Origin of the sequence: uncultured Winogradskyella sp., assembly GCF_963975125.1 — a bacterium.
Classification (GTDB): domain Bacteria; phylum Bacteroidota; class Bacteroidia; order Flavobacteriales; family Flavobacteriaceae; genus Winogradskyella.
On the sequence record NZ_CAXBGB010000004.1, the window covers coordinates 1 to 57,671 of the forward strand.

General features: G+C 31.8%; 52 protein-coding genes and 1 pseudogene (1 of these 53 running past the window's edge). 27 read left to right on the top strand and 26 right to left on the bottom strand.

All coding sequences use genetic code 11. From position 1 onward, the window contains the following. Positions 1 to 279: 279 nt before the first annotated feature. The 5 genes from AAC053_RS01145 to AAC053_RS01165 form a co-directional block, all read right to left on the bottom strand. Positions 280 to 810 (bottom strand): hypothetical protein, encoded by a 531-nt coding sequence (locus AAC053_RS01145; RefSeq protein WP_339751748.1) that lies wholly within the window; start codon positions 808 to 810, stop codon positions 280 to 282. A 323-nt stretch (positions 811 to 1,133) separates the two neighbouring features. Then, positions 1,134 to 1,898: a hypothetical protein gene (locus tag AAC053_RS01150; RefSeq protein WP_339751749.1), complete on the bottom strand. Its 765-nt coding sequence runs from the start codon at positions 1,896 to 1,898 to the stop codon at positions 1,134 to 1,136. A gap of 231 nt (positions 1,899 to 2,129) precedes the next feature. Beyond that, on the bottom strand, positions 2,130 to 2,663 hold the full coding sequence (locus tag AAC053_RS01155; protein WP_339751752.1) for an RsmD family RNA methyltransferase: 534 nt from the start codon (positions 2,661 to 2,663) through the stop codon (positions 2,130 to 2,132). Beyond that, on the bottom strand, positions 2,663 to 3,469 hold the full coding sequence (locus AAC053_RS01160; protein WP_339751755.1) for a DUF3822 family protein: 807 nt from the start codon (positions 3,467 to 3,469) through the stop codon (positions 2,663 to 2,665). The genes AAC053_RS01155 and AAC053_RS01160 overlap by 1 nt, the downstream gene beginning before the upstream one ends. A gap of 2 nt (positions 3,470 to 3,471) precedes the next feature. Further along, positions 3,472 to 4,200, bottom strand: coding sequence for a hypothetical protein (locus AAC053_RS01165; RefSeq protein WP_339751757.1), 729 nt, complete (start codon positions 4,198 to 4,200; stop codon positions 3,472 to 3,474). 155 nt (positions 4,201 to 4,355) lie between these two features. Between AAC053_RS01165 and AAC053_RS01170 the strand changes: the two genes are divergently transcribed. The 7 genes from AAC053_RS01170 to AAC053_RS01200 are packed head-to-tail and all read left to right on the top strand — an operon-like array spanning position 4,356 to position 10,126. Further along, on the top strand, positions 4,356 to 5,798 hold the full coding sequence (locus AAC053_RS01170; protein WP_339751759.1) for an AAA family ATPase: 1,443 nt from the start codon (positions 4,356 to 4,358) through the stop codon (positions 5,796 to 5,798). 4 nt (positions 5,799 to 5,802) lie between these two features. Continuing rightward, positions 5,803 to 6,378, top strand: coding sequence for a DUF4126 domain-containing protein (locus AAC053_RS01175; protein ID WP_339751760.1), 576 nt, complete (start codon positions 5,803 to 5,805; stop codon positions 6,376 to 6,378). Between the two features lie 48 nt (positions 6,379 to 6,426). Continuing rightward, complete coding sequence (gene kdsB, locus AAC053_RS01180) at positions 6,427 to 7,140, top strand: 3-deoxy-manno-octulosonate cytidylyltransferase (protein WP_339751898.1); 714 nt, start codon at positions 6,427 to 6,429, stop codon at positions 7,138 to 7,140. Continuing rightward, positions 7,131 to 7,835, top strand: a complete 705-nt coding sequence (locus AAC053_RS01185) for an HAD family hydrolase (RefSeq protein ID WP_339751762.1) — start codon at positions 7,131 to 7,133, stop codon at positions 7,833 to 7,835. Before kdsB ends, AAC053_RS01185 begins: the two co-directional genes overlap by 10 nt. Then, positions 7,832 to 8,449, top strand: a complete 618-nt coding sequence (locus tag AAC053_RS01190) for a CatA-like O-acetyltransferase (RefSeq protein WP_339751764.1) — start codon at positions 7,832 to 7,834, stop codon at positions 8,447 to 8,449. Before AAC053_RS01185 ends, AAC053_RS01190 begins: the two co-directional genes overlap by 4 nt. Before the next feature lie 44 nt (positions 8,450 to 8,493). After that, positions 8,494 to 9,576, top strand: a complete 1,083-nt coding sequence (locus AAC053_RS01195) for an iron-containing alcohol dehydrogenase family protein (protein ID WP_339751766.1) — start codon at positions 8,494 to 8,496, stop codon at positions 9,574 to 9,576. Position 9,577: 1 nt separating this feature from the next. Then, positions 9,578 to 10,126 (top strand): 1-acyl-sn-glycerol-3-phosphate acyltransferase, encoded by a 549-nt coding sequence (locus tag AAC053_RS01200; RefSeq protein WP_339751768.1) that lies wholly within the window; start codon positions 9,578 to 9,580, stop codon positions 10,124 to 10,126. A 431-nt stretch (positions 10,127 to 10,557) separates the two neighbouring features. Here the strand turns inward: AAC053_RS01200 and AAC053_RS01205 are convergent, their stop codons facing one another. The 3 genes from AAC053_RS01205 to AAC053_RS01215 are packed head-to-tail and all read right to left on the bottom strand — an operon-like array spanning position 10,558 to position 12,629. Next, positions 10,558 to 11,034 carry a nuclear transport factor 2 family protein gene (locus AAC053_RS01205; protein ID WP_339751771.1) on the bottom strand — a complete coding sequence of 159 codons (477 nt, stop codon included), beginning with the start codon at positions 11,032 to 11,034 and terminating at the stop codon, positions 10,558 to 10,560. Positions 11,035 to 11,036: 2 nt separating this feature from the next. Beyond that, a complete protein-coding gene (locus AAC053_RS01210) occupies positions 11,037 to 11,489 on the bottom strand; it encodes a hypothetical protein (protein WP_339751773.1) in 453 nt (150 codons plus the stop codon). Positions 11,490 to 11,531: 42 nt separating this feature from the next. Next, complete coding sequence (locus AAC053_RS01215; RefSeq protein ID WP_339751775.1) at positions 11,532 to 12,629, bottom strand: heparan-alpha-glucosaminide N-acetyltransferase domain-containing protein; 1,098 nt, start codon at positions 12,627 to 12,629, stop codon at positions 11,532 to 11,534. 242 nt (positions 12,630 to 12,871) lie between these two features. On the opposite strand from AAC053_RS01215, the gene AAC053_RS01220 reads away from it, so the two are divergent. Then, the gene (locus tag AAC053_RS01220) at positions 12,872 to 14,266 is read left to right on the top strand and encodes an alanine/glycine:cation symporter family protein (protein WP_339751778.1); all 1,395 of its coding nucleotides are present in this window, start codon (positions 12,872 to 12,874) and stop codon (positions 14,264 to 14,266) included. Between the two features lie 477 nt (positions 14,267 to 14,743). On the opposite strand, the gene AAC053_RS01225 is transcribed toward AAC053_RS01220, so the two are convergent. Continuing rightward, positions 14,744 to 16,912 carry a hypothetical protein gene (locus tag AAC053_RS01225; protein WP_339751782.1) on the bottom strand — a complete coding sequence of 723 codons (2,169 nt, stop codon included), beginning with the start codon at positions 16,910 to 16,912 and terminating at the stop codon, positions 14,744 to 14,746. 4 nt (positions 16,913 to 16,916) lie between these two features. Further along, on the bottom strand, positions 16,917 to 18,845 hold the full coding sequence (locus AAC053_RS01230; protein WP_339751785.1) for a transglutaminase-like domain-containing protein: 1,929 nt from the start codon (positions 18,843 to 18,845) through the stop codon (positions 16,917 to 16,919). 186 nt (positions 18,846 to 19,031) lie between these two features. Between AAC053_RS01230 and acs the strand changes: the two genes are divergently transcribed. Next, positions 19,032 to 20,939, top strand: a complete 1,908-nt coding sequence (gene acs / locus AAC053_RS01235; RefSeq protein WP_339751788.1) for an acetate--CoA ligase — start codon at positions 19,032 to 19,034, stop codon at positions 20,937 to 20,939. A 5-nt stretch (positions 20,940 to 20,944) separates the two neighbouring features. On the opposite strand, the gene AAC053_RS01240 is transcribed toward acs, so the two are convergent. Then, a complete protein-coding gene (locus AAC053_RS01240) occupies positions 20,945 to 21,106 on the bottom strand; it encodes a hypothetical protein (RefSeq protein ID WP_339751790.1) in 162 nt (53 codons plus the stop codon). Positions 21,107 to 21,233: 127 nt separating this feature from the next. Between AAC053_RS01240 and AAC053_RS01245 the strand changes: the two genes are divergently transcribed. The 3 genes from AAC053_RS01245 to AAC053_RS01255 all read left to right on the top strand — a co-directional run bounded on the left by AAC053_RS01245 (position 21,234) and on the right by AAC053_RS01255 (position 24,466). Beyond that, a complete protein-coding gene (locus AAC053_RS01245) occupies positions 21,234 to 21,896 on the top strand; it encodes an HAD family phosphatase (RefSeq protein WP_339751793.1) in 663 nt (220 codons plus the stop codon). A 54-nt stretch (positions 21,897 to 21,950) separates the two neighbouring features. Beyond that, positions 21,951 to 22,958 carry an NAD(P)-dependent alcohol dehydrogenase gene (locus AAC053_RS01250; RefSeq protein WP_339751796.1) on the top strand — a complete coding sequence of 336 codons (1,008 nt, stop codon included), beginning with the start codon at positions 21,951 to 21,953 and terminating at the stop codon, positions 22,956 to 22,958. A 140-nt stretch (positions 22,959 to 23,098) separates the two neighbouring features. Then, a complete protein-coding gene (locus AAC053_RS01255; RefSeq protein ID WP_339751799.1) occupies positions 23,099 to 24,466 on the top strand; it encodes a serine hydrolase in 1,368 nt (455 codons plus the stop codon). Between the two features lie 2 nt (positions 24,467 to 24,468). Here the strand turns inward: AAC053_RS01255 and AAC053_RS01260 are convergent. The 5 genes and pseudogenes from AAC053_RS01260 to prfB form a co-directional block, all read right to left on the bottom strand. After that, positions 24,469 to 24,780, bottom strand: a pseudogene (locus tag AAC053_RS01260) (outer membrane beta-barrel protein); the annotation flags it as partial. A gap of 204 nt (positions 24,781 to 24,984) precedes the next feature. Further along, positions 24,985 to 25,449, bottom strand: a complete 465-nt coding sequence (locus AAC053_RS01265) for a hypothetical protein (protein ID WP_339751801.1) — start codon at positions 25,447 to 25,449, stop codon at positions 24,985 to 24,987. A gap of 11 nt (positions 25,450 to 25,460) precedes the next feature. Beyond that, the gene (gene arsC / locus AAC053_RS01270; RefSeq protein ID WP_339751802.1) at positions 25,461 to 25,802 is read right to left on the bottom strand and encodes an arsenate reductase (glutaredoxin); all 342 of its coding nucleotides are present in this window, start codon (positions 25,800 to 25,802) and stop codon (positions 25,461 to 25,463) included. Position 25,803: 1 nt separating this feature from the next. Further along, positions 25,804 to 26,421, bottom strand: coding sequence for an HAD family phosphatase (locus AAC053_RS01275; protein WP_339751805.1), 618 nt, complete (start codon positions 26,419 to 26,421; stop codon positions 25,804 to 25,806). After that, a protein-coding gene (gene prfB / locus AAC053_RS01280; protein ID WP_339751807.1) for a peptide chain release factor 2 occupies positions 26,422 to 27,532 on the bottom strand; the annotation gives its coding sequence in 2 pieces (ribosomal slippage) (positions 26,422 to 27,468 and positions 27,470 to 27,532; 1,110 coding nt in all). Between the two features lie 103 nt (positions 27,533 to 27,635). Between prfB and AAC053_RS01285 the strand changes: the two genes are divergently transcribed. The 4 genes from AAC053_RS01285 to AAC053_RS01300 all read left to right on the top strand — a co-directional run bounded on the left by AAC053_RS01285 (position 27,636) and on the right by AAC053_RS01300 (position 33,180). Next, on the top strand, positions 27,636 to 30,038 hold the full coding sequence (locus AAC053_RS01285) for a zinc-dependent metalloprotease (protein WP_339751809.1): 2,403 nt from the start codon (positions 27,636 to 27,638) through the stop codon (positions 30,036 to 30,038). 3 nt (positions 30,039 to 30,041) lie between these two features. Continuing rightward, positions 30,042 to 31,061, top strand: a complete 1,020-nt coding sequence (locus AAC053_RS01290) for a GntG family PLP-dependent aldolase (protein ID WP_339751812.1) — start codon at positions 30,042 to 30,044, stop codon at positions 31,059 to 31,061. 76 nt (positions 31,062 to 31,137) lie between these two features. Next, a complete protein-coding gene (locus AAC053_RS01295) occupies positions 31,138 to 32,154 on the top strand; it encodes a glycosyltransferase (protein ID WP_339751815.1) in 1,017 nt (338 codons plus the stop codon). An 18-nt stretch (positions 32,155 to 32,172) separates the two neighbouring features. Further along, complete coding sequence (locus AAC053_RS01300) at positions 32,173 to 33,180, top strand: glycosyltransferase (RefSeq protein ID WP_339751819.1); 1,008 nt, start codon at positions 32,173 to 32,175, stop codon at positions 33,178 to 33,180. Between the two features lie 190 nt (positions 33,181 to 33,370). On the opposite strand, the gene AAC053_RS01305 is transcribed toward AAC053_RS01300, so the two are convergent. Both AAC053_RS01305 and AAC053_RS01310 read right to left on the bottom strand, forming a co-directional pair. Continuing rightward, positions 33,371 to 34,609: a hypothetical protein gene (locus AAC053_RS01305; protein ID WP_339751822.1), complete on the bottom strand. Its 1,239-nt coding sequence runs from the start codon at positions 34,607 to 34,609 to the stop codon at positions 33,371 to 33,373. Positions 34,610 to 34,882: 273 nt separating this feature from the next. Beyond that, entirely contained in the window at positions 34,883 to 35,197 is a 315-nt protein-coding gene (locus tag AAC053_RS01310; RefSeq protein ID WP_339751825.1) for a YbaB/EbfC family nucleoid-associated protein, read from the bottom strand. 75 nt (positions 35,198 to 35,272) lie between these two features. Between AAC053_RS01310 and AAC053_RS01315 the strand changes: the two genes are divergently transcribed. The 3 genes from AAC053_RS01315 to AAC053_RS01325 all read left to right on the top strand — a co-directional run bounded on the left by AAC053_RS01315 (position 35,273) and on the right by AAC053_RS01325 (position 39,918). Next, the gene (locus AAC053_RS01315) at positions 35,273 to 37,333 is read left to right on the top strand and encodes a S9 family peptidase (protein ID WP_339751828.1); all 2,061 of its coding nucleotides are present in this window, start codon (positions 35,273 to 35,275) and stop codon (positions 37,331 to 37,333) included. Between the two features lie 74 nt (positions 37,334 to 37,407). Continuing rightward, complete coding sequence (locus tag AAC053_RS01320) at positions 37,408 to 38,445, top strand: cysteine synthase family protein (protein WP_339751831.1); 1,038 nt, start codon at positions 37,408 to 37,410, stop codon at positions 38,443 to 38,445. A gap of 213 nt (positions 38,446 to 38,658) precedes the next feature. After that, positions 38,659 to 39,918, top strand: a complete 1,260-nt coding sequence (locus AAC053_RS01325) for an aminotransferase class I/II-fold pyridoxal phosphate-dependent enzyme (RefSeq protein ID WP_339751833.1) — start codon at positions 38,659 to 38,661, stop codon at positions 39,916 to 39,918. Between the two features lie 47 nt (positions 39,919 to 39,965). Here the strand turns inward: AAC053_RS01325 and AAC053_RS01330 are convergent, their stop codons facing one another. Together AAC053_RS01330 and AAC053_RS01335 are read right to left on the bottom strand one after the other, a co-directional pair. Continuing rightward, the gene (locus AAC053_RS01330; RefSeq protein WP_339751836.1) at positions 39,966 to 41,087 is read right to left on the bottom strand and encodes a GTP cyclohydrolase; all 1,122 of its coding nucleotides are present in this window, start codon (positions 41,085 to 41,087) and stop codon (positions 39,966 to 39,968) included. Between the two features lie 20 nt (positions 41,088 to 41,107). Beyond that, on the bottom strand, positions 41,108 to 42,076 hold the full coding sequence (locus AAC053_RS01335) for a transporter (protein ID WP_339751839.1): 969 nt from the start codon (positions 42,074 to 42,076) through the stop codon (positions 41,108 to 41,110). Between the two features lie 103 nt (positions 42,077 to 42,179). Between AAC053_RS01335 and AAC053_RS01340 the strand changes: the two genes are divergently transcribed. Genes AAC053_RS01340 through AAC053_RS01355 form a run of 4 tightly spaced genes read left to right on the top strand, consistent with a single transcriptional unit; the run spans position 42,180 to position 47,757 of the window. After that, complete coding sequence (locus AAC053_RS01340; RefSeq protein ID WP_339751901.1) at positions 42,180 to 42,473, top strand: DUF4834 family protein; 294 nt, start codon at positions 42,180 to 42,182, stop codon at positions 42,471 to 42,473. A gap of 31 nt (positions 42,474 to 42,504) precedes the next feature. Beyond that, on the top strand, positions 42,505 to 44,943 hold the full coding sequence (locus AAC053_RS01345) for a YfhO family protein (RefSeq protein ID WP_339751842.1): 2,439 nt from the start codon (positions 42,505 to 42,507) through the stop codon (positions 44,941 to 44,943). A gap of 10 nt (positions 44,944 to 44,953) precedes the next feature. After that, a complete protein-coding gene (locus tag AAC053_RS01350; RefSeq protein ID WP_339751844.1) occupies positions 44,954 to 46,243 on the top strand; it encodes a glycosyl transferase family 1 in 1,290 nt (429 codons plus the stop codon). Between the two features lie 53 nt (positions 46,244 to 46,296). Beyond that, a complete protein-coding gene (locus AAC053_RS01355; protein WP_339751846.1) occupies positions 46,297 to 47,757 on the top strand; it encodes an oligosaccharide flippase family protein in 1,461 nt (486 codons plus the stop codon). Between the two features lie 171 nt (positions 47,758 to 47,928). Here AAC053_RS01355 and AAC053_RS01360 read toward each other — a convergent pair whose 3' ends face one another. Then, positions 47,929 to 49,197: a hypothetical protein gene (locus AAC053_RS01360; RefSeq protein WP_339751848.1), complete on the bottom strand. Its 1,269-nt coding sequence runs from the start codon at positions 49,195 to 49,197 to the stop codon at positions 47,929 to 47,931. A 585-nt stretch (positions 49,198 to 49,782) separates the two neighbouring features. Here AAC053_RS01360 and AAC053_RS01365 point away from each other — a divergent pair. After that, positions 49,783 to 50,856, top strand: coding sequence for a DUF3667 domain-containing protein (locus AAC053_RS01365; protein ID WP_339751851.1), 1,074 nt, complete (start codon positions 49,783 to 49,785; stop codon positions 50,854 to 50,856). Here the strand turns inward: AAC053_RS01365 and AAC053_RS01370 are convergent. Together AAC053_RS01370 and uvrA are read right to left on the bottom strand one after the other, a co-directional pair. Further along, on the bottom strand, positions 50,853 to 51,440 hold the full coding sequence (locus tag AAC053_RS01370) for a hypothetical protein (RefSeq protein ID WP_339751854.1): 588 nt from the start codon (positions 51,438 to 51,440) through the stop codon (positions 50,853 to 50,855). The two genes, AAC053_RS01365 and AAC053_RS01370, sit on opposite strands and share 4 nt — an antisense overlap. Next, positions 51,437 to 54,226, bottom strand: coding sequence for an excinuclease ABC subunit UvrA (gene uvrA / locus AAC053_RS01375; protein ID WP_339751858.1), 2,790 nt, complete (start codon positions 54,224 to 54,226; stop codon positions 51,437 to 51,439). The genes AAC053_RS01370 and uvrA overlap by 4 nt, the downstream gene beginning before the upstream one ends. A gap of 230 nt (positions 54,227 to 54,456) precedes the next feature. Between uvrA and AAC053_RS01380 the strand changes: the two genes are divergently transcribed. Then, complete coding sequence (locus tag AAC053_RS01380; RefSeq protein WP_339751860.1) at positions 54,457 to 55,041, top strand: sigma-70 family RNA polymerase sigma factor; 585 nt, start codon at positions 54,457 to 54,459, stop codon at positions 55,039 to 55,041. 57 nt (positions 55,042 to 55,098) lie between these two features. Next, entirely contained in the window at positions 55,099 to 55,242 is a 144-nt protein-coding gene (locus AAC053_RS01385; protein WP_339751862.1) for a hypothetical protein, read from the top strand. Between the two features lie 26 nt (positions 55,243 to 55,268). On the opposite strand, the gene AAC053_RS01390 is transcribed toward AAC053_RS01385, so the two are convergent. Both AAC053_RS01390 and nth read right to left on the bottom strand, forming a co-directional pair. Further along, complete coding sequence (locus AAC053_RS01390; protein ID WP_339751864.1) at positions 55,269 to 55,820, bottom strand: hypothetical protein; 552 nt, start codon at positions 55,818 to 55,820, stop codon at positions 55,269 to 55,271. 46 nt (positions 55,821 to 55,866) lie between these two features. Beyond that, a complete protein-coding gene (gene nth, locus AAC053_RS01395) occupies positions 55,867 to 56,523 on the bottom strand; it encodes an endonuclease III (protein WP_339751866.1) in 657 nt (218 codons plus the stop codon). Positions 56,524 to 56,725: 202 nt separating this feature from the next. Between nth and bcp the strand changes: the two genes are divergently transcribed. Further along, a complete protein-coding gene (bcp, locus tag AAC053_RS01400) occupies positions 56,726 to 57,181 on the top strand; it encodes a thioredoxin-dependent thiol peroxidase (protein ID WP_339751868.1) in 456 nt (151 codons plus the stop codon). Between the two features lie 7 nt (positions 57,182 to 57,188). Here the strand turns inward: bcp and AAC053_RS01405 are convergent, their stop codons facing one another. Next, positions 57,189 to 57,671 carry the final stretch of a T9SS type A sorting domain-containing protein gene (locus AAC053_RS01405; RefSeq protein ID WP_339751870.1) on the bottom strand. It continues 1,050 nt past the right edge of the window, so the window shows 483 of its 1,533 coding nt (coding positions 1,051–1,533); its start codon lies beyond the right edge, outside the window; the stop codon is at positions 57,189 to 57,191.

Sequence of the window (57,671 nt, forward strand, 5' to 3'; positions counted from 1 at the left end):
AAGTATGTACAGGTAATGCTGTAGTGAAACCAGGTAAACTCTATGTGGTGCAATGTCATGTAAACTAACGTTTGAGCGTACACGCGCGATTGTTAGAGGGTAGGCAGCTAAAGTTTGCTGGTAACAGTAAGCGTAGATAAATGATAAGGTAATTTTTTTCTTGTGAAGAAGTGATTCTGATACAAGTTTAGAACCAACAGAATTCGGCTTATAGATTTGCTTAAACATAAAAAACCATCTAGTAATAGATGGTTTTTTATGTTTAAATAATATGTGCTATTATTCTTGTTTTGGAGGTGTAATTTGATATCCTAGTGCTTCAATAACGGCTAGATTATCGAAGTATATAGTGCTCCTAACTATTTTTCCATCGGTTACTAGAGCAGTAAGTTGGTAAGGTAGTTCTATGTTTTTTCCGTTTTGTGTAAAACTATAAGTTCCCCAATGCGATACCCAATCACCTGCTAATTCGCCTTGTAAAACTCTAAATGTTTGCGTTACAAAACCTACTTTTTCATTTGTACGCATTTTATGTGCTTCCTTCCAAGTGGCAATAGTTTGTTGTTTAGAAATTGAATCATTAACTGCTGGGCCATATCCCATATACTTTTCGCTTAGTAATTTTTCGGCTTCCATCATTTTATTATTTACTAAAGCTTTTACATAGTCGCTAACAACTTTCATATCTGCTTCTGCTTCAGGGTTTTCAACCACCACGTCTTTATACTTCGGAGCTTCGGTTTGAGAAAATGATAATTGACTAATTATTAAAAAGCATAATAATAGTAATGGAGTTTTTGAAATTTTCATAATACCTGTTTTTTAAATTATATAATTGATTAATAGTTACAAATCAATATAGGGCAAATCACTCTTAAAGGTATAGAGCTATTAAAAATCAGTAGGATAATACCAAAATAGGGCAGTTATTTAGAATTACTAAGTTAATAAAAATATTTGAATTAAATATATTTTCGTTCTTCTGGTTTTACTTTATTCAAAAGACTGAATAGATTATTTTCGTAATTTTTATAATGAATTAGTAATTTAAATTATTATAAATGCTGTTTATTTCTAGCTGAAATTGAATAGAGTTTGGCCTATAGGTTTTTTTTATTTTTAGAATATAAGAGTTACTCTTTTGATGGACTGTAGCTTAGATCTGGTCTAACATCAGCTTCAACTTGATCGTACTTAGTTGTTAATTTAATAACATTGTAAAATACAGCTCCCTTATCATCTCCTAAAAGGGCATCGTTTTCTTTTCCTAATTGAGCAATATCTAAATCGTCATCACCAGAAATCGATACCATATAGTAACTTTCCTCGCTGCCAAAACCACTATGATAAACATCATAGCCATTTTTTACACCTTTTGTTTTAAACATTTCTTTTACTTTTGCCATTCCTTCTCTCATTTCTTTGGCATTTTTTGGTGAATAATAAAGAAAATGATACTCTCGATGGTTTTTGCCCTGGTCATTATAGCCATTTGGTCTATACGAAAGGTCTGCATTGTAATGTATAATGGCATTACTATGAGAATCATAGCAGTCATCCATCTCATTAAACATTTTACCCATGGCTTCTTTACCCATTTTCTCTGCCAATCCTTCCATAGGGTTTTCATCTAGTTCTGCCATATTTTTGATAGGAGTTACATAAACGTAGCGACCGTCTTCAACTTTGATAGCTATCCAATTAGATCCACGTACGTTATATTTTTCACAACTTTCCTTCAATTTTTTTGCGAGTTGTTCGTATTTGGGCATCATATCAAAATTCACATTGTCTGTGTGTACTACAAACATTGTTGGTTGCTCACCTTGTGAGTTTACTAAATTGAATGCAAATAGCACTGTCATTAGAATAAATAATCTTGTTTTAAAAATTTTCATAAAAATTGATTTAAGTTAATATAGTAATTGTGTTAATAGCTAATAATTAACCATATCGAAGTGGCTTAATGTAAATTATAGGGGCAGTCTATGGATCTAAATATGAGTGCGAGCTCAGAGTTAAAAATCTATATGGTAGGTATAAAATTAATTGGGACTAATACAACAAATTAAGATAATAATTAGAGGACTAACTAGATGGTATTTACTCAAATCAAAAAGCAGGTATATTTACCCGAAAAAGCTAAACATATTACCACCATAACTTTTGGAGTGTGAATAATGGTCTAAATGGCTTAAATCTGTATGTTTAGAGTGTTCTACAATAAGCACACCTTCCTCTTCTAATAATTCATTTTGAAATACCAATTGCGGAATTTTAGAAAAAGTTTCAACTTCAAAATCATAAGGCGGATCTGCAAAGATTATGGTATGCTTATGTTTCGATTTTTCTAGAAACTTGAATACATCACTTTTTATTGTAGAGATAGACATTTTAAAAGCTTCAGCAGTTTCATTTATAAATTTAATGCAACCATAATTATCATCAACCGAAGTAATTTGTTCTGTACCTCTAGAAGCAAATTCGTAACTAATATTGCCTGTACCAGAGAATAAGTCTAAAACCGAAATATCATCAAAATAGTATTGATTATTTAAAATATTGAATAAGGCCTCTTTTGCCATATCTGTAGTTGGGCGAACAGGTAATTTTTTAGGAGCTGTTATCCTTCTGCCTTTGTATAAACCAGATATAATGCGCATTAAAAGGAATTTAGTATTAAATAATAGTGATGTAGATTTTTACTCTCCATGGTATTAGAAATTTCAAAATTATAATTAGTAGATATAAAATCTATGTGTCTCACATAAGTATATAGAAAACTGTAAGTTTCATCACCTTTATCAATATACCCACTTAATTTAATTAGAGTGGTTTCTACATTTAATTTTAATTGTTCAAATACAAATAGAACATAGTAAATAAAGTCTTCTTTGCTATTGTATTCAAAAACATTAAACAACAATAACTGAGTTTTATCCACAACTAATAACTCTATTGTTGATCTATTAATGTTTATATAAACTTCGGATGATTTTGTAGCTTCAGCATTTTGTATAATCGTATCAATTAATATACTAGATGAATGCTTATAAACAAACTCACCAAAGGTTTCAAAAATATAATTATTAATATTAACGTAAGGAACATAAACATTTATGCTATCGTTTATGGTTATTTCATCTTTAGTTATATAATCCGTCCTTAGTATCTTAGAATTAAATTTTAAGTAATCCGCTTTGTGATTTTCGTTATATAAGGCTTTTGGCACTATTGTCGCAAGCTCATTTTGATGAATTACTAGCACAGCATCAAAATCTTCAGAAAACACAGTATTACTGCTTAGTTCTGCTTTTAAACGGTTAAGCACTTCATAGGGAGTTAACTTATGATCAAAATTTATTGTTTTAAGAAATTCAATGGTATTTGAAGTTCTATTTAGAATGCAAAAAGAAAGCCCATTCAAATGTATTTGAATGGACAGTTCTTTAATATTATTTTGAGTCAAAATTACTGCTTGTTAGAAAGGTCTTTACCCCAATTTCCATTGGTACTAACTTCTTCCATAGAACCTATTTTTACTGTAGGACCTTTTACACCAGCAATAGAGAATGCTTGCTTTTCTTTTTCTATTAAATATTTTTCTTCACCATCTAACACAATTGCTTTATCAACACTTGCTTCAAATACTGAAATATCATCTAATTTACCAGCTTGTAAAGTGAATTTAGCACCTGCTTTTCCTACACCAACATTCATCATAGTTTTGTAGCGATTACTTCCTTTAAATATTGAATCTTTTACAAAGTAAAAACTCAAGGTATCAATAAGTGTTATTGTTTTCATAGTTTCTACACCACCAAAAGCTCGTGTTTTCTCCTCATCTAAAACTAAAGTATCACGTCTTTGTGTAATTGGCACTTTCCCATTTTCTACAAATTCAATCAATTTATCAAAACTATCAGTATATGCACCATTAACTTCTTTGTAGGCTAGTTCAGAATCTCTTACATCAATTAAACGATTTATAACTACTTTGTAGCGATCAACTTTTAGTTGATTAAATTGAATCTCCTTATAAACAGACATAAAAGTGATATAACCTAAGAAAATAATTAACGCCCAAAGTAATAGGTTTATAATAGGTTTTAATTTTTTTGGAATAAATTTATCGATTGCCCAAACAATTAAGATGGTCAATGCTATAATTACTACAATTGCTAAAATTACGTTTAACATATTCTTATTTTATTAATTAGGTCTTTCGCAAATCTACAATTTTTTTTTGTTCGTTAAAACTATCTAAATAAAAATCATATAAAATAAACAAGTAAATGATATGGAGGCTTATAAAATATAGAATAATACTATCTTGCTACATATTTAATATCTTTATGATTTCTAATGCTTCTGCATTCTATTCGTTATTAAAATCTAAGTTTCCGTTTGCGCCAACTTCTAAACAAAATATGGTGTTAATGCAGTTGTCTCAATTTATTTTTGATGCCAATAAAGATTCAATATACCTACTAAAAGGGTATGCTGGCACAGGTAAAACAAGTATTATCGGAACTATAGTTTCTAATTTATGGGAAGCAAAAAAAAGTGCTGTTTTACTCGCACCAACGGGTAGAGCAGCAAAAGTGATCTCTAATTACTCTAAAAAAGAAGCTTTTACTATTCATAAAAAAATTTACTTTCCTAAGAAGGAAAAGGGAGGAGGAGTGAAATTTGTTATGCAACCTAATAAGCATAAGAACACTCTTTTTATAGTTGATGAAGCGTCAATGATACCAGATGCACCTTCAGACTCTAAATTGTTTGAAAATGGTTCGCTCCTAGATGATTTAATGCAATATGTTTATTCTGGTCATAAGTGTAAGTTGCTTCTTATAGGTGATAAGGCTCAATTGCCACCTGTGAAATCAGATTTAAGTCCGGCTTTAAACGCGGATAAATTAAGTCTGAATTATAATAAAAATGTAATTGGGATTGAGCTTGATGAAGTCGTTAGACAAGAACAAGATTCTGGTATTTTAGAAAATGCCACAGAACTTAGAGCAGTTTTAGAAACGACCATTTATGAAAGTTTTAAATTTAATGTAAGCCCTTTTAAAGATATAGTTAGATTAATAGATGGCTATGAGATTATGGATGCTATTAATGATGCATACAGCAATGAAGGATACGAAGAAACTGCAATTATAGTTCGTAGTAATAAACGTGCTAATGCATACAATCAACAAATACGACAACGTATTTTATTTAATGAAAGTGAATTATCTGCTGGAGATTATTTAATGGTTGTAAAGAATAATTATTTTTGGATAAAACCTACAACAGAAGCTGGCTTTATAGCCAATGGTGATATTGTAGAAGTGCTAGAAATTTTTAGTATTAAAGAATTATATGATTTTAGATTCGCTGAAGTCAAAGTGAAAATGGTAGATTATCCAAAAATGCAACCCTTTGAAACCGTTTTGCTTTTAGATACTATTGATGTAGAAAGCGCATCATTGAGTTATGACGAGTCCAATCGATTATATCAAGAGGTCTCAAAAGATTATGAAAATGAAACGTCAAATTACAAGCGTTTTTTAGGAGTAAAGAACAACAAATACTTCAATGCGTTACAAGTGAAATTTTCTTATGCCATTACATGCCATAAATCTCAAGGAGGCCAATGGAATACTATTTTTGTAGAACAACCTTATCTACCAGAAGGTATAAATAGAGATTACATCCGTTGGTTATATACGGCCATAACTCGCGCAAAGGATAAACTTTATTTAATCGGATTTAAAGATGAAATGTTCATAGAAAATAATTTAAATTAGAAGCATGACAATTGAAACGGTTTTAAGCATGTTTTTAGGAATTGGGCTTGCAGCTTCAGTAGGTTTTAGGGTTTTTTTGCCTTTGTTTGCTCTAAGTTTAGCAGCATATTTTAATGTATGGGAGCTTAATGAATCTTGGTTATGGATTGGGAGTACAACCGCATTGATTACATTAGGTATTGCAACACTAGTAGAGATTGTTGCTTATTATATTCCAGTTGTAGATAATCTCTTAGATACTATTGCAATTCCGTTAGCGACAATCGCAGGAACAGCCGTAATTGTATCTACTGTTGCAGATTTAAGTCCTGTAATCACATGGGCATTAGCCATAATTGCAGGAGGTGGAACAGCAGCTGCTGTAAAAAGTTCTACAAGTGCCACTAGGTTAGGTTCAACAGTTTCTACCGCTGGTATTGCAAACCCTGTAGTTTCAACAATAGAAACTGGGACTTCTATTGTTATGTCTATTGTTTCCATTTTTTTGCCAATGTTGGCTATCATTTTGGTTATATTCATCTTTTATATTGTTTTTAGGCTGTATAAAAAGTTAAAATCAAATAAGTCAAAATCATCATAAAACCGTATTTTTGAATTCTCTAATAATACATAGATGAAGATAATTTCCATGATTCCTGCACGTTATAGTGCATCACGCTTTCCAGGCAAATTGATGCAAAATTTAGCAGGAAAATCGGTGATTTTAAGAACTTATGAAGCCACTGTTGCTACAGCACTTTTTAGTGAAGTTTATGTAATTACAGATAGCGATATTATATATAATGAAATTGTGAATAATGGTGGTAAAGCCATTATGAGCAAAAAGGCGCATGAATCTGGTAGTGACAGAATTGCAGAAGCCGTAGCTGATGTAGATTGCGATATTGTTGTAAATGTACAAGGAGATGAGCCATTTACAGAGCGTGAGAGTTTACGTAAAGTTTTAGAAGTATTTAGAGGTGATGGCGATAAAGAAATTGATTTGGCTTCGCTTATGGTAGAAATCACTGATTGGGATGAAATTAATAATCCAAATACAGTAAAAGTTATCGTAGACCAAAATAACTTCGCTTTATATTTTTCTCGGAGTCCAATTCCGTTTCCAAGAGACAGAAATGTAGGAGCACGCTATTTTAAACATAAGGGCATTTATGCATTTAGAAAAGAAGCTTTGTTAGATTTTGCAGTACTACCAATGCAGTTTATTGAAGCCTCTGAAAAGATAGAATGTATTAGATACTTAGAGTATGGTAAGCGCATAAAAATGGTAGAAACTGAAGTGCAAGGTGTAGAAATTGATACACCAGAAGATTTAGAAAGGGCGAAACGTTTATGGAAGTAGATTACAAAAACATAAAAGTAATAGGTTTCGATGCTGACGATACGCTTTGGGTTAATGAAACCTATTTTAGAGCAGCTGAAGAAGAAGTTGGTAGATTGTTATCACATTACGAAACGCCTAATAAGATAGACCAAGAGCTATTTATAATGGAGATTAAAAACCTTCCTGTTTATGGTTATGGTGTAAAAGGTTTTGTTTTATCTATGGTAGAAATGGCATTAGAATTGTCTAACAAAACAGTTTCTAATGAGATAATTGAGGCTATTCTGAATATTGGAAAGACTATGATTAACAAACCCATTGAATTATTAGATGGAGTAGAAGATGTGCTTAAAACGTTGTCTAAAGATTATAAATTAATTGTGGCAACAAAAGGTGATTTGTTAGATCAAGAACGGAAATTAGAAAACTCTGGTTTGATTGACTATTTTCATCATGTTGAAGTGTTAAGCGAGAAGCAAGAAGTTAATTATTCTAAGCTTTTAAAGCATTTAGATATAAACCCGTCAGAATTTTTAATGATTGGTAACTCATTAAAGTCGGATATTTTGCCGTTAGTAAGTATTGGCGCAAAGGCCATTCATGTGCCATTTCATACAACTTGGGAACATGAGAAAGTGACCATAAAAGAAAAAAATGGTGTTAAATATAAAACTGTGAAAAGCTTAACTGAAATTATTAAGTTGTTAAAATGAAGATTGTAGATATTGATACCTGGAATCGTAAAAAGCTCTACAATCATTTTATGCAGCTTAAAGACCCATATTTTGGAGTAGTAATTCCATTTGATGTAACTAAAGCATATGAGAAATCTAGGCAACAAAATATTAATTTTTTTGTAAAGTATTTACACGATTGTATGAAAGCAATTAATGAAGTTGAGAATTTTCGTTATAGAATAGTTGATAATAAAGTTGTTGACTATGATGTGATACACGCGTCAGCTACGATTATGAGAGACGATAAAACTTTTGGATTTTCATTTATAAATTATGATGAAGACTTAAGCGCTTTTATAAATAATTTTAAAAAAGAAAAAGCTAGAATTCAAAATTCAGAGGACTTATACCCTCCAGTTAATGGTCAAGATTGTATTCATTGTTCTGCTGTGCCGTGGTTTAAGTTTTCTGGTCATAAAGAGCCAGTATCTGGCCATATGGAATCTGTGCCAGAAATTGCATTTTCTAAAGCAGAAAATGATAATGGAAAATTAATGATGAATGTTTCTGTTCATGTTAATCATGCATTAGTAGATGGTTATCATGTTGGGCTTTTTGAAGAAAAGTTTCAATTTAATTTAAATAAGTAGTTAATACGAAGTTTGTTTTTATTTTTGTTAAAGATATTGAGTAAATGATATATAAGAATTATCCGATGGTGTCTAGAGTTGTTTTTGGACGTGGAAGTTTCAATCAATTAGATGAAATTCTCACACCAAAGCGCAATGGACGTAACGCACCATTTATATTTTATGTTGATGATGTTTTTAAAGGCAATCATTGGTTAACTTCAAGAATAACCTTGTCTTACAAGGACAAAATTATTTATGTTCCTACAAAAGAAGAACCAAAAACGTCACAAGTAGATCAATTGGTTGAAGACATTATCCTAGAATATAGTGAGTTGCCATCTGGTATCATTGGTATTGGTGGAGGTATAGTTATGGATATTGCTAAAGCAGTATCATTAATGCTAACCAACAAGGGCGAATCTAAGGATTACCAAGGTTGGGATTTAATAAGGCAACCTGCAATATATCATGTTGGTATTCCTACTATTTCTGGAACAGGCGCAGAAGTATCACGTACTACAATTTTAACTGGTCCAGAGAGAAAACTTGGTATTAATAGCGACCATACACCTTTTAATCAGGTAATATTAGACCCAGAATTGACAAAAGGTGTGCCAAGAGATCAATGGTTTTATACTGGTATGGATTGCTTTGTACATTGTGTAGAATCGCTTAAAGGCACTTATTTAAATGCATTTAGCCAAAGTTATGGAGAGAAAGCTTTTAAATTGTGTCAAGAGATATTTTTAGGTGATACATTAAGTAGAGAAGATGCGCAAGATAAACTCATGATGGCTTCGTGGCATGGTGGAATGAGCATTGCTTACTCTCAAGTTGGTGTAGCACATGCCATGAGTTATGGTTTAGGTTATTTACTTGGAGTTAAACATGGTATCGGAAATTGTATAGTATTTGATCATTTAGAAGACTATTATCCAGAAGGTGTGGCCATGTTTAAAAGAATGAAGGTCAAGCATAAAATTCAATTGCCTCAAGGCATTTGTGCAGGTTTAGAAGAATATCAGTTTAATACCATGATAGATGTAGCTTTAAGCCTAGAGCCGCTATGGGAAAATGCAATTGGCAAAAACTGGAAGACCATAATTACTCGTCAAAAACTATTAGAGCTTTACAAAAAAATGTAGCATGCATTGGTTAGCAAAATTCATTTATTTTAAATTGATGGGTTGGAAAGTTATTGGTAACACTAACTTTTCAAAAGACACAATAATGAAATCTGTGATTATTGCTGTACCTCATACAAGCTGGCACGATTTTTATATAGGTATTCTCCTCAGAAAAGTTACAAACCTAAAAACTAACTTTGTAGCTAAAAAAGAACTCTTTACATGGCCTTTTGGGTATTATTTTAGAGCTGTTGGAGGAAAATCTTTAGATAGAACTTCTGGGCAAAATAAAGTAGAAGCTATAGCTAAATTGTTTGATGAAGAAGTGGAATTTCGTTTAACATTGGCACCAGAAGGCACAAGGAAAAAAGTAGAAAAATGGAAAACAGGGTTCTATTATATAGCTAAATCAGCAAAAGTTCCTATTCTTATGTTTACCCTCGATTTTAAAAACAAGCAAAACAAAATTTCAGAACCATTCTATCCTACAGATGATATGGAAGCCGACTTTAAGTTTATGAAATCATTTTTTGAAGGAGTAGAAGGTAAGGTGAGAGTCCATAGTTAGCTGTTTTAGGTCTTTTAGACTGTATATAAATTTTTGGCCACACCTTTCTGTCTTCTTCTATTGCTAAAACTTTAATATCTAGTAGTCTAGTTTCTAAGGCAACAGATTTTACAAATTCTTTATTAATTTCAATTTTCGAAACTCTTTTTAGACAACTAAACCTAGGTATTCCGTTTTGTATTAAAGCATTTTCAAATATTTGATGATGTCACTTGTTAGTGTCTTTTTTGAAGTAAAAAAGGCATGAATAAAATCTATTTTGTTTTTGCAAAGGGTGTCTTAAAATAGTCTAAACTCGTTTCCTTTTTTTTTAATTTTTTTGAAGATTTAGTTTTGGCATAAGATTTGCTTTATATATAATGCAATGAAACATAAAGTAAACTTAAAAGTCTCTAAAAAGAAACATTGCCGCTAAAAAAAGCCATCTAACACTAAGAAGATGGTTTTTTTTCTTCCATATACTTATCTAAAAGATAATTGGTTTGTTTCTGTAATTTTGCTTTAAAAAAACCCATACTACCAAATAGTAATCCTTTTAAACCCATAGCCTGACTAGCCCATTTACGAATATTAAACTCATCTGTATGCTTAATGATTAAGCCATCTTTAAATTGAAACTTGGCATCAATTTTATTATGAACTTTCCGACCAGTTTTGCTAAATGTATAAAAGGCTTCCCAATGCGCCGAACCAGTAATTTCATTAGCAATAAACTTGGAGCTAACGACTTTAAAATTTTTCCCTTTTTGAGATTCACAGAGCATTTGCCACATGGCATTAGCTCTTTTTCCTTTTAAAACACCAAAAGCTGGATCTTCAAAAACAATGGCTTGGTGGTAACAAGATATCATGGTCTCTGCATCAAGATTATTAAAGGCATTATAAAATGTTTCTAAAATTGCTTTCATAATTACTCAATTCTAATTTTACTTCTAAAGCCTATATCTGTGCGCTCATCAAATTTAAAATCAAAATAGCCAGCATCACCTTTTGTAGCATTAACTTTAGATTTTGCTCTACCAATTTCTAGACCATTTTTATTGTATGCCTTAGCAACAAGTTCTTTACTAAAATTTTGATTAAAAATAAGATATAATGTTAGTTTATTGTTGTTATTAATTAACTGAGCGTCAATATTATAAGCGCCAGTTTTTAAGCCTTTATTTTTCAATTGTTCTGATAGAAGTATTTCACATTCTAAAGTTTTATCTACACCTTCTGTTATACCTTCGAAAAACTCAGTTGCTGTTTCTCCAACGACTTCACCACTTTTGTTAATGCTTTCTTTTGTTTTGTTAGCTATTCTATTACACGACACTAATAGAAATATTATACTAACAAAAATTAATTTATTTTGTTTCATTAAAATATGAATAAGCAATAAAAGTAATGAAATCTGATGATTTTAACTTGTATATGATTTAATCTTATCAATAAGCCTTCTTATACCAGAATATACAAAAGCGTTAGTTTTACCATAATAGAAAGACATAAAGCATACGAAAGTTAAAAATAGTATTGCACCAATTATTGCTTGCCAAGGCACTAAGGTTTTTCCTATGAGTTGATACAATCCTAAACCAGTAAAACTTCCATATATAATGATAAAGTGGATCACATAGATGGAAAGTGTCTTTTGTCCAATTTTTAAAATTAGAGATTGTTTTATATATTTCTCAAAAAGGTAAAACAATGAAAACAGAATTAACACATTGCCTAACCTTGTAAATAGATAATTGTAATAGGCGACATCTTCAAAAAGTTTTATCCTTAATAGGTAGTACAATTCGTTAAATAACCAAGCCGACTTATAAATTAAAGCTAAACCAATTATAAAGAAACCAGAAACCGTAGCAAGTTTAAAACGTGGACGTTCTAAGTAACGATAAAATAATGTTGCTATAAATGCACCAAAAGCTACATACCCAAACCATGGTAAAATAGTAAAAACGGAGCCATAGTCTTTGGTCATATAATTTGAAAATGATTTTGGAATATCAGATAATTCCATAAAGCGATAAAGTGGTTCAGTAATAAAAATTACTAAACTTAATAAGAGCATTGAAACTGAAAAAATTAGCGTCTTTTTACAAGTCAACCTATAAATAATTACTATAAATATTAGTGATAAGCCAATGCATTGCAATACATCTATACTTAAGAAGTTGCTATTAAATCGCCCAATCAACCACTCAAAAATTGGTACACGCAATAAGTAACCAATACCAATGAGCATAAGTCCTCTAACAAGCCCTTTGCGCATACGTTTTTCTGCATTACCACTATGTTTTGCTTTAATAAGTAAGTAAGAAAATATTAATCCAGAAATAGTAAAAAAAGTAGGTGCTGTGATGCCTCTAAAATATTTCCAGCATTTAAAAACAACATTAGTCTCATCTCTGTAAGATACATCGAGTAAGGTATCTATAAAATGCCCTTGCAACATCATTATAATGGCAAATGCTCTAACGGCATCAATAAAATAAAGACGATTTGTACTCAATCAGTGATTTGTTGTAGCACAAAGGTAGGCTTTACAATTAAATATGTATTATGAGGTGGATTCTAATGTTACGCTCTTGCTTTAATTATAAGATGCCGTTTCAATGATTTATTTCAGACGTTACTGAACTAGTTCAGCAAAATTATTTTTTCCCCAATACGAAATTATAAAGCAGAGGTGTTTAAAAAAATAATTAGCAACAATTTGTTATAAGATTAAAGGGTTTACTACATTTATAATCTATGGAATTTCTAAACCAACTATTTAAAGATTTCTCTTCCCTAGCTTGGGGTTTACCATTACTTATTTTACTAATTGGAGGTGGTTTATACTTACTAATTCGTTCTCGGTTTTTACCATTTCGGTATCTAGGACACGCTATTAGTGTGCTAAGAGGTAAGTATGATGACCCAACTGATCCTGGGCAGATTTCACACTTTCAAGCACTAACAACAGCCTTGTCTGCAACCGTTGGCATGGGAAATATTGCTGGTGTTGCAGTTGCTATCTCTATTGGTGGACCAGGCGCAGTATTTTGGTTATGGATGAGTGCAGTAATTGGTATGTCTACTAAATTTTTCACTTCAACCTTAGCAATTCTTTATAGAGGAAAGGATAGTGCTGGAGAGTTACAAGGTGGCCCTATGTATTTTATAACCGAGGGTTTGGGTAAATCATGGAAGCCTCTAGCTATATTTTTTAGTTTTAGTGGTTTAATTGGTGCTCTGCCTGTGTTTAATGTCAATCAGTTAACACAAGCCTTAAATGATATTTTATTAATACCTAATGGTGTAGAAGTTAGTTTAACATCCAATCTTATTATTGGTATTGTTTTAGTTTGTATTACAGCTTTAGTAATTTTAGGAGGTATAAAACGCATTGGTAATGTAGCGTCACGTTTAGTACCGAGTATGGTCGTTTTGTACTTTATCTTAATTATTATTATTCTAGTTGCACACAGCGATGTTTTATTTTTTTATTTAAAACTCATTTTTACAGATGCTTTTACGGCTAATTATTACCCCAAAAACGATACATTTTTGGGTGGTGTATTAGGAGCTTTAATTTTGCTTGGTATTAAGCGTGGAGCATTTTCTAACGAAGCTGGTATTGGTACAGCACCAATGGCACATGGTGCCGCAAAAACAGACGAACCTATTAGAGAGGGTTTAGTAGCAATGCTAGGTCCTGCAATAGATACTTTAGTAGTTTGTACATTAACGGCACTAGCAATTTTAGTGACAGGTGTCTGGGAAACAACTTCAGATAATGGAGTAAGCCTTACTGCCTCTGCTTTTGGAAATGTAATGCCTATTTATGGCAAATATGCCTTATTAGTTTGTATTGTTGTATTTAGTATGAGCTCGTTATTTTCGTATTCCTATTATGGTACAAAATGCATGTCATTTCTCTTTGGTGCTGATAAAAAGCATTATTACAATTACTTTTATGTTTTAAGTATATTACTCGGTGCAACAACAAGTTTGAGTATGATGATTAATCTCATTGATGGTGTGTTTGCTTTAATGGCTATACCAACAATGACAGCAACTATAATACTAGCTCCCAGAGTTGTTAAAGAATTGAAAGCTTACACAATTAGACTTAAAGAAAGTAAAATCAAAAAAATAAAATAACAATAAAACTCTCTTTTTTTATTTATTCATTATAAAGTGTAGAAAGAATAGAGGTTTACTTTTTAAAGATGAAAATAATGACCTTCTTATTAATTATGTCGCAGATGTATCTAAAACCGATTTAATTGTAGATAGAGATATCATGGTTTTGTTAATCCTAAAATTGCAAAACTTCTTAATTGGTTATTGCGCATGCTTTTTTAATATGATGAAATATAAACTTGGTTGGTTTGGTAATCTATTACCAACTAAAAGTGAATTGTGGCTCGGTATTTCACTTAAAAATGTTCAAGATACTGTAAATTCCAAGTTGCACAAATGAAGCTAGAGAGCATTAGAACAAATCAAAAAAGAGACTTTTTAAAAGTGATTTACTTTGTCATAGCTAACACAGATTATGAGATACTACCATTAATACATTTAGACTAAGGTAAATGCGTCTGTATAGCTAAACAACCATTTCTAATATCTTTAAGTCTATTTCTTCTTCAATAGTATCTTTTCATTTGTAAACTGATTGGCTTCGTCTAAAAAGGCAATCATCTTATTCCAATTAGAACTAGGTTCGTAATTATGCTTATACTGTTTAGATGTTTTAATAATTAAAGTGCCTCCTTCAATTAAAGCAGTACTTATAAATGCACCAGCATCATTATCAACGGACTTGTTTAGTTTATCTAAGCCAACTACAGTATAGCCTTCAGGTATATTAAATGTGATATTATAATTAAAACTTCTTGCATTCTGCGCATAGATATTTGCAGTACGATTACGTTCTTTTTCTTCGAGATTTATTTGACCACCGATAAGTTTTCCTATTTCAATTATGTAATTAGGACCAGCCTTTTTTATCAAAGCACTTTTAGCATTAAAAGTTTCTGTAAACGTAAAATAAGTTTCTAGACCATAGCGACCTGTGTCATTAATTTTATAAGTATAATCTTCAATCTCTTCAACAAAATATTCTGTTTTTGCACTATTTTCAAATTTTTCTTTCTGTTTTTCTTTTATTTTTTGTGCCAAGGCATCTAGTTCCTTTTTATATCTTGCCTTATCTTTTTTACGTCTTATTAAATCAATGAACGACTTTGTTTCGTATTTGGCGTAATCTTCTGCAACATAATCTGAGAACATAAGTCGTTCGTATTGTTCATCTTTCTTAGAGTGTCCTTTATGACTATTTACAGAACTGATAGTTATCCCAGAAAAATCTTCATTTAAACTAAGTGTAATCTCCTTTTTTGTTTCATTATCTAAATGTGTAGAGGTTGGTAGCTTTCCTCTTTTTACAACGTCGATTTTGTTTCTTGTAGGAGAAAGTAGATAAACATCAGTGTCTTCTATTAAAGGGGAAAACTCATTTATATTGGTATGTACGCTAAATAATTGGGCATATAGAGGAGTAGAAGTATTCACTTTTATGAGCACGTTTACATTCTTTTCAATTAATAAATCGTCGATAGAACCATCGAAACGTTTTTTAGCAACTACAATTTCGTACTTTATCTTTTCGTGTTTTAAAAACTCAGTAAAATGTCTAACAAATTGTTTTTGATTCTGAATAAAGACAGGGTTGCCATAATATGTAAAAGGATTGTACATTATTTTAGCATCTTTAATAAATATGGCTTCTACGAAACGCGTTAGGTAATAATGACGCATAAAATAATAGGCCTCAGTTACTTTCTCTGTATCATTTTTAAACGTTTTCTTTTTAAAGAATCCTCTCACATCTCCAATGTCACCATCTGGCTTAAACCTATTATCATAAAGATCTAAAACTTCCTCTTTAGAAACAGAGGTTTTTATAATATTCTCTTTCTCTGGCAGAAAAGCTAATGCTCTATCTTCAAACTTTCCTGATCTTGCAAAATACACTTGAAACTTATATGAAGGCAATTCTAAAAGTGGGTAAAACCAACGTGTATACTCGTTCTTTTCAATATCAGACGCTACAAGTTCGTAACGTCTCATATTCTTTTTCTCAGTAGAAATTTGAGTAAATTTAGGAGCATCATTATAAGAGTTGAAGTTGATGAAAAAGTCGTTTTCAGTTTCAAAAAATAATTTAAAATCAACAATAGGATATTCTTCGCCTAGGTTGGTTTCTACAGGATCAAAACCAAAAGCATAAGTCGCTTTAAATGGTTCTAAACGGAAAAAATAATAGTCGATAATATCACCAATTTCTAAATTTGCTATTGCTACTTTAGTCTCACCATCTACTTCAACAGATTCTTTTTCTACATCAATCTCTATCTCGCTTCCGTCTGGCTTCACAATTTTTACACCAACATAATTATTTCCTTTTTCTTTCCAAGTATAACGACCTTTAGAGGATCTAAAACGACTTTTAAATGCAAATTCTGAAAACTCTTCTACTGCGGCTTTATCTAAAAGCTTTATGCGCTTTCTTACCGAACTTGTATAAGTAACATTTTTGCCAAATTTATGAAAATCGTAATTTTCATTTTTATATAAAATTACTGCGGATTCATTTGCCCATTTCTTTGGTATGTCTGTACTCTTTTTATAGGCGTCGCTATTTCCCCAAAAAAAGTCTCTAGCCTCTAGTTGTTCTTTTGATTGCGAAAAAGAAAATATTGAGAAGGCTAGAAATAGTATAGTAAGTCCTTTTATATTCATAAATTTAATTTTTGGTAAGGATAATTTGCTCTTTATAAACTGTATTAAGCTGTTCTATAAATGCATTCCATTCTTCAAAATCATTTGTTTCAATTTTTGCATTTTTAATTTTGAATAATTTTTTATAAATCAGTTTATTGTTTTCGGTTTTAAAATTTACAGACATGTCATAGTTTTTACTAGATAACTCTAAGTTTTGAGGTAAATGGGACACCTTATAACCAGCAGGTATTTGTAACGTCATTGTTGATTCTAGATATTTCTTTGTGCTGAAGATATAGTCAACATCACGTTCTTTAAATTCGTAATTTCCTAATTCTTCATCGAGATCGAGATCTATGTATATAGAATCATCGAAGGTTGAGACGGCATTCTTAATCGTAATATCGTGAGTAAGGGTTACATTTATGTCTCTATTAGATAAATCTGAAGTGATAATATTAGCCACTTTTCTATTACTATCTCCACGACTTAAATAAGCATCTAAAAACTCATCCTTTTTATCTGTTTTTAATTGATCGAAATAATATAATAAGCTAGATCTACTTTCACCATTAAAAACTTTTTCAACTTTACCAGTAAGCAATTCGTTATCTAGTTTTAAGTTGTAAGTAAAAGATTCTTTATTAAACACCGATTTGCTTTTAGGAACCTCTTTTAATATAAAAGTATCTTTGTCTTCAATCATCACTTGCTTTCCCTGTATGCGATCTGCATATTCTCCAAAAGCGTTAAATTTTTCAGTACCATCTAAAAACAAAACTTCACCATCTGTAAATAATGAGCAAATCATGTGATTGTCAACCGATAAATTGGGTGTAGAATAATCGTAAGCAATATGCTTGGTGCCTATCCAAGTTAATCTAGCATCAAAACCTGCTTCTATAAGCATTTGTTTAGTAAGATTTGCCATGCCTTTACAATCTCCGTATCTTTTATTAAAAACATTAGCGGCTTCATCGGGTTTAAAACCGGCAATGCCATCTTCAAAAGCAATATACCTGATATTATCTTGTACCCAGTAGTAGATGTTTTTTATTTTCTCCTCATCCGTTTCTGCATCTTTAGTCAATTCTACAACTTTGTCTTTAATAGCTGAATTATCATTTTTTAAGCTGTTAACCAGTGATTTATACCAATTGTAAAGGTCTTGTGTAGAATTGAAAATTGGTTTAGTTTCATCTTTTTTTGTATAAGATTTAGCTAAAATAAGTAGATGAGGATAAATATATGTAGGACCTGGTGCATTAGATGCATTATGCATAGCTGGTATATCCTTTACTGTATATGTGTGTACTTTCGATTTATTTTTAGTATTCTTTTTTATCGTTTTTTCGATTGTGTAGCCATCAAAATTTAATTCCTTTAACTCAACATTTAACCAATCTGGTATCTCTACCGCAATCACTTTTTTTACAGCCGGATAATTATCATTAAAATAGAGCTTTGTAAAATATTTAATATCTTTATAGGTCTTAAGGATTTCGGTACCATAGCGATAGCCTTGTAAAGGAAAATCTACATTGGTATATTTAACTCTAGCATCATTATGAAATAAATCTTCACTTTTATAAGCTTCGTCTTTAATAAAAAATTTTGCATCGCGATTATTCTTATATAAGATTTTGAATTCTTCAATTTCAGATTCACCATCATAAAAGCAATATTTCTGAATATCTGCACGAGAGATCATGTTTATCATCTTTTCCTTTATTTGATGATGTACAATTACTTTTTCTTCGCGACTATCAAAATCAAATGTAACGTAGTCTATACTTTCTTCGAGAGCAACTTCATCGTCTTTATGATCGAATTTTTTTTTAAGCTTTTTAGCCTTTGCTATATCATAAGCATCGGGTTCTATCTTTCGTTGACAAAATGAGTTTGAGATGAATGTAAGAATGAAAACAGCGGTTAGTAAGTGTTTAATCATAGATGATAATGTATAGGATATAGGCTAAGGTATTTAAATGTTAATGATAACAAAAGGAAATAGTGTAATATGTAGGTAATTTCGATTAAACACCAAATTTAATTTTGAATATGTATTCTTAATTTAATTATTATATTGATTAGATTATTTTAGTAAATTAGAGTTTCAATAATTTAACGTACACAAATGAGTAACTATCATATAAAACAGTTCGAAGAATACTTTCAAGTTTATAGAAAATCCGTAAATAATCCAGAACAATTTTGGGAAGAAATTGCTGAAGAACATTTTGTTTGGCGAAAAAAATGGACTAATGTTTTAAGCTGGGATTTTAAAAAACCTGAAGTTAAATGGTTTGAAAACGCTAAGCTTAATATTACAGAAAACTGCTTAGATAGACATCTACCAACCAGAGGAGATAAAACAGCCATTTTATTCGAGCCTAACGATCCAAATGAGGAAGCCGAGCATATAACTTACAAAGAATTGCATGAGCGAGTCTGCAAATTCGCTAATGTCTTAAGAGAAAAAGGTATTAAAAAAGGCGATCGTGTTTGTGTTTACCTGCCTATGATTCCAGAATTGGCAATTTCGGTTTTGGCATGCGCAAGAATTGGGGCAGTACATTCTGTCGTATTTGCAGGTTTTTCTTCTACAGCATTATCTACACGTATAAATGATTGTGATGCCAAAATGGTAATTACATCCGATGGCTCTTATCGTGGCGCAAAAACAATTGATTTAAAAGGGATTGTTGATGAGGCTTTAAATGATACACCAAGAATAGAATCTGTTTTAGTCGCAAAGCGAATTAATTCTAATATCTACATGAAAAAAGGTCGTGATTATTGGTTGCAGCCACTTTTAGATAAAGCTTACAATGACTGTAATGCCGAAATTATGGATGCAGAAGATCCACTGTTTATACTTTATACATCTGGCTCTACAGGCATGCCAAAAGGGATGATGCATACGAGTGCAGGTTATATGGTCTATACCGCTTATACTTTTAAAAACGTATTTCAGTATAAAGAAGATGACATCTATTGGTGTACAGCTGATATTGGTTGGATTACGGGTCATAGTTATATTGTTTACGGCCCACTTGCCAATGGAGCAACGACCGTAATGTTTGAAGGCATACCAAGTTATCCAGATTTTGGTCGTTTTTGGGATATTGTAGAAAAACATAAAGTCACTCAGTTTTATACAGCACCTACAGCTATTAGAGCACTGGCAAAACAAGGTACCGAATTTGTAGAAAAGCACGATTTGTCATCATTAAAAGTACTTGGTACGGTAGGTGAACCTATAAATGAAGAAGCATGGCATTGGTATAATGAAAATATTGGTAAAAAGAAAAGCCCCATTGTAGATACGTGGTGGCAAACCGAAACAGGAGGAATTATGATAACTCCAATTCCATTTTCAACACCAACTAAACCAACGTATGCAACTTTGCCATTTATTGGAGTACAACCTGCATTAATGGACGAGAATGGTAATGAAATAAAAGGCAATCAAGTAGAGGGTCGTTTGTGTATAAAATTCCCGTGGCCTTCTATGGCTAGAACTATTTGGGGAAATCACCAACGCTATAAAAAGACCTATTTTTCGGCTTATGAGAATATGTATTTTACTGGTGATGGTGCACTAAGAGATGACGTTGGGTATTACAGAATTACAGGTCGTGTAGATGATGTAATTATTGTTTCTGGTCATAATTTAGGAACAGCACCAATAGAAGATGCCATCAATGAGCACCAAGCAGTTGCAGAATCTGCAATTGTAGGTTTTCCGCACGATGTAAAAGGAAATGCTTTGTATGGTTATGTAACTTTAAAAGATAGTGGAGAAGGAAGAAATCATAATAATCTAAGAAAAGAAATTAACCAATTGATTACAGACCGAATAGGACCAATAGCAAAACTCAACAAAATTCAGTTTACGGTTGGCTTACCAAAAACGCGTTCAGGGAAAATTATGCGTCGTATTTTGAGAAAAATTGCTTGTAATGAAACCGATCAGCTAGGTGATACGAGTACGTTGTTAAATCCAGAAGTTGTTAAGGATATTATGGATAATGTTATATAGAGCAATTAGGAGTTGTTTTCTTTTTTAGCTTTCGCTAATTCAAGGATTTCTTTAAGACGAGCTTTACGCTCAGCATCTTTAGATTTTACTTTGTTCTTTTTTTGAGCAATTAATTTACTATGTTTGGCTTTGTTAGCTGTGTTTTTTTCGCGTCCTTTTTTTGCCATTTTATAATAGTTTTGTTATTGTAAAATTACGACATATTATTGTTTGACTTAAATATAATAAGATTGCCTCATCCTTCTTTCTCACAATAACGTTAAATATTTATCTTCGTCAAAAGAAAACCCAAGTATGCTCAAAGCTATTTTGTTTGATATGGATGGTGTTATTGTTGACACTGAGCCATTGCATCGTAAAGCCTATCATCAAATGTTTGATGATGTAAATATTAAAGTTAATTCAGTATTATATGAATCCTTCACTGGGCAATCCACTATAAATATATGTAAGCGACTCGTAGATCATTTTAATTTAAATGAAGAGCCAAAATATTTAGTGAACTTAAAACGAAAACATTTTAAATACTTATTTGAAAACGATTCTAACTTAGTTTTAATTGATGGTGTTTTAGAGCGCATTAAGGACTATTATTATAACGGATTAAAATTAGTTGTAGCTTCTTCTGCATCTATGCCTAATATTAATCGCATTTTTGATAGATTTGATTTAAACCCGTATTTTAGTGCAAAGTTTAGTGGGTCAGATTTAAAGCAATCTAAACCACACCCAGAAATATTTATTAAAGCAGCAGAATCAACAGGTTTTAATAAGTCGGAATGTATGGTGATAGAAGACTCAACCAATGGCATAAAAGCAGCACATTTAGGCGGAATTTTTTGTGCAGGATTTAAAAGTGAACATTCTTCAGGACAAGATTATTCATTAGCAAATATTGTTATTTCAGATTTTAGAGAGATTTCGTTCCTTAATAGAAATAAATTTTTTAAAAATTAATATTAATCTAATTAATATCCTTCGAGTTTTAATTATCTTAAACAAAATTTTTTTATGATAAAAGTAAATGCTTATGCTGCAAATTCTGCAGCTTCAAAATTAGAAAAGTATTCTTATCACTTAACTTCTATTGGTAATGAAGAGGTTGATATAAAGGTTAATTATTGTGGTCTATGTCATAGTGATCTGAGTATGATTAATAATGAATGGGGTTTATCACAATATCCATTAGTTCCTGGACACGAAATTGTTGGTGAAGTTATGGCTTTAGGCTCAGAAGTTAAGGGGCTTAAAGTAGGTGATAAAGTTGGCATGGGTTGGTATTCTCAATCGTGTATGCAATGCAATCAATGTATGGATGGAAAGCAACATTTATGCGGTACAGCAGAAGGCACTATTGTGGGAAGACATGGTGGCTTTGCAGATGTTGTTAGAGGTCATTGGTCTTGGACAACATTGTTGCCAGAAGGCGTAGATATGGCTAAAGCTGGTCCTTTATTTTGTGGTGGTATTACCGTTTTTAATCCTATTGTATTATCTGGAGTACAGCCAACAGATAAAGTAGGTGTTATTGGTATTGGTGGCTTAGGGCATCTGGCACTTAAGTTTTTAAAAGCTTGGGGTTGTGAAGTCACAGCATTTACCTCTAATAAATCTAAAACAGAAGCACTTAAAAAAATGGGAGCACATAATGTTGTGGACTCTACGGACTCTAAAGATTTAGAACGTATCGCTGGCAGTCTAAACTTTATTTTGAATACCACAAACGTAAAATTAGATTGGAACGCATATTTAACTACGTTAGCTCCACAAGGAAAACTGCATACAGTAGGTGCTGTGTTAGAACCAATGGAAATTCCTGCATTTAGCTTAATCGGTGGAGAAAAATCAGTAGGAGGTAGTCCATTGGGTAGTATCGCCTTGACTAGAAAAATGCTTGAGTTTTGTGTTCGCCACGATATTTATCCAACTGTTGAAGAATTTAAAATGGAAAATATCAATGAAGCTATAAAGCATTTAGAAGATGGTAAAGCTCGATTTAGGGTGGTGCTAAAAGCTTAGAATAAGCAAAATATTCAAAAAATATCCTCTGCAAAGTATTAAGTATTTTTTTAATTAATTTCTTAACCAAATTTTGGCTTTATATATAGTGATTAGTAACATTATGTTTTTTATTGCGACTTATTAGAAAAGACATTATTATGAAATTAAATCCGACCTTATTCATACTCCTATTTTTTGTTCAGTTATCCTTTACACAAACTTTAGATATCTCTAAAGATGTAAAAGATCATGTAAAAGCTAGAGTTGATGAAGGGTTTAATCCTAGCATTTCACTAGCCTATATAGATGGTGATGAGGTTTCATATTTTAATTACGGTAAAACGGAAATTGAAAATGGAAAGCAGGTAAATGAAAACACGGTTTATGAAATAGGTTCTATTTCTAAAGTCTTTACGACTATTTTATTAGCTGATGAAGTATTGAAAGGAAATATGAAGCTTACGGATCCAATTTCAAATTACCTACCTAAAACCTTAACTGTTCCTCAACGAAATGGGAAAGTAATTACACTTAAAGATTTAGCCACACATACCTCAGGTTTACCTAGAATGCCAGATAATTTTAGTCCAGCAGATTATAGCAATCCCTTTGAAGATTATACAGTTAAACAATTATATGAATTCTTATCAACTTACAATTTAACTAGAGATATTGGAGTTATGTACGAGTATTCTAATTTAGGTATGGGTTTGTTGGGACATTTATTAGAACTACATACAGGTGAAACCTATGAAGACTTAGTTATAAGTAGAATTACAAAACCTCTAGGAATGACTAGTACAGGTATCGTTTTTACAGATGCAATGAAGGAGAAATTAGCTTTAGGACATAACGATCAATTAGAAGTGGTTAGCAATTGGGATATTCATACTTTATCAGGAGCCGGAGCTATACGATCTACAGCTAGTGACATGGTAAAATTCATTAAAGCGAACATCAGTACAACTAATACAGCTTTAAATAGAGCTATGAAGTTAAGTCAACAAGTTGCATTTTCTGATGAAAGTAAAAATTTTAAAATAGCCCTTGCTTGGCATTTTGCAAATAACAATACAATAATATGGCATAATGGAGGAACAGGTGGTTATAGAGCGTTTGCTGGGTTTTTAAATAATACAAATAAAGGAGTGGTGGTTTTAACAAATTCTGTATCTAGTGTAGATGCCATAGGATTAAAACTACTCGACGCACCTTTAAATTTAGAATTGCCTAAGAAAACTGAATTTCCAGATGTTGTAGAAGTATCTATTGATACTTTAGAAAATTATATTGGCGTATATCAATTGGCACCAGAGTTTGCCCTTACTATTACAAGAACAGAAAACCAGCTTTTTGCGCAAGCAACAGGGCAATCTAAGTTTGAAATTTTTCCATCTGCTGAAAACGAATTTTTTTTGCGAGCAGTAAAGGCTAGTGTTACTTTTAATAAAAATGAGGAAGGTAAAGTAAATAGTCTTACATTACATCAAGCTGGTCAGCATATGCCAGCACCCAAAACAGAATAAAATTACCCTTCAAAATCAAAATTATCACCACCATTTCCACTATCAAGACCAGAGCGTTCTCGTTTTTTATTTTGGTTAAAACGGTAGGTAAAAGCCAAATTTAAAGCGCGTTCTCTACGCTGATATTCACTATAGGCATTAAAGGTTGGAGTATTAATGTCTGTCATACGTTTTCTAGAATTCAGTAAATCATTTACATTAATAGCTATAGAAGCACGATCTTTAAACAAGTCTTTACTAAAAGCCAAATCCATCGAAAATATACCTCTGTTTTTATTTTGCGCATCCTCACTTGGCCCTCTATAGTTTAATCGGGTTTGCCATTCTAAACAACAGTACTTTCTACTTTAACTTCCCTTTGTGCATGCATAAAAGTGCATAGGAAGATTGAAAATAAGGTGGTGAATATATTGAATTTCAACACGAGTTGTAGATTGATTAATACGCTTAGGTGTGCTAAATTAATTTTACTTGTACTGTAATAGTTTAATCTTTTGTTAAGGGAGACATACTTTAGCCTAATCTTTTTTACGTCTCTTTTTCTTCTTCTTTTTTCTCTTTTCTTTCACTATCTCTTTTTCGTCAAAGTTACCCTTAATCATTTCTTTTATTTTAGCCATATCACTTTCAGAAATAAGCTCTTCAAGGTCTTTAAAATGCATATCATATAATCCTTTAATATCTTTTTCGAGATCAAATTGACGTTCATATCTTGTTTTTAAAATTGCAATTTTTGCATCATAGTAAGTAATAATAGTCTGTTTAATTATTTCTTTCTGAAAGTCGTCTGCTTCGAGTGTTGTTAGAAAATTAGCAACAAAAGCTTGCTTACGCTCTTCTACTTGGCGCTTTTGCTTTGCTATTTGCTGTTCTGAAGGTTCTCTATTGGTTTGTGGAATATTATTAGTGTTTCTGCCACGTCTTTGTCCAAAAAGATTTAAGCCTATAAATAATGCGAAAAGAACTAATACTGCTTTTTTCATAAGTATTGAATTTAGATAATATTTAATATTGTTTCAGGTGGTCGTCCGACTACAGCTTTATTTCCGTTGATGACTATTGGACGTTCTATTAATTTAGGATTAGCAACCATAGCTTCAATAATTTGTTGGTCTGAAAGTGTTTTGCCTTTATAGTCAGATTTCCAGATAGCTTCGTTCTGGCGAACCAAATCTAATGGCTTAATACCTAATTTTGAGATGATAGTTTCTAACTCTTTAATAGTTATGTTGCCATCGAGATATTTGATAATTTCAAATTCTATACCAGATTCTTCAAGCAAAACTAAACCTTGTCTCGATTTTGAGCATCTTGGGTTATGATAAATAGTAGTCATTTTAAATTGTAATTGAGAATGTTTTTAGTTTATCAACCAAAATATTTGGTGTTTCAAAATGTATGCCATTAATGCCTAATGCATTTGCAGCTTCAATATTACGGAGGTTATCGTCTATAAAAATTGAATTTTCGGCTTTGATATTAAATCGATCTAAAGTTAGTTGATAGATTTCAGAAAATGGTTTTCTGGTCTTTTCTGCGCCAGAAACAATTATGCCTTCAAACCAATGTAAAAATTCAAAACGCTTTAGAGCGATAGGAAATGTCTCATGACTCCAATTTGTTAGTGCTACGACTTTATAATTTGGGTTTTCAATTAGGCTCTTCAATATAACAACAGAACCATTTATAGCCTCACCAAGCATTTCTTCCCAACGTCCATAAAACATACGAATTAATTCTTCGTGCTCAGGAAATAGTGAAACACGCTCTTCAGTTGCTTTTTGTAACGGATAACCTGCATCTTGATTTTCGTTCCAATCATTCGTACAAATATTATCAAAAAACCATTGCATTTTCTCTCTATCGCCATTAAAGACTTCTAGATAAACATATTCTGGATTCCAGTCTATTAAAACGCCACCTAAATCAAATATTATAGTATCAATAGTTTTCATCTAGAGTTTATTTGTATCAATTTCCTGCTGTCCCATCATCATTAAATAGGCTTTTAAGAAAGGTTCTATATCACCATCCATTACAGCATCTACATTTCCTGTTTCGTGTGCAGAACGTACATCTTTTACCAACTTATAAGGATGCATCACATAGTTTCTAATTTGGCTTCCCCATTCAATCTTCATTTTGCCAGCCTCAATATCGTCACGTTGTGCCATTTGCTTTTGTAATTCTATCTCATATAATTGCGATTTTAGCATTTGCATTGCTCTCGATCTATTGTCTTGCTGAGAACGGGTTTCTGAACATTGAATTTGTATCCCAGAAGGTTTATGTCTCAATTGTACCTTAGTTTCAACCTTATTTACATTCTGTCCACCAGCTCCACTAGAACGTGCTGTAGTAATTTCGATATCAGCAGGATTGATGTCTATTTCAATAGAATCATCTACCAAAGGATAAACGTAAACTGAAGCAAAACTAGTATGTCGTTTAGCATTACTATCAAAAGGAGAAATACGCACCAGGCGATGTACTCCGTTTTCGCCTTTTAACCAACCAAAGGCATAATCACCTTCAATTTCTATAGTCACAGTTTTTATACCTGCCACATCACCTTCTTGCATGTTAAGTTCTCGAACCTTATAGCCACTTTTCTCAGCATACATTAAATACATACGCAATAGCATGTTTGCCCAATCACAAGATTCTGTTCCACCTGCTCCAGCTGTTATTTGCAAAACAGCACTTAAACTATCACCTTCTTCAGAAAGCATATTCTTAAATTCTAGCTTTTCAATGGCATTAATTGCTTTTTTAAAACGCGCTTCCACATTTTCCATTGGTGCTTCATCTTCTTTATAGAATTCGTAGATAACTTCTAAATCTTCAAATAGGACTGAGGCAGAATTGTATTCGTTTACCCAACTTTTTTTCTCACGGATAGATTTCATTACCAGTTCGGCTGCTTTAGAGTCATTCCAAAAGTTTGGGTCAAAAGTTTGTTCTTCTTCGTTGGCGATTTCTATTAGCTTAGCATCTAAGTCAAAGATATTGTCTAAGTATATCTAGACGGAAATTAAGATCTTTTATTTGATCTGAGGTTATCATAAATAAGAGTAATTTCTGCAAATATAAGGTGCATCATTAAAGTGCCATAATTTTGAATTGGTTTTTTAGAAATTCCGTAGTTTTATGACTAAATATTTTAAGTATGAAAAAATTAGTTTTCCTTTTTTGTTTCGTATGTGTCAGTTATCAAATAGAGGCACAAATTTTAAATAAGAAAGAACTTAAAACTTATGAAGGATATTTTAACTTTTATTATGAAGAGAGTACTGATAAAATCTACCTTAAAGTTGAAAAACTTAATGACAAATTTCTTTACGTTAATTCCTTAGCATCTGGTATTGGTAGTAATGATATTGGTTTAGATCGCGGTCAACTTGGCAATGAACGCTTAGTGTATTTTAAAAAAGCTGGAAATAAATTATTACTCATTCAGCCTAATTTAAAGTATCGTGCAAATACAGATAATGATTTAGAACGTAAAAGTATTGAGCAGGCATTTGCAAAATCTGTATTATTTGGTTTTAAAATTTTGTCTAAGAAAGAGGGTGTTTATATCATAGACTTTACTCCTTTTTTAATGGAAGATACTCATGGTGTAACTGATCGTTTAAAAGGAAGCAAAGAAGGAACTTATAAAATTGATACCTCTAAAAGTGCATTAGCACTGGAGCGCACTAAAGCTTTTCCTGAAAATGTTGAGTTTGAAGCTATGCTAACTTTTAAAGGACAACCTACAGGACGAAACCTGAGAAGTGTAACTCCAACAGCCACATTGGTAACTGTTGTGCAGCATCATTCGTTTATTAAGCTTCCCGATAATAATTATAAACCTAGAGTTTTTGATACTAGAAGTGGAGCCATTTCTATGTCTTATTTAGATTATGCGACACCAATACAAGAAGATATTAAAAAACGATTTGTTATTAGACATCGTCTAGAAAAGAAGAATCCAAGTGCTAAAATTAGTGAAGCAAAAGAACCTATTATTTATTATTTAGATCCTGGCACGCCAGAACCTGTGCGCTCTGCATTATTAGAAGGAGCAAGTTGGTGGAATGAAGCTTACGAGGCTATCGGTTTTAAAGATGCATTTCAGGTAAAAATGCTACCAATAGAGGCAGATCCTATGGACTGTAGATATAATGTCATTCAATGGGTACATCGCTCTACGCGTGGTTGGAGTTATGGATCAAATGTAGTAGATCCGAGAACTGGTGAGATTATTAAAGGGCATGTGAGTTTAGGTAGTTTACGAATTAGACAAGATTTTATGATTGCACAAGCGTTAATGAATAAGCCTTTTGCAGAACACGATGATAATTACCAACCTATGTTAGAAATGGCTTTGGCAAGAATTAGACAGTTAAGTGCTCATGAAGTTGGGCATACGATCGGATTTACTCATAACTTTGCAGCAAGTACAAATGATAGAGCTTCGGTAATGGATTATCCGCATCCTCAAATTTCAGTTACTAATGGAGCTATTGATTTCAGTAATGCTTATGCTACAGGAATAGGTGTTTGGGATAAGGTAACAGTTGCATATAGTTATTCTGAGTTTGATGAAGGAGTAAATGAGAAAGCCGCTTTAAAAACTATTTTAAAAAAAGCCCAAGATGATGGTTTGCGTTTTATTACAGACTCTGATGCCAGAGCAGTAGGTGGTGCACATGCTCTAGCGCATTTATGGGATAATGGAAAAACACCAGCAGAAGAGTTAAATGCTGTATTAGAATTACGAGAACAAGCTATATCTAACTTTTCAAAAGATAACGTAAAGAGTTATGAACCTTATTCTGTTTTAGAAGATGTATTTGTCCCTTTGTATTTCTATCATCGATTCCAAGTTGAAGCGGCAACAAAAGTGATTGGAGGATTAGATTATAACTATGCTGTTAAAGGTGATGGACAGATAACCTCTAAACCAGCCGATGTAAATATGCAAAAACAAACTTTAGAGGCTATTCTTAGAACATTAAATGCTGAAACCTTAGCAATTCCTAAAGATAAGTTAGGCTTGTTTCCACCAAGAGCTTTTGGATATAATCGCACCAGAGAATCGTTTAAAGGAAAAACAGGAGTAGCCTTTGATCCGTTGAGTGCAGCAAATACAGCAAGTGATATGACATTGAAGTATTTATTGCATCCTCAACGTGCTAATCGTCTTGTGTTACAAAAGAGTTTGGATGAAAATCAATTGAGTTTGGAAGATGTTTTAGATGCGCTTTTAAAGAATTCCTTTAAAAATACAATTGAGGATGCGTATTTATCAGAAATTCAAGAGCAGATTAATGTTAACGTGTTAAAATATGTAATGAATTTATCTGTTAATGACCAATCTTATTTTAAAGTTAAAGCACTTGCTAATAAAGCCATAACTGATATAGCTAAGGAAAATTTTGGATTTGATGCTGTCAAGTATCAATACAGTCTAATAATAAAAGAATTTTACGAGCATCCAGAAAAATTCAAACTAAAAAACTCACCGAAAATCCCTGATGGTTCACCAATTGGTAGTGATATGTGTAATTACAATTCTAATTAAAATATGATAATAGATTTAAGAAGTGATACAGTTACAAAACCAACAAAAGGCATGTTAGATGCAATGCTAACAGCAGAAGTTGGTGACGATGTATATAAAGAAGATCCGTCAGTTAATGCTTTAGAAAAGCGATTGGCAGATATGTTTGGTATGGATGAAGCTTTGTTTTTTCCAACAGGAAGTATGGCGAATCAAGCGGCTTTAAAACTGCATACAAATCCAGGAGAACAAGTAATTTGCGATCAATATGCCCATATATATAATTACGAAGGTGGAGGAGCATCTTTTAATAGTGGAATTTCATGTAAATTGATAGATGGACATAGAGGAATGTTTACAGCAGAACAAGCTGAAGCAGCAATAAATCCACCAGATTTTTACCATAGTCCTTTAACATCTTTAATTGAGGTAGAAAATACAACAAACAAAGGAGGAGGAGCGTGTTGGGATTTTAAGGAACTGCAAAGTATAAGACTTCTGGCGAATAAATATAATTTAGGTTATCATTTAGATGGTGCACGACTATGGAATGCTTTGGTTAATAAAAAGGAAAACCCTAAGCAATATGGCGAGTTGTTTGACACTATTTCTGTATGCCTAAGTAAAGGTTTAGGTTGTCCAATGGGTTCTGTGCTAATTGGTAATAGCGATTTAATGAAAGGCGCATTACGAGTTCGTAAAATTTTAGGTGGTGGAATGCGCCAAGTAGGTTTTGCTGCTGCTGCAGGTTTATATGCTTTGGATTATCATTTTGAACGTCTTTCTGAAGATCATAAAAAAGCAAAAGAAATAGGAGAGGTGTTAACTCAGTTGTTTGCTATAAAAAAAGTAGAACCTATTGAAACTAATATTGTAATCTTTGAATTGAATGATGGTGTTGACGAAGCAGAATTTTTGAATAACTTAAATAAAAAGAATATTCATATCATTGGTATGGGAAGTAATAAACTTAGAATGGTGACCCATTTAGATTATACAGATGAGATGCACAAAAAACTTTTAAGAACATTAAAAACATTGTGATTTTAACAGTCAATCTATGTCATATTAACGAGTTTATTTAGTACCTATATTTTCGCTCAACCTTTAATAAAATATAATGAAGCTTAGCATATTAATTCCTATGTACAACGCCAAAAACTATATTGGTAATTGTATAGAAAGTCTAATTAATCAAGATATTTCTTTAGAGGATTATGAGATTATCATTATAGATGATGGTTCAAAGGATAATTCTGCTGATATAGTGAATAGATATGCTAAACAACATAAAAATATTAGTATTCATAAAGAGCTTAATTCAGGTGCTTATACAACCAGAAATAAACTTTTAAAGTTAGCAAAAGGGGATTATATATATAACCTAGATGCAGATGATTATATAGTTAGAAATTGCCTAGGAACATTGTTAGATCTAGCAGTAAGTAAACAACTCGATATTATTGGTTTTGACACCATTGAAACTTTAAATTTAGACAAGTTAGACTTACCTAATTCTATTGAGCCAAAAGAAACTAAACATAGTACTGGTAAAGAATTTATTGAAGAGTATGTACATTTTAGACACGAAATTTGGTGGTACTTTATTAAAAGAGACTTTATGATAGAGCATCATATGTCTTTTAATAAAAATGAGTACAATGCAGATGTGATGTTTACTTTAGAGGCTTTAGGCAATGCTGAAAAAGTCGGTTATCTCCCGATTCCTCTTCATCGCTATGTACAGACTCAAGATTCTTTAATGCGTAGTAAGAATTTTGATATTACATGCAAGAGAATTGAATATATACAAATGATGATAAACAATTCTAGCCAATTGATTAATAACCTTAATAAGGATTCTAATTCTGATGTCTTATTAAAAAACATGAGGTATAGAAGAGATGTATTCACTTTTTTTAATATTCTAAATATGCTAAGGAATAAATTTCGCCTTGTCTATGTTAAGAATAAAATAAAATCTTTTAAATTGACAGGTGCCTATCCAATTAAGAATTTTAACAACTATAAATATACTAGTCTGCGTTATCGTATATTGTTGGCTATTATTAATAATGAAAAACTAATATACACTTTGATTTTAATTAAGAATTTATTTTCAAAACCAATAAAATAAACAAATCTAAATTCTTCTATGAGATTAAGTATAATTATACCTGTTTATAATGCAGCGCAATTTCTTTCTATTTGCTTAGATAGCCTTTTAGTACAAGATATTAACTTTACCAATTATGAGATTTTAATTATCAATGATGGTTCTACAGATAATAGTCTTTTAATCGCTAATTCATATAGAGATAAGCATACGCATATTAAAGTATACACTAAAGAGAATGGAGGAGTAGGTAGTGCTAGAAATAAAGGCTTATCGCTTTCTAAAGGTACATATGTTTATTTTATAGATCCGGATGATTATTTAGCAAAGGATGTTTTAAAAACTATAATTGAGCAGGCTGAAAAGAACGAATTAGATATACTAACCTTTATATCACAATCGACTACAGATTCAAGTTTATATCATTCTGCACCAGATAAAGCTGGACTAGAATTATCAACGATATTAAATGGTGAAGATTATATTGCCAATCATAATTATAAAAATGAAGTTTGGTGGTATGTCATCAAAAGAGAATTCATAGAAGAAACCAAAATTAAATTCATTGAAGATCGATGGATGGAAGATGCTATTTTAACGGCAAAGCTACTTTTAAAAGCGCATGCAATGGCGCATATTCCTTTAGATGCACATAGACATTTAATAGTAGAAGGTTCAGCTATGACCAATAAAGAGCCTTCACATTATTTAAGGGTTATTGATGATAATAGAAATGCCGCGATGGTGTTTGAGTCGTTAATAGAAGACTTACAAAAAAAGAATGTTAATTCTGAGTGTATAAAACGATTGAGAACGAGGCAACAATCTTTTGTCTTTTTTTTGATGGTAAGAATGTTGAAATCTGCCATTAGTTTTAGTAAAGCTAAAAAGGTAATAGAAGACCTTTCTATTACTAATGCTTATCCATTTAATATATTTCCAGGAGATGATTATAAAGGGATATCTTATTCTGTATTGACTAAGTTATTTAATTCTAAGCAAATATTCAATTTACTATTTAGACTATTTAATCCTATTTTAAAGTAAGTTTTAAAATATATAAGGTAATAATGTTGTGTGCTTAAGCGAAGGTTTATTGTACAAATTCCATTTAATTACTATATTATTAAATAGCGATTTTATCCTAAATAAAATCAATAGTATTTAAACTAAAAAGAGGCTACAATTTAATTATTGCAGCCTCTTTTAATCTTTATGTTATAGTAGTATTACTATATTACCTATATCTACAAGAGTTGTAGTTTCTACAAGACCAGTGTCTATGACAATGGGTGTCTGGGTGTACGTATTCACATAACTCACCACCTTGCGTACTGTGTCCGCTAACTACTTCTAGCACACCTTTAGTATATCCAGGACCAATGTTTAAGTAACAGTTTGTCTTAATTTTAGTATAATAACAGTTGCCTACATAAATGTAAGCCCATTTGCCAATTGTACCATTTGCATTAGAGCCATTAAAAGTAAAGTTTTCACCTGCACCAACTACTTGATCAAAAATTTTAGTAGCAGAATGTGTATTTTCATAACGTTGATATACTCTTATCCTATAATCATTGTGCCAATCCCAGTTTAATGTTAAATCAGTAACTTTCCCTATACAGTCGTCACATTCTTCTGGTGCAACTTCAATTCTAAAATTAAAGTCAATTAGCCATAATGGATCACAAGTTACAGGATCGATTAACCATCCCCAACCACTAAGGCCGTCAGCACCTATATTAGAATCGTAATTAGCTCCACCAGGACCTACATGTACTCCATAATTAGGTGTATTTGGGTCATTTGGATCAGGTCTTTGAGTTAAACCAAAAGTACCAGTTTGTACACAATCACCACCAGCAGCAACTATTACACTTCTAGTATGGTCAATTACATAAAAGTTCATGTCATCAGAGTTAGAAGCATTTCCTGCTGTTCCCTCTTTTTTGTGCTCACCACCAATGGAAGACCACTCATCCCAATTCTTTTTGTTTTTTAACCAAACGTTTAAAGTTACTACACAAGTACCAGAAATAGTAGTGCCAGTAATGTTAGCTGTACCGTTTGCATATTCTGTAAACACTATGTTCTCACCTTCAGCAGCACCGAAATATGTGCTTGCGTCAAAATAGTCATCTCCAGCAGCATTTTCTGACCACCAAAAATTTGCATTTGGTTGTCTGTTTCCAAAAGGATCTCTATCAGCATCAATAGTGTTGTAAACTTGTGTTACTGCAGCAGCACCTGTAGAGTAAGTGTTAGCCATTCCAATAGTTATAGAGTTGTTAAGGTCCTCACTACCAGCTGTAAAGATTAGCTCTTTGTCTTCTTCACCATCAGATACAATAATTTCATCTTCAAGTAAAATCTCTCTTTGTTGTAATGTTTGTGAATCCTCCTCTTCAGATTCGTTTTGACACGATGCAAAAATTGCTAGCATCGCAAATAGGCATAATTTTGTTAATTGTTTCATAATTAAAATTAGATTAATAGCATTAATAATGAGACAAATATATATTTTAACAATTCTTTTTGATTTTTTTTTTAGATTAAATGCCAATCTATTGGTTTAAGGAAACCTACATTACATTTAATCGTTTTTATTAGTATTTCTCTGATATGTTATAACGTGATATTGCTTAATTATTAATTTAAGTATCAGGGAACTATGAAAAAACTTATGCCTTAAAATACATTAATTTACTTTGTGGTTAATAAAGCTATAGAGATGTTCAATTAAGACTTATCAATTAAACATATCCATACCAGGAATGTTAGGCATACCTTCTTTGGCAACAGCGGCAATTTCAGCTTCATTGATATTGGTTGCTTTTTCTATAGCTTTGTTCAATGTTAAGATAAGGTAATCCTCTAACATATCCTTATCTTGCAGTAACTCATCATCTAAAGTAATAGACTTAATAGTTCTATTTGCGGTAATTGTTACTTTAACCTTATTATCAGTGCTTACTTCATCAATTAATACAGTATGCAAACGCTCTTTTGTTTCTTTAACTTTCTTTTGAGCTTCTTTCAATTTACCCATCATGTCTCCAAACATATTCTTATCTTTTAAATTAATACCATACAAAATTACTAAATTGCGCCACTTTTTAGATTAAATTTTATAAAACAAATGACAAAATATTCAGATTTAATTCCACCAGTTGCAAATAAAATTCCTTATGAATTAGAAAAACATGGTGACATACGCATTGATAATTATTTTTGGATGAAAGAGAGAGAACATCCAGAAGTCATTGATTATCTCAATGCTGAGAATGAGTATTGTGATACTAAAATGGGGCATACAAAAAACTTTCAGAAGGATTTGTTTGAAGAAATGAAAGCAAGAATTAAAGAGGATGACACTTCTGTTCCCTATAAATATAATGGGTATTGGTATATTACCAAATTTATAAAAGGAATGGATTATCCTATTTACACTCGAAAAAAAGACACTTTAGAAAATCCTGAAGAACTACTTTTCGATTGTAATAAAATGGCAGAAGGTGAAAGCTATTTTAAGTTAGCAGGTCTAAGTATTAGCCCAGATAACACTTTAGTGTCTTACGGGATTGATATAACAGGAAGACGCAACTATACAATCCATATAAAGAATTTAAAAACACATAAAGTTGCTTCAGATAAAATTGAAAGTACAACAGGTTCTTCAAGCTGGGCAAATGATAATAAAACTATTTTCTATGCTAAAAAAGATGAGGTAACTCTTAGAGCACATCAAATTTACAAACATCGCTTAGGGTACACTAAGGATGAACTTATTTTTGAAGAGGCAGATGATACTTTCGGTGTTGCCGTTTATAAATCAAAATCTAAAAAATACATCATCATTGCATGTTATAGCACGTTAACAAATGAATACCACATCCTAAAAGCAGATAATCCTGAGGGTAAGTTTGAAGTGTTTCAAGAACGAATTAGAGGTTTAGAGTATAGTATTTCACACTATAACAATCACTTTTACATTCTCACTAATAAAGATAAAGCCATCAACTTTAAACTGATGAAGACACCTGAAGAGGATACAAAAGTAGAACAATGGTCTGAAGTTATTCCTCATAGAAAAAATGTCTTACTAGAAAATATAGATATTTTTAAAGCGTATCTTGTAATTAGTGAACGAAGCAATGGTCTCAGTCAGATAAGAATAAAGCGCTGGGATGGAAGTGAGGACTATTATTTACCCTTTGATAATGAAACCTATACTTGTTATACTGGCACTAATGTAGATTTTGATACAGAAATATTAAGGTATGGCTACAACGCCTTAACGACACCTTCTTCTGCTATAGATTTTAATATGCGCACAAAAACTAAAACCATCTTAAAAGAACAAGAGGTTTTAGGTGGAAAATTTAATAAAGATGATTACACATCTGAGCGTATTTGGGCAACAGCAGATGATGGCACTAAAATACCAATGTCTATTATTTACAGAAAAGACATGAAAAAAGATGGAAGTAATCCTTTGTTACAATATGCTTATGGTAGTTATGGCTCTACAGTAGATCCGTATTTTTCTACTATTAGACTTAGCTTACTCGATAGAGGGTTTATTTATGTAATAACTCATATTCGAGGAGGTGAATATCTTGGTCGTCAATGGTATGAGGATGGAAAGCTTTTAGCCAAAAAGAACACATTTACAGATTTTATAGCCTGTTCTCAGTATTTAATTAAACAGCATTATACCTCCTCAGAACATATCTATGCAATGGGAGGTAGTGCTGGTGGCTTACTAATGGGAGCTATAATTAATAAAGCACCAGATCTATACAATGGAGTAATTGCTGCTGTTCCTTTTGTAGATGTTATTACGACCATGTTAGATAATTCTATTCCATTAACAACAGGCGAATATGATGAATGGGGAAATCCTAACGACAAATTGTTTTATGAGTATATGAAGTCCTATTCTCCCTATGATAATGTAGAGGCCAAAAATTACCCAAATATGTTAGTAACTGCAGGTTTTAATGATTCACAAGTGCAATATTGGGAACCTGCTAAATGGGTAGCAAAACTGAGAGATGTAAAGACAAATGATAAGCAGCTCTATTTAAAAACTAATATGGATGCTGGTCATGGTGGAGCATCTGGTCGTTTTGAGAGTTTAAAAGAGGATGCAGAAGAGTTTGCCTTTTTGTTCGACTTAGAAGGTATTTCTTCATAGTTTAAAAAAAAATGTTACTTTTGCGAGGTTTTAGGTGTCAAACATATTAAATTGATTACCGATAAATAGCATTTATGGACAACAACAAAAATGTATTTGATAATGTACTTCAACTTATAGGAAGTACACCACTTATCAAGTTGAATAGAATGACAGCCGATTTCGACGGTGATTTTTATGCTAAAGTTGAAGCATTTAATCCGGGTCATTCTTCTAAGGATAGAATCGCATTACACATTATTGAAGAAGCAGAACGCCAAGGTGTTTTATCTCCGGGTGATACAATTATAGAGACTACTTCTGGTAATACAGGCTTTAGTATCGCTATGGTTAGTATCATTAAGGGTTATGAATGCATTTTAGCTGTAAGCTCTAAATCTTCTAGTGATAAAATAGACATGCTAAAATCTATGGGAGCGAAAGTATATGTTTGTCCTGCTCACGTTAATGCAGATGATCCACGTTCGTATTATCAGGTAGCAAAGCGTTTACACGAAGAAGTTAAAGGCTCAATTTATATTAATCAGTATTTTAATCAATTAAATATTGATGCACATTATAACACTACAGGTCCAGAGATTTGGGATCAAACCGAAGGGCAAATCACCCATTTAGTTGCTTGTAGTGGAACAGGTGGAACAATTTCAGGTATTTCTAAGTATTTGAAAGAACAAAACCCTAATGTAAAGGTTGTTGGTGTTGATGCTTATGGGTCTGTATTAAAAAAGTACCATGAAACGCGCGAATTTGATGATAAAGAGATTTATCCATATAGAATTGAAGGCTTAGGTAAAAATTTAATTCCTTCGGCTACAGATTTTGACTTAATAGACAAGTTTGTAAAAGTAACAGATGAAGAAAGTGCGCATACAGCAAGAGAAATATCAAATTCGGAAGGTCTATTTGTAGGCTATACTAGTGGTGCAGCAATGCAAGCAATAAAGCAACTTAATGCTGAAGGGGAATTTAAACCTACAGACAAGATTGTTGTGGTGTTTCCGGATCATGGATCGCGCTACATGAGTAAAGTTTATAGTGATAAATGGATGAGTGATCAAGGATTTTTTGATAGCAAAACGGCCACACCAGCTACAATTGAGTATATAAAATAAATACTTTTTTTAAAATATAAATCCTATCATTGGCAACTATGATAGGATTTTTTATGTTTAAAACTTAGTGAATAGTTAGATTAAATAAATTATGCATTCATAATATAATTAATTAATTTTGCAGACACTAACAAGATTAAATTAACTAAAAGTTAATGGTATGTTTATATACTTAAAAAGTATATAGATAGCGATTAATAGCAAACTTAGCGCATGAAGGATTTATTTGAAAAGATTTATAGAGATAAAGGACCTCTAGGCAAATGGGCTGCTCAGGCAGAAGGTTATTTTGTGTTCCCTAAACTCGAAGGTCAGATTTCTAATAGAATGAAGTTTCAAGGTAAAGATGTTATCACTTGGAGTATTAATGATTATTTAGGCCTAGCAAATCACCCAGAAGTAAGAAAAGTAGATGCAGAAGCTGCTGCAGCTTATGGTTCGGCATATCCTATGGGAGCACGTATGATGTCTGGTCATACAGATTTACATGAGCAATTACAGAACGAGCTTGCTGCTTTCGTAAGTAAAGAAGCGGCTTATCTTTTAAACTTTGGTTATCAAGGTATGGTATCTGCGATAGATGCTTTAGTGTCTAAATACGATATTATAGTTTATGATGTTGATGCACATGCCTGTATTATTGATGGTGTGCGCTTACATATGGGTAAACGTTTTACTTATAAACATAATGATGTTGAGAGCTTAGAAAAGAATCTTGAGCGCGCTACAAAGATGGCAGAACAAACTGGAGGTGGAATCTTAGTGATTTCTGAAGGTGTTTTTGGTATGCGAGGTGAACAAGGTCGATTAAAAGAAATCGTAGCACTTAAGAAAAAATTCAATTTCAGATTATTTGTAGATGACGCTCATGGTTTTGGTACTTTAGGAGCTACAGGAGCTGGTGCAGGTGAAGAACAAGGTGTACAGGATGATATCGATGTGTATTTTGCAACATTTGCTAAATCTATGGCAAGTACTGGAGCGTTTATTGCAGCAGACCAAGAAATTATAGATTATTTAAAATACAATTTACGTTCTCAAATGTTTGCAAAATCTTTGCAAATGCAATTGGTAGTTGGTGCATTAAAACGTTTGGATATGTTGCGTACTATGCCAGAGCTTAAGAAAAACCTTTGGGTTATAGTTGATGCGCTACAATCGGGTTTAAAAGCACGCGGATTTGATATTGGAACAACACAGAGTTGTGTAACACCAGTGTATTTAAAAGGCAGTATTCCTGAGGCAATGGCCTTAGTAAGAGATCTGCGTGAAAATTACGGAATATTCTGTTCTATAGTCGTTTATCCTGTGATACCTAAAGGGTTAATTCTACTAAGAATGATTCCTACAGCAACACATACTTTAGAAGATGTAAGAGAAACTCTAGATGCATTTGATGCAATTAGAGATAGGCTAGAAAACGGAACTTATAAAAGAATGTCTGCAGCCTTGATTGCTGCTATGGGAGAATGATTTTCCAGATGTCATAGAAAAAAAGCTACTTTTCCGGTGGCTCTTTTTTATGCAATAGCTTTTTTAAACGTACAACGTCTTTTATGAGTAACGGGTTTAAAGTTTTTCCAAAGCTTATGAATAGCCTCATTATCATCTAATTCTGGACCTCTAACACAAAGCTCAATTCCTTTTGCATTAAATGTTTGCCAAAATTCTTCAAAAATTATTGCTGTAACACCTTTGTTTTGATATTCTGGTAATACACCAATAAGGTAAAAAGTTACCGTTTTTGCTTTCTTCTTTGCTTTTAGTAGATGCATAAAACCAAAAGGGAATAACTTTCCATTCATTTTTCGTAAGGCTTTAGCGTAAGATGGTGTTACAATACCGAAGCCAACTAATTTGTCATCTTTGTCTAAAACGAATTTTACATATTCAGGATTTAAAAAACCAATAAATTTTTTCTTGAAGTATTCACGTTGTTCTTGGTTAATTTCAACAAAAGACGATAAGACAGAATGTGATTTTGAGAATACATCAAACATCTCATCTGCGTACTCCATTATATCATTATTGTTCGTAAAATTAAGAGCGCTAAGTTGGTAGCGTTTTTTTACCATAGTCTGAACACGTGTAAAAAACTTTTGGAGTATGTTTTTAAACTCCATTACGTTTTCAGAGTAGGTTGTGCCAACATCATAGCCTAAACTCTTAAAATGCTCGGCATAATAAGGGTGGTTATGCCATGTAATCATACTTCCTAATTCATCAAAACCTTCAGTTAAAATACCAACTTTATCTAAGTTAGAAAACCCTACAGGACCTTCAATATATTCTAATTTGTTCTCACGACCTATTTCGTGTACTTTTTCTAAGAGAAGTTTAGTAACATCAATATCATCAATAACATCGAACCAGCCAAAGCGCATTTTCTTTTCATTTTGCCCATTAACTTCTAGCCAATTGATAATTGCTGCGACACGACCAACAATTTCATTGCTTTTATATGCTAAGAAATAACGCGCTTCTGCATCCTTAAAAACAGGATTAACCTCTTTGTCTAAAGTCCTTACTTCTTCTGTTACAATTGGTGGTACCCACGATGCTGAGCCCTTGTAAAGTTTAAAAGGAAATTTAACAAATGTTTTTAAATCTTTTTTAGTTGTGATTTCTTTAATTGTAATCATGTTGTTAGGGTAGATGTAAATTAAGAATCAAAATCATCACTTTTTTTCTTTTTGTTCTTTTTTCGTCTAGATTTCCGTTTACCTTCTTCTTTTGCAGAATTTCCGTTATCAATTTTTTTGTCTTTATGAAAATCTAAACGATAAGAAGCTCCAAATGCAATATTTAACACAGAAGGAGTATCTTTTGTATTGAAGCCAATATTAGCATCTAGCTGAAAATCGGGTGTCCATAAATAAGCTCCACCAAATCTAAAAATATTATCTGCATAAAAATCACTGCTAATACCTTGAGTTTCACCAAAAACCACCCATTGAGGTGTAAAAGAATGTGTTAAAGTGAAAATATATTGAAATTCAGAAAACTCAGAACCAATTCTATCTTTAATTAAATTCATAACTAAAACCCAACCACCATTAAAATTGTTTTGCGTGGCAACCATTATTTTAGGACTAAAACCTTCTACATCTGGCGCTGTATAAGGGTTGTTTTTAGTATCGAAATTTGCGCCAACGTAAACAGCTACTGCTGGTATCAATGATTTCCATTGAAACTTCTTATTGGCATGATAGCTGTATAGATTTGGTTTTGCTTCCTCAGCATTTTTATAAGGATCGTAAACCAAATATTTAGCTCCTAGTGTAAAATTTTTAAAATTAGACCTTTTATCTTCTACAGAAATCGCGGCATTATTAAAAGTAATTTTGTCATTTTGATATTTACCATCAAGAGACAATTCTAATTGCTCAAATAAAACACCATATCTCAAAGCGAAGTCTAAGCCAAACCCTGAAACTTCGTAATTTAAAGGGACATGTTCTTCTTTAACTGTAAATGCACCTGCCTCAAATTGAACAATGCCTGTACCAACAGAAAAAGCACTTTTAGAAACACCAGGACGATTAGAGTTAATTACCTCTGTATATTGTGCGTAGACCGAACTAAATGATAATGAAATAAGTAAAACGAAAATTGATTTGAGTGCTCGCATTAGATTTTTGTTTAAATTCAAATATAGATATTTTATACTTTTTTTAAGGATTAATAACGGATTATAAATGAGTATAATTGTATTTTTGATTATTATTTTATTTATGATACAAGAAGCTTCGGTCATGGGATTATTAAGAACTGTATTAATTATATTACTTGTTTACTTTGGTTTCAAGATATTAGCACGCCTTTTTGCACCATTACTTTTACGTTTTGTAGCTAAAAAAGCTGAACAGAAATTTGGTCAACAATTTGGTGGGTTTAAAAACCAAGCTGATCAAAGACAGCAACAAGCAAAGAAAGAAGGGGAAACCGTCATTGACAAAATGCCCAACCAAAATAAACAATCTAATACAAAAGTTGGTGAGTACGTCGATTACGAAGAAATTGATTAATTTTCAACTTTATTGATTTAAGCCAACTTACATGTCATTTTCTTTTAAGCGTTTACTACCTCATATATTAGTTTTAATAGGGTTTGTGGTACTTTCCTTAGCCTATTTCAGTCCTGTTTTGCAAGGCAAAAAGATCAACCAAAGTGATATTATGCATTACATTGGTATGGCACAACAGCAAAAGAAATTTGCTAAAACGACAGGTGAGGAAACTTATTGGACCAATAGTGCTTTCGGAGGCATGCCAACCTATCAACTCGGAGCAAAATATCCGCATAATTACATTAAAAAACTCGATTTAACTTTACGTTTTTTACCAAGACCTGCAGACTATTTGTTTCTGTATTTTATTGGTTTTTATATTTTGCTGTTATCTTTAAAAGTAGATTATAAACTCGCCGCATTAGGTTCATTAGCCTTTGGGTTTTCCACCTATCTGATTATAATTCTTGGTGTTGGTCATAACTCAAAAGCACATGCTATAGCATATATGCCGTTAGTTTTATCTGGAATCATTTTAACCTTCAGAAAGAAATATATACTTGGATTTTTGCTCACCATTGTAGCTTTAGGATTGGAAATTGTTGCTAATCATTTCCAAATGACTTACTATTTACTATTATTAGTTATAGTTCTAGGAATCGCATATTTAGTTGATGCTTATCGTAAAAAACAATTACCACACTTTTTTAAATCCATTGGATTACTTTCTATTGCTGCTATTATTGCAGTTGGTTTAAATGCTACCAATATTATGGCTACTCAAGAGTATGTCAAAGAAAGTACGCGTGGCAAGAGTGAATTGACTATAAATGCTAATGGTTCTACAAAAGAACAGACTTCTGGTTTAAGTAGAGAATATATTACTGAATACAGCTACGGAATATTAGAAACCTTTAACCTATATATCCCAAAATTTATGGGAGGTGGTAACCGAGAAGATGTTGGTAAAGATTCTGAAACCTATAAAGCTTATATAAATCTTGGTGCTTCGCCAATTGAAGCCTTACAAGCGTCTAGAAATGCACCAATGTATTGGGGAGACCAAACTATTGTAGAAGCTCCAGCTTATGTAGGAGCAGTTATTATATTCCTTTTTGTTCTAGGATTATTCTTGGTTAAAGGACGATTGAAATGGTGGCTTTTAGGAGGAACAATTCTATCGCTTTTACTGTCTTATGGTAAAAACTTAGGCTTTTTAACAGATTTTTTTATTGATTATGTGCCATTATACAACAAGTTTAGAGCCGTAAGTTCTATTCAGGTGTTATTAGAATTATGCATACCTGTGTTGGGTATTTTCGCTTTAGTGCGTTTATTTAATGATTTTCAAAAAGATGAAGAAAAGTTTAAGGCTTTAAAATATTCTGTTATTATCACAGCAGGTTTAGCATTGGTATTTTTATTATTTAAATCTACTTTGTTTGATTTTGAAAGCTTTAGAGACGATGGCTACATTGAAGCTTATGGTCAACCTTTTATTGATGCTATAATTGAAGATAGAAAGAGTTTAATGACCACTGATACGTTAAGAACATTAATTCTAGTATTACTTTCAGCAGGAACTGTCTATTTATTCTTAAAGAAGAAACTATCAGAAAAACTAGTCGTTGTTGTCTTTGCTATATTACTACTTTTTGATTTGATTAGTGTTGATAGACAATATGTTAATAGCGATAATTTTGTGACAGCACTTAAGGTTGATAAACCTTACCAAGCGAATGCTGCAGATAAAGAAATTTTAAAAGACAAAGGTCATTTTAGAGTGTTAGACATGTCATCTGAAGGACAAAGTAAACCAGGTCGTGCGGCTTATTTTCATAATTCATTGTTTGGATATCATGCTGCAAAATTGGGACGTTATAATGACCTAATGGAATTTCATGTATATAAGAATAATATGAATGTTCTTAATATGCTAAACACAAAATATATCATAGCAGAAGAGCAAGGTTCTATATTTCCATATACTAATACTGAAACTAATGGTAATGCTTGGTTTGTTTCCGAATTAAAACAGTTGACTGACGCTAATATAGAAATAAAGGCTTTAGATAGTTTAGATACAAAGACTAAAGCAGTTACTACACAATCCGACTTTAGTGACAAACCAGAAGTGATTTTTTATACTGTCGATTCAACAGCATCAATTCAATTAAAAGCACATAAACCAAATTATTTAAAGTATGAATCTAATAATTTAAATGAAGGTCTTGCCGTGTTTTCAGAGGTTTATTATAAAGATGGATGGAATGCTTATTTAAACGGAAACCTTGTACCACATATACGCGTCAATTATGTTTTAAGAGCTTTAGAAACACCAAAAGGAAATCACACTATAGAATTTAAGTTTGAACCTGAAGTTGTAGAAACAGGTAGTAAAATAGCTTTAGCGAGTTCTATTATATTTGGAATATTGCTTTTATTAGGTATATTCTACGAAATAAAACAACAAAAATCGAATGCTTAAGCGTTCTAAAATGAATTCAAAAAAAATACTAATTATAACCTATTATTGGCCACCAGCTGGTGGTCCAGGTGTGCAACGTTGGTTGAAATTTGTTAAGTACTTACCTGAGTTTGGTATAGATCCTATTGTCTATTGTCCAGAAAATCCAAACTATCCAATTATTGATAAAAGTTTGCTTAGTGAGATTCCTAAGACTATTACAGTTCTAAAACAACCCATAAACGAACCTTATGGTTTGGCAAGTTTGTTTTCAAAAAATAGTACTAAAAAGATAAGTTCTGGCGTAATTCCTAAAGCTAAAAAACAATCCTTGATTGAAAAAGTAATGCTTTATGTTAGAGGGAATTATTTTATACCAGATGCGCGTAAGAATTGGATAAAACCTTCGGTATCGTTTCTTTCAAATTATATTCAAAATCATCAAATTGAAACTATTATTACTACAGGTCCACCACATAGTTTGCATTTAATTGGGTTAAATTTAAAAGAACAACTAGAAATAAAGTGGTTGGCAGATTTTAGAGATCCTTGGACAACCATTGGTTATCATAAAGCCTTAAGATTGACTAAATTATCAGAAGCAAAGCACAAAGAATTTGAACTAAAAATTTTAAACACAGCTGATGAAATCATTGTAACAAGCAACCATACTAAGAATGAGTTTCAAACTAAAACGAAACATGCAGTTTCTGTAATTACAAATGGTTATGATTCTCATTCAATAACAATAGAAGAGAAAGACACCTTATTTACATTATCGCATATTGGTTCGTTGTTATCTGAAAGGAATCCAAAAGTTTTATGGGAGGTGCTTTCAGAATTGATTCAAGAAAATAAAGACTTTTCAAAAGCTTTTCAGCTTAATTTAGTTGGAGTAGTGAGTGATGATGTTTTAGAGTCTATTTATAAGAACGGACTAAAGGAGTATGTAAATATTGCTGGTTATGTGAGCCATGATGACGCTATTAAATTTCAACTGCAATCGCAACTCTTATTACTAATAGAAATTGACTCAGAAGATACCAAAGCCATTATTCCAGGGAAAGTCTTTGAATACCTTATTTCTGAGACTCCAATATTAGCTATTGGTCCAAGAGATGCAGATATAGAGCAAATTATAAAATCGACCAACACAGGAACTTACTTTAGTTATAATCAGAAGGGCTTATTAAAAAACCAACTATTAAATTATTTTGATGCCTATCAAAATAATGATTTAAAGGTAAACGCTATTGGTTTACAACCCTATAGTAGAAAGGCGTTGACAGAAAAGTTGAGCATCATCATTAATAATAAGTAATTCTTCGAGCACGTTTAGAAATTTTATGTTTTATAGTTGTAATTTGTAGCACAATGGGAATTGTATTAAGCCAATCATTTAAAAACACCATAAGTACATACTTAGGTTTTGGTATTGGTGCAATAAATACACTTTTTCTATACACCAATCTTTTAACAGATCAATACTTTGGCTTAGTTGCTTTTTTGCTCTCAGCAGCCAACATAATGATGCCTTTTATGGCATTTGGTGTTCATAACGCAATCATTAAGTTTTACTCTTCATTTAAGTCTAAAAACAGTATTAACAGTTTCTTAAGCTTCATGCTATTTTTGCCTTTAATATTTATTATTCCTGCTGCTTTAATGGGTTATTTTGCTTATGATACCATTAGTCAATTACTTTCAAAAGAGAATACTATTGTAGAAAATTATGTTTGGCATATTTTTATTTTGGCTATTGCAATGGCGTATTTCGAAATATTTTTTGCCTGGTCTAAAGTGCAAATGCAAACTGTTTTTGGCAATGTGATGAAAGAGATTTTTCATCGTATATGCATTATGCTTTTACTTTTTGCTGTTTATATGAATTGGCTAATGGTAGACCAATTTATTTTGGCTTTAGTAGGTGTTTATGTTTTACGTATGATTATTATGAAATTATATGCATTTTCAATACGGTATCCAAAGTTGAAATTTCAAAAAATTGATAAACTATCATCAATATTAAAGTATGCTGTATTAATGATTATAGCTGGTTCTGTAGCAATGTTAATTTTAGATATTGATAAGTTTATGATTGGTTTAATGCTAGAAGATATAGAGCAAGTTGCTTACTATAGCGTTGCCATATTTATTGCTACTGTTATTGCTGTACCACAACGCGCTATGCATCAAATAATGATGCCATTGACAGCAAAATATTTAAATGAAAAAGACAATAAATCACTCGAAGATTTATATAAACGAAGCTCAATGAGTTTGTTAGTAATTAGTGGTTTTATTTTCTTGTTAATTATACTTAATATCAACCAGCTTTATCAAATAATTCCTAAAGAATTTACGGGAGGTCTTTTCGTTGTTATTATTGTGAGTTTAGCTAAGTTATATGATAATAGTTTAGGAAACAATAATGCGATTTTATTTAATAGCGATTATTACCGTATGGTGTTATTTTTTGGCGCAATGTTGGCGATACTAGCAATTGTTCTTAATGTCATTTTTATTCCTGTTTATGGTATTGATGGTTCAGCATTTGCAACATTTTTGGCTGTTATCATTTATAATTCAATCAAAGTCTATTTTGTAAAGCTAAAGTTTAATATGCAACCTTTTACTATGGCGTCATTAAAAATTGTATTAACTCTAATGGTATTGTCTTTTGCATTTTATTTTTGGGAGTTTCCGTTTCATCCAATCTTTAATATTTTTTTAAAATCTATACTAATTGGGCTATTTTATTTTAGTTTAATTCATAAAATGAATGTTTCTAAAGATATTTCCGAACAGATTAAGAAATATTTGCGGTTAAAGTAAGAAATGAACTGTCATCGCTAAGCTAATTTTTTATCAGCTGTGATAATCTGTCTAATATGAAACTATAGATATAAAGATTCCTGCTTTCGCAGGAATTTATAAATAAGAAATCCCGTAAGGTGCTTTGAGGCATACTTCATACGGGATTCCAACCAACCAAAAAAATCATTTTTATCCTCTCGATCGTCTTGAGCTAGATCTTGTAGAACTCTGGTTGCTCTTTCTACTTGTTTTAGATCTTGTCGCTACAGACGACGGCTTTCTTTTATTCTGAACTATATTTCGTTGTCTTGTACTTTGCGACTTCGTTTTGCTATTTGTACGAGATTTTGTCGCGTTAGGTTTTCTAACCGAAGTATTCTTTGTTCTCTCTATTTTATTAGACACAGACGAGCGTGTTTTAGTCACATTTTTCTTTGTGCTTATTGTAGATCTTACAGTGCTAGAACGTGTCGTTCTTGTCGGAGTAGTTGTTCTTGTAGTAGAACGTGGTGTAACAGATCTATCATTTGGTGCCGTGCTTGTTCTTGGAGTTAAAACTCTTGTAGAACGTGTCGTCGTCGTTGACTCTAATCCTCTTGTAGTTCCTCTAGTTGCAACAGTGTTACCTGTTGTTCTATTTCTACGAGTATTAACATTAGTGTTACCCGAGCGTGTAGATCTTGTTTGAGCGATTACAGCATTTCTAGTTTCAACACGCCTTCTAATAGTTCGTTCTCTTTTATTTCTAGGAGATTGAACATATCTATCGCTGTTTCTAGAAGTAACATGTCTCCTTTCAACTTGTGAGTTTCCACGTCTTCCGTTTATGTTGTAATGCCTAACATTATTAGTATATGGCCTGTAATAAATATGTCTTACAGGTGCATAATATTGTCTATAAGGGTTTACATTAACAATACTGAAGTTTACTGCTGGTATGGCATAAAATCGGTGCCATGGTCTGTAAACATAAGCTCTATTATATATGTTTATGTAGCCATCATATCTGTAGTATGTATTGTTTCTATAATACACATTTAAACCACCAACTCTGTTAATTCTACCACGATTATTATAATTTATAAAGATGTCACCAATTTGATTAACACGACCATAGTAATCGTAATATATTGGTGTGTTCTCTACCTGAATAATTGCTCCATAGCTATCATACTGTAGATATGGGTTATAGTCATATCCAGAATTAAAGCTTAATGAGAAACCTGGAGAATCAAAACCAACACTTACATCTGGCCCGTAGTTTGGCATGTAAAAATCAAACTGTCCATCTGCATATACAGAAAATTCTATTCCTGCTTCATTAAATATGAAAGAATTACCATAACCTCTCACGTAATTATTAATTGAAGCACCTGCTTCTGATATCGTTGTGTTGGTTGCTAATGCAGTGGTGCTTAAAGCAACTAAACCTGCAAATAAAAATAGTATCCGTTTCATAGTAAAAGGGTTTTAAATATTAATTACTAACTATAAAACAAACAGTGTGCCAAATTTTTAATGGGTTGGTTTGTAGGGTTTTGAAATATATTGGAGCTTAAAATATTTAAATAATTTATTATTATTTAAGCGTAATTCTACTAATCTCTATCCATAAACCACTATTTACTATGAAAAATGCCATCTTAGTTTCTATTCTCATTATTTTTTCACTAAGAATTTTTTCACAGAATGATGAAAAAAACTATGAAGACACCTATATGTTGATTGAGGTTTGGTTAGATGCTTAAAAAGATTACGAGTGTTTGCTAGGTATATCCGTTGTGATAGTTAAAGATCAGGATATTTTGTAGAGTGGTGTATTTGGTAAAGCTAATGCAAAAGACAATGGTGAATTGGGTGAAACTAGTGTTTTTAAAAGGGATGAAAACGGAAATGTAATTAGAGTGAAGTCTCATCAGATTTATTTGGATAAAATTAAATAGATCTTATTTAAAATATTGTTGTATAACATTTTTAAGTTTAAATCTTCAATTAGTAAAAGGTTTAGATTTATTTTATAAATTAGAGTGTTTTTTATTTCTTATGACAAATAACCAAAATAATTGCCAAAATTGCGAAAAGTCTTATGATGAAGGTTTTCAATTTTGTCCCCATTGTGGACAAAAGACTAATGATGAGTTAACCATAGGTGTCCTTTTTTATAATACAATAAGCAATTATTTTTCTTTTGATGCGCGATTTTTTAAGAGCTTCATCCCACTAATGTTTAAGCCAGGCTATTTGGCTAAAGAATTTATAAAAGGAAAACGATTGTTGTTCTTACATCCTGCTCAGATGTATTTGTTTGTTGCAGTTATTTTCTTCTTTATTTTTAATTTTTATGTAAGAGAAAGTAGAGAAGTGCTAGATAAAAATATGCAAGATGTATTGGCTAGTCGTACAGAGAAAATTAAAGAAACAGACACTATTAGCTCAAAAGATTCATTGAATGTAGAGGCGCTCTTAAAGCCTTTAAAAGAAAATAGTAAGATATTAGGATTAGATGAAGATGCTATAAATGCTATTGATTCTTTATCTGCTATTAAAGTTCCTAAAAAAAATATAGGAACGTCTTTTAGTTTTAATGAAGAAGAAATAGATTCATTAATAGCAATTGGCGCTTCAGATAAAGAGCTTTATATAGCAATGGGAATGGAAGTGGAAGATGGCTTTATTAAAAGAAAAATTTATGCACAAATATTAAAGTTTTATAAAACTATGGGACTTGGGCAAATCTATCAAACCTTTATTGATAGTATTCCGCTCGCCATGTTTTTTTTATTGCCAATATTTGCCTTTTTATTAAAGTTATTCTTTTATAGAAAAGGAAGTTACTCGCACCATCTCGTCTTTAGTTTTTATTATTTTTCATTTCTCTTTACTGTCTTTAGTATTGTTTTTGCAGTAAATAGATGGATAATTGATATACCAGATTGGATAGATGTGATAATAGCATTATCAACATTCTTTTACTTGCTATTCGCTATTATTAAATTTTATGGACAAAATTGGTTTTTGAGTATTCTTAAAAGTGGTTTAGTTAGCTTTTCGTTTATAATGATTGTGTTACCGTTTGCATTTGTAATTTTAGGATTTATTGCGTTTTTGTTTTATTAATTTTTATCAGATTTAGTTGTCCATATTGGAACATTTAAAAATTCAGAAAGGCGTTCAACATCTTCTATTAAACTTTTAATATCAGCATGGTCAATAACATGAAGGCGTTCAGTATTTTTTAATACAAGATTTAACTCATAACTATTAAAAGGAGCTAATTGCTCAGTAGTAATTTCTCCTAAAATTTGTAACGCAACTATCTCCTCTAAATTCATTTTGTCATTTCTTAGATATTTAAGATTAAAATAGCCTTTAAAATAAGTTTCTTTTTTCTTATTAAAAACGATAGATTTTAGATAATCTTTAATAAAATAAAGAAAAGCAACTATGAATACTAAGGAGGCACCAAGAAGTAAAAAGCCAATTACAGATAAACCATTATTTATAAAAAATAAGCGTTTGCCTAGATAAAATGCGCCAATGCTCAAAACCAAATACATAATTGTGTAAAGTGCATATTTAATACTTGGAATAAATTTAAATACAATTCCTTTTTTTAAAACAGCAACATGAGTTTCAAAGCTTGCACCACCTTGGTACATAAAATCTGTTGAAACACATTTTTTTATGTCGTCTATATTCACAATTTCTCTTGTAAATATTTACCAGTAACAGAATCCGAATTCTTTACTATCTCTTCTGGAGTACCAGTTGCAATGAGTTTTCCGCCATGTTTGCCTCCTTCAGGACCTAAGTCAATAATATAATCGGCACACTTTATTAAATCAATATTATGCTCAATCACAATTATAGAATGTCCTTTAGCTATTAATGCCTGAAACGATTTTAATAACTTCTGTATATCATGAAAATGTAAACCCGTCGTTGGCTCATCAAATATGAATAAAGCATTATCTTTTCTACTGCCTTTGCCTAAAAATGTTGCGAGTTTAATTCGTTGCGCTTCACCACCAGAAAGGGTAGAAGAGGACTGCCCTAAAGTAACATAACCTAAACCAACATCTTGAAGCGGTTGCAACTTTCCTTGAATCTTTGTTTGCTTATTCGTTTTGAAGAAATCTATAGCATCGTCAATGGTCATATTCAAAATATCGTGAATAGATTTGCCTTCAAAAGTAACTTCTAATACTTCTTTCTTAAAACGTTTGCCATTACAAGTATCGCAAGTTAAATGGACATCTGCCATAAATTGCATTTCAATGGTGACTTCACCTTCTCCTTTACAGGTTTCGCATCGTCCTCCATCTACATTAAAACTAAAGTGTTTGGCTTGGTAGTTCCTAATTTTGCTTAATTTCTGCGAAGCAAACAATGCTCTAATATCGTCATAAGCTTTTATATAAGTCACAGGATTAGATCGCGATGAACGACCAATAGGATTTTGATCTACAAACTCTACATGCTGAACAATACTATGATTACCTTTTAACTCCGTAAACTGACCAACCTTGTCACTAAAGCCAGTTAATTTTTTTTGTATTGCAGGAAAAAGAATCTTTTTTACCAATGTACTTTTTCCACTTCCAGAAACTCCAGTAATAACCGTTAGCATTTTTAATGGGAATGTAACATCTATATTCTGTAAGTTATTTTCGCGAGCACCAATAACATCAATTTTATATTTAGATGTCCTACGTTTTTCTGGAACTTTAATTTTAAGTTGACCATTTAAGTATTTAGCAGTTAAAGTATCTGAAGTAAGAATAGCTTTAAAATCTCCGACAGCTACAACTTCACCACCAAAAGTTCCTGCTTCTGGGCCAATATCAATTATAGCATCTGCAGCTTTCATTATATCTTCATCGTGTTCAACAACGATAACTGTGTTTCCTAAATCACGTAGCGATTTTAAAACATCTATTAAGCGTTCGGTATCTTTTGGGTGCAAACCAATACTTGGTTCGTCTAAAATATACATAGAACCAACTAAACTACTACCAAGCGATGTCGCTAGGTTTATTCGTTGGCTTTCGCCACCAGATAAAGTGTTTGATTGTCTGTTTAATGTTAAGTAGTTTAAACCAACATTAGAGAGAAACTCTAAACGTGTGTTTATTTCAGTAAGTAAGCGTTTTGCTATTTTAGCATCGTATTTGTTAAGTTTTAAACCTTTAAAAAACACCGTTAATTCATCTAATGGTAAGTCCACTAAATCTGTAATTGTTGCTTTATCTACTTTTACATAATTGGCTTCTTCGCGTAAGCGTTTCCCTTTACAAATATTGCATTTGGTTTTACCACGATAACGCGATAACATTACACGATTCTGTATTTTGTAGGCTTTAGACTCTAGCTCAATAAAGAAACTATCTAAGCCTTCAAAGTGCTGATTTCCTTTCCAGATTAATGCTTTGTGTTTGTCACTTAACTGAAAATAGGGCTTATGAATTGGAAAGTCGAATTTATGAGAATTGTTAACCAATTGATCTCTGTACCAACTCATGCTTTCTCCACGCCAAGGAAAAACAGCATTCTCAAATATAGATAGTGCTGTGTTCGGAATAACTAAATCATCGTCAATACCTATAACGTCACCGTAACCTTCACATTTTGGGCAAGCACCATAAGGATTATTAAAGCTAAAAAGATGAGCGTTTGGTTCTAGAAACAACATACCATCCATTTCAAACTTATTGTTAAATGTAGTTTTCTTATTATCTGATAACGATTTAACGATACAAGAACCAACACCTTCAAAAAATGCAGTTTCAATAGCATCTGCCAAACGATTAAGAAAATCTTCGTCATCTTTATAAATAATCCTATCTACAACTAAGAATAGATTTTTATCAGATTTTATGTTTTGTTTTAAAGCTTCGTCTATTCTAACAACATCACTTTTTACTTTAATACGCGCATAACCTTGTTGTTGAAGTGTTTGTAATTTATTTTCAATCGTTCTGCCATCTTCAAGTATAATAGGTGATAATAGTAACAACTTAGTACCTTCTTCAAATTTTGAAATGTGGTCGATAACATCTTTAGTTCTGTGTTTCTTTACCAAATCACCAGAAATAGGAGAGTAGGTTTTACCGATACGTGCAAATAATAATTTTAGATAATCATAAATCTCCGTAGTAGTTCCAACGGTTGAACGTGGATTTGTAGAATTCACTTTTTGCTCAATAGCAATTGCTGGTGCTATTCCTTTTATATAATCTACTTTTGGTTTGTTTAGTCGCCCTAAAAATTGGCGAGCATAACTCGATAGACTTTCTACATAGCGTCTTTGACCTTCTGCATATAGTGTATCGAATGCTAAACTAGACTTGCCAGAACCAGATAAACCTGTGATAACCACTAATTTGTTTCTAGGGATTACAACATCAATATTTTTTAGATTGTGCAGTTTAGCACCTTTTATGATAATGTTTTCCTTTGGGTTAACATCTAAAACAGTAGTATTCATAGGATTTATTAGCGTATAATTTTGCAAAGATACCTAAACTATTTTAGCTGATAAAGTGTAAAAATATTAGATTAAATGTTAAAATTTAGCATGAAATTTTGTTTTTTCGGAATGATTGTTGTTATTTACCACATAATCATTTAAAAAACAACTGCGTATATTATAATATTACTTTAGAAAATTTTAACCCCTTGTTAAGAAGTTTACTTCTTACTACTAAGAGTAATATTATGAAAAAAAAACTTATCCAAGACGCAGAGTTGGTTAGCAACTACATTAAAGGTGACGAGAATTCACTATCAGTTTTAATTCAAAGACACAAGCAGAAAATCTATAGTTTTATCTATTCTAAAGTTTATGATAGAGATATTACTGAAGATGTATTTCAGGATACTTTTATTAAGGTGATAAAAACCCTAAAATTAGGGAAGTATAACGAAGAAGGTAAGTTTTTACCTTGGGTAATGCGAATTGCACATAACCTAGTTATTGATCATTTTAGAAAGAACAGTCGTATGCCTAAATTTGATAATACAGGTGAGTTTAGTATATTTTCGGTATTAAGTGACTCTAGTTTAAATGCAGAAAAGACTATCATTAAAAATCAGGTAGAATCTGATGTAAGACGCATTATAGAAGAACTTCCAGAAGATCAAAAGCAAGTATTATTAATGCGTATGTATCAGGATATGAGTTTTAAGGAAATCTCTGAACGTACAGGTGTAAGTATTAATACAGCCTTAGGTAGAATGCGATATGCACTTATAAATATGCGGAAGGTGATAGAGCAAAACAATATCGTTTTAACCAATTGATACAATAAAGTGTTTTGAGTTGCGTTTTATCCATGTAATAACTCCTAAATTATTAAGATGGAAAAAATTTACTCTAACGCTTCCCCAAAAAATGATAACCTAAAACCAAAAGATGAAACTGTTAGTTTCCTTTTGAATTATTCCAAGGCTTTAAGTGTTATATATTATAATAAAATGAAGTTTGAAGCACTTCTTAATTAATTGAAGGAAATCCTGATTTGAAAAAATCAGGATTTTTTTGTTAATAAGAGTTCTTCGTAATTCTGTGTATTCAGATATTCTTGTTTTAAATTTTTTAGATATTGAATCGTCTTTGATTTTAAAGGATGATTGTCTTTTAAACAGTTTTTTATGTTTTCATCATATATCGTAAGAATAATGTACCAATGACCTTTCCTGCTCGAATAGTTGCCTTCAAAAAGTTTTGAATTTCCGTTAGAATCTCGTTTAGCATCGATTAATATCAACGGTAAATTGAGAGTTTCGTCTTCTCGTACTGCTTCATTATATGTCAAATAAAGGGTTTGTCCATCAATTTGAAATGGGACATTAAAACCCACATCAATATCATTTAATTTGAATTTTTTATTTATGTATTGATAGAATTCATTCGCATCTTTCGAATCTTTAAAAATAAATGAAGTTTCTCTTGGTAACTTTCGTTGAAACTTCTTGGCTACCATTATTTTGTAATCTACGTTTTTAAATTTTGGAGCAATCTTAACGGGAATACATGATGTGACTGTAACTAAAAGAAATACGATAAAGATTTTTTTCATGGATTAGAAGTTTCAATGAATGCATCAATAATTATACCAGTAAAACTTATTTCTTCTTTTTATAATACTCATCTAAAACCGATTTTCTGCCTATTGTTTTAGTAATTATATCTTTCTCTAAATTCCAACCTCGAGCAGGTGAATATTGTCTTCCGTACCAAATAATTTGAAGGTGTAAATCATTCCAAAGTTCTTTTGGAAATAAACGCTTTGCATCTGTTTCGGTTTGTACCACGTTTTTACCATTGGTTAAATTCCAACGATACATTAATCGATGAATATGTGTATCTACAGGAAACGCAGGAATCCCAAAAGCTTGAGACATTACTACAGCTGCGGTTTTATGGCCAACAGCAGGTAATTCTTCTAATGCTTCATAGGTTTGTGGTACTTTACCCTTATGCTTATCAATTAAAATATGTGATAAGCCGTGGATACCTTTACTTTTCATAGGTGATAATCCAACAGGCTTTATAATCTCTCTAATCTCTTCCACGCTAAGTTTAATCATATCATAAGGGTTATTTGCGCGTTCAAATAATAAAGGAGTAATTTTATTAACACGTACATCTGTACTCTGGGCAGACATTAAAACAGCAATTAAAAGCGTATAAGGGTCCTTATGGTCTAAAGGAATCGGAATTTCTGGATACAGTCTATTTAACGTATTAATAACAAAATCTACCTTTTCTTGTTTAGTCATTACATTGTATTTTTACAGTAATAGTAATTGTTCGAAAATAGGCGAATTTTATAAAATGACTTATTTTTGATGGAATTTGTTTTTATTTTTTAGATGTGATGCCTTAGCATCAGAAGATAAAAAATAAAGATAAATAGCGTAAAAGAAACATTTTTAATTTTGCTATATTTCCGAACAATTACTATATACAAATTTAAACAATATGACGCATTTAAAAGTAGGAGATAAAGCACCAGACTTTTCAGCATTAGATCAAGATGGAAATTCAATTAAACTCGCTGATTATAGAGGCAAGAAATTAGTTATTTTCTTTTATCCAAAAGCAAGCACACCAGGTTGTACAGTTGAGGCTTGTAATCTAAACGATAATTACGATCGTTTTAAGGCTCTAGGCTACGAGATTTTAGGTGTAAGTGCTGATAGTGCGAAACGACAAGCTAATTTTAAGAATAAGTATGGTTTTCAATATCCATTATTAGCAGATGAAGATAAGGCTGTTATTAAAGCTTTCGGAGTTTGGGGACCAAAGAAATTTATGGGTAGAGAGTATGATGGTATTCACAGAACTACCTTTATAATTAATAAGAATGGTGTTTTAGAAGAGGTAATTACTAAGGTGAAAACAAAAGCGCATACAGATCAGATATTGATGAAATAAGTTTGTACTAATAATCAGTTATAAGCTTATTATAATACGTTTTATTTGCAAGAGTATAGATTATAACGTAAAGTGAATTATTTTGAAGACCATTAATGTCTAATTGAGAAGTGTTAGTAGCTGTCAATACTAGTTTTCCTTGCATATCATATATTTTTACACTGTCAATAGTATTACTAAAGTAAATAACGCTTGAAGCAGGATTTGGGTAAAAATCTATTGAAGTTGTATTAAATTCATCGATAGAAAGCGAATTGGGAATTAATTTGAACATTCCGCTTCCAAGAGAAGGGGATTCTCCAAAAAAGTAGATGCCACCTGTATTATCATGAAAAAGCGTGGTGAGGTACGTGAATAAATCAGAACCATATAAAGGCACGGTTCCTGTCTCAGTTCCGTCAGATTCATAAACAACATCTTGGGCATTAGCAAAATAGATCTTATTGTTATGTATGTATCCTATTGAGAAAGTGGACATTCCTCCATCAGT

What these genes read in the sequence shown, in the direction of transcription:
- AAC053_RS01145 (WP_339751748.1), bottom strand. Translation starts at nt 810, where the DNA reads ATGAAAATTTCAAAAACTCCATTACTATTATTATGCTTTTTAATAATT.
- AAC053_RS01150 (WP_339751749.1), bottom strand. Translation starts at nt 1,898, where the DNA reads ATGAAAATTTTTAAAACAAGATTATTTATTCTAATGACAGTGCTATTT.
- AAC053_RS01155 (WP_339751752.1), bottom strand. Translation starts at nt 2,663, where the DNA reads ATGCGCATTATATCTGGTTTATACAAAGGCAGAAGGATAACAGCTCCT.
- AAC053_RS01165 (WP_339751757.1), bottom strand. Translation starts at nt 4,200, where the DNA reads ATGTTAAACGTAATTTTAGCAATTGTAGTAATTATAGCATTGACCATC.
- AAC053_RS01170 (WP_339751759.1), top strand. Translation starts at nt 4,356, where the DNA reads ATGATTTCTAATGCTTCTGCATTCTATTCGTTATTAAAATCTAAGTTT.
- AAC053_RS01175 (WP_339751760.1), top strand. Translation starts at nt 5,803, where the DNA reads ATGACAATTGAAACGGTTTTAAGCATGTTTTTAGGAATTGGGCTTGCA.
- kdsB (WP_339751898.1), top strand. Translation starts at nt 6,427, where the DNA reads ATGATTCCTGCACGTTATAGTGCATCACGCTTTCCAGGCAAATTGATG.
- AAC053_RS01185 (WP_339751762.1), top strand. Translation starts at nt 7,131, where the DNA reads ATGGAAGTAGATTACAAAAACATAAAAGTAATAGGTTTCGATGCTGAC.
- AAC053_RS01190 (WP_339751764.1), top strand. Translation starts at nt 7,832, where the DNA reads ATGAAGATTGTAGATATTGATACCTGGAATCGTAAAAAGCTCTACAAT.
- AAC053_RS01195 (WP_339751766.1), top strand. Translation starts at nt 8,494, where the DNA reads ATGATATATAAGAATTATCCGATGGTGTCTAGAGTTGTTTTTGGACGT.
- AAC053_RS01200 (WP_339751768.1), top strand. Translation starts at nt 9,578, where the DNA reads ATGCATTGGTTAGCAAAATTCATTTATTTTAAATTGATGGGTTGGAAA.
- AAC053_RS01205 (WP_339751771.1), bottom strand. Translation starts at nt 11,034, where the DNA reads ATGAAAGCAATTTTAGAAACATTTTATAATGCCTTTAATAATCTTGAT.
- AAC053_RS01210 (WP_339751773.1), bottom strand. Translation starts at nt 11,489, where the DNA reads ATGAAACAAAATAAATTAATTTTTGTTAGTATAATATTTCTATTAGTG.
- AAC053_RS01220 (WP_339751778.1), top strand. Translation starts at nt 12,872, where the DNA reads ATGGAATTTCTAAACCAACTATTTAAAGATTTCTCTTCCCTAGCTTGG.
- AAC053_RS01225 (WP_339751782.1), bottom strand. Translation starts at nt 16,912, where the DNA reads ATGAATATAAAAGGACTTACTATACTATTTCTAGCCTTCTCAATATTT.
- AAC053_RS01230 (WP_339751785.1), bottom strand. Translation starts at nt 18,845, where the DNA reads ATGATTAAACACTTACTAACCGCTGTTTTCATTCTTACATTCATCTCA.
- acs (WP_339751788.1), top strand. Translation starts at nt 19,032, where the DNA reads ATGAGTAACTATCATATAAAACAGTTCGAAGAATACTTTCAAGTTTAT.
- AAC053_RS01240 (WP_339751790.1), bottom strand. Translation starts at nt 21,106, where the DNA reads ATGGCAAAAAAAGGACGCGAAAAAAACACAGCTAACAAAGCCAAACAT.
- AAC053_RS01245 (WP_339751793.1), top strand. Translation starts at nt 21,234, where the DNA reads ATGCTCAAAGCTATTTTGTTTGATATGGATGGTGTTATTGTTGACACT.
- AAC053_RS01250 (WP_339751796.1), top strand. Translation starts at nt 21,951, where the DNA reads ATGATAAAAGTAAATGCTTATGCTGCAAATTCTGCAGCTTCAAAATTA.
- AAC053_RS01255 (WP_339751799.1), top strand. Translation starts at nt 23,099, where the DNA reads ATGAAATTAAATCCGACCTTATTCATACTCCTATTTTTTGTTCAGTTA.
- AAC053_RS01265 (WP_339751801.1), bottom strand. Translation starts at nt 25,449, where the DNA reads ATGAAAAAAGCAGTATTAGTTCTTTTCGCATTATTTATAGGCTTAAAT.
- arsC (WP_339751802.1), bottom strand. Translation starts at nt 25,802, where the DNA reads ATGACTACTATTTATCATAACCCAAGATGCTCAAAATCGAGACAAGGT.
- AAC053_RS01275 (WP_339751805.1), bottom strand. Translation starts at nt 26,421, where the DNA reads ATGAAAACTATTGATACTATAATATTTGATTTAGGTGGCGTTTTAATA.
- AAC053_RS01285 (WP_339751809.1), top strand. Translation starts at nt 27,636, where the DNA reads ATGAAAAAATTAGTTTTCCTTTTTTGTTTCGTATGTGTCAGTTATCAA.
- AAC053_RS01290 (WP_339751812.1), top strand. Translation starts at nt 30,042, where the DNA reads ATGATAATAGATTTAAGAAGTGATACAGTTACAAAACCAACAAAAGGC.
- AAC053_RS01295 (WP_339751815.1), top strand. Translation starts at nt 31,138, where the DNA reads ATGAAGCTTAGCATATTAATTCCTATGTACAACGCCAAAAACTATATT.
- AAC053_RS01300 (WP_339751819.1), top strand. Translation starts at nt 32,173, where the DNA reads ATGAGATTAAGTATAATTATACCTGTTTATAATGCAGCGCAATTTCTT.
- AAC053_RS01305 (WP_339751822.1), bottom strand. Translation starts at nt 34,609, where the DNA reads ATGAAACAATTAACAAAATTATGCCTATTTGCGATGCTAGCAATTTTT.
- AAC053_RS01310 (WP_339751825.1), bottom strand. Translation starts at nt 35,197, where the DNA reads ATGTTTGGAGACATGATGGGTAAATTGAAAGAAGCTCAAAAGAAAGTT.
- AAC053_RS01315 (WP_339751828.1), top strand. Translation starts at nt 35,273, where the DNA reads ATGACAAAATATTCAGATTTAATTCCACCAGTTGCAAATAAAATTCCT.
- AAC053_RS01320 (WP_339751831.1), top strand. Translation starts at nt 37,408, where the DNA reads ATGGACAACAACAAAAATGTATTTGATAATGTACTTCAACTTATAGGA.
- AAC053_RS01325 (WP_339751833.1), top strand. Translation starts at nt 38,659, where the DNA reads ATGAAGGATTTATTTGAAAAGATTTATAGAGATAAAGGACCTCTAGGC.
- AAC053_RS01330 (WP_339751836.1), bottom strand. Translation starts at nt 41,087, where the DNA reads ATGATTACAATTAAAGAAATCACAACTAAAAAAGATTTAAAAACATTT.
- AAC053_RS01335 (WP_339751839.1), bottom strand. Translation starts at nt 42,076, where the DNA reads ATGCGAGCACTCAAATCAATTTTCGTTTTACTTATTTCATTATCATTT.
- AAC053_RS01340 (WP_339751901.1), top strand. Translation starts at nt 42,180, where the DNA reads ATGATACAAGAAGCTTCGGTCATGGGATTATTAAGAACTGTATTAATT.
- AAC053_RS01345 (WP_339751842.1), top strand. Translation starts at nt 42,505, where the DNA reads ATGTCATTTTCTTTTAAGCGTTTACTACCTCATATATTAGTTTTAATA.
- AAC053_RS01350 (WP_339751844.1), top strand. Translation starts at nt 44,954, where the DNA reads ATGAATTCAAAAAAAATACTAATTATAACCTATTATTGGCCACCAGCT.
- AAC053_RS01355 (WP_339751846.1), top strand. Translation starts at nt 46,297, where the DNA reads ATGGGAATTGTATTAAGCCAATCATTTAAAAACACCATAAGTACATAC.
- AAC053_RS01360 (WP_339751848.1), bottom strand. Translation starts at nt 49,197, where the DNA reads ATGAAACGGATACTATTTTTATTTGCAGGTTTAGTTGCTTTAAGCACC.
- AAC053_RS01365 (WP_339751851.1), top strand. Translation starts at nt 49,783, where the DNA reads ATGACAAATAACCAAAATAATTGCCAAAATTGCGAAAAGTCTTATGAT.
- uvrA (WP_339751858.1), bottom strand. Translation starts at nt 54,226, where the DNA reads ATGAATACTACTGTTTTAGATGTTAACCCAAAGGAAAACATTATCATA.
- AAC053_RS01380 (WP_339751860.1), top strand. Translation starts at nt 54,457, where the DNA reads ATGAAAAAAAAACTTATCCAAGACGCAGAGTTGGTTAGCAACTACATT.
- AAC053_RS01385 (WP_339751862.1), top strand. Translation starts at nt 55,099, where the DNA reads ATGGAAAAAATTTACTCTAACGCTTCCCCAAAAAATGATAACCTAAAA.
- AAC053_RS01390 (WP_339751864.1), bottom strand. Translation starts at nt 55,820, where the DNA reads ATGAAAAAAATCTTTATCGTATTTCTTTTAGTTACAGTCACATCATGT.
- nth (WP_339751866.1), bottom strand. Translation starts at nt 56,523, where the DNA reads ATGACTAAACAAGAAAAGGTAGATTTTGTTATTAATACGTTAAATAGA.
- bcp (WP_339751868.1), top strand. Translation starts at nt 56,726, where the DNA reads ATGACGCATTTAAAAGTAGGAGATAAAGCACCAGACTTTTCAGCATTA.